Raw genomic sequence first — 51,974 nt, forward strand, 5'->3', positions numbered from 1 at the left:
GTGAAGAGCCTCGCCGGCCAGACGGCCAAGGCGACGGAGGAGATCGCCAGCCAGATCGGCGCCATCCAGCAGACGACTCAGGGCGTGGTGACGGCGATCACCGGCATCGGCGGCACCATCGGCAGCATCAACGACATCACCACCGCCATCGCCGCCGCCATCGAAGAGCAGAGCGCTGCGACCAACGAGATCTCTCGCAACGTCCAGCAGGCCGCGGCCGGGACTCAGGAAGTGACGGGTAGCATCGTTCAGGTGACGCAGGCGGCGGGCGAGGCCGGCAATGCCGCCGGTCAGGTGCTGACCGCCGCCGGCGAATTGTCCCGGCAGGCCGAACTGATGCGCCGGGATGTCGAAACGTTCCTGGGCGACATCAAGGCCGCCTGACCGCCGGCCTCCCAACCACAAAGAAAAAGCCCCGCCGAAGCGGGGCTTTTTTTGTCTGCAACGGACTGCCGAGATGGCGACCCCAGCTGGATTCGAACCAGCGACCTGCCGCTTAGAAGGCGGCTGCTCTATCCAACTGAGCTATGGGGCCTTATCCCGGTTTCCCAGCGGATGCCGGGCGCGACACGGGCCGATACCGGCGGTCGCATAGGCTATCAGAAGCGCGGGCGGTCGGTGCGGAAGTTGTCGGCGTAGTTGCGCGGACGGACGCGGCGAATGGGAGCCTCCTGCACGGTATAGCTCCAGCCCTCGCGCTCCGCGAAGGCGATGGCCTCTTCCTTCGTCTCGAAGGACAGACGCACCTGGTTCAGCGTGTCGCCGGAGCTGGTCCAACCCATCAGCGGTTCCGGACGGCGCGGCGTCTCGATCTCGTAATCCAGCATCCAACGGTGAGTCTTGGCCCGGCCGGATTGCATGGCCGTCTTGCTCGGCTGATAGATCCGGACGTTCATGGCTCGCTCGTCTCCCCAAATGCCTGCCGTTGCGTCCTGGCTCCATGGCTTGGACGCGGATTTGTCCTCTGGCGATGGTCGGGGCGCCCGGATTCGAACCGGGGGCCTCCAGTACCCAAAACTGGCGCGCTGACCAGACTGCGCTACGCCCCGTCGCCGCGTTGTGAGATACACGAACGCCACGCCCACGGCAAGCGGAGGGCGCACCGCTTTCGCGGTCTTTTCCATCCCGCCTGCCCTGCCGGTCGTTCGGTGCGGCATTCGGTCGCTCAACAGCCTGTCGTCAACACTGTTCCGGATCCGTTTCGTTGCCATCACTCACCCCCGCACCGCTCGCCATCCTCCTGTTCCAGCCGGACCTTGCCGACCGGCCGGACCGCCGCTCCGCCATCGACCTCGCCCATGAACTGCTGCGAACGGGGGCTGCGGTGGATGTGGTGGCGCCGATGGGCGGAGGACCGCTGCGCGCCGAACTGGACCCCGCCGTCGGGCAGATCGACCTTGCCAAGCGCCATGCCGCCACATCCCCCCTCGCCCTGGCGCGCATGGTGGCGGAACGGCAGCCGGCGTTGCTGGCGGTTCCGCGGGACGTGGGCTGGGTCGGCCGGCTGGCGCTGTGGCTGGCACGCAGCAAGGCGCCGCTGGTCGTGCTGACGGGCAAGGTGGAGGCCGACCTCGCGGCTATTCGTGCCGCAACGCCTCGATCGGGTTGAGGCGGGCAGCCCGTCGGGCGGGGTACAGGCCGAAGAAGACGCCGACAATGCCGCTGACCACCACCGCCAGAACCACGGAGTCGATCTGGATCAGCGTCGGCCATCCGGCCAGGGTCGCGACTCCCATGGCGGTGCCGATGCCGAGCGCCACGCCGATGGCGGCGCCGATCAGCGACAGGGTGGTCGATTCGATCAGGAACTGCACCAGGATGTCGCGCCGCCGCGCCCCGATGGCGAGGCGCAGCCCGATCTCCCGCGTGCGCTCGGTCACCGACACCAGCATGATGTTCATGATGCCGATGCCGCCGACCAGCAGCGAGACCGCCGCGACTGCGGCCAGCAGGAAGGACAGGGCGCGCGACGAGGCATCGCGGGTCGCCGATACCTCCGACAGGTCGCGCATCCAGAAATCGTCGTCCTGGCCGGCAACCAGCCGGTGGCGCTGGCGCAGCAGATCGCGGATCTGCGCCTGGGCCTCGGCCATGTCGGTGCCATCGCGCATCTTCACCACCATGGTGTGGATGAAGCGCGGGTTGCTTTTCGCCATGCCCGGAATGTTGCGCTTGGCGGTGGACAGCGGCACGAAGATGACGTCGTCCTGATCCTGTCCCTGGGTGTTCTGCCCTTTCTCCGCCAGCACGCCGACGACGGTCAGCGGGGTGGAGAAGACCCGCACCGGCTCGCCGATGGGATCGCCGCCGCCGAACAGGTTGCGCACCACGGTCTGGCCCAGCACCACGACCTTGTTGGCCTGCGCCGCATCCTCGTCCGACAGGCCGCGCCCCATCGCGACACTCCAGTCGCGGGCATCCATGTAGTCGGGCGTGATGCCGAACAGCACGGTGCCCCAATTCTGATTGCCGGCGACGATCTGCAATCCCCAGCGCACCGAGGGCGCCGTCACCACCACGCCGGGGATCTCCGACAGCACCGCCAGTGCATCGTCCTCCGTCAGGGAAGAGGCGGTGCCGGCGCCCAGCTTCACCCCGCCCCGCGCGATGCTGCCCTGCCCCACCATGATCAGGTTGGTCCCCAGGCTGGCGATCTGGCGCAGCACCTGATCGCGCGCACCGGCCCCCACCGCGACCATGGCGATCACGGCGGCCACGCCGATGACGATGCCCAGCATGGTCAGCGCGCTGCGCAGCGGGTTGGCCCGCAGCGAATCGAGGGCGGCGCGCAGGGCGTCCCAGGCGGTCATGCTGCGACCTCCGGCGTCTGGTTCACGTCGTCGATCAGCCGGCCGTCGCGGAAGTGCAGGACACGGCCGGCAAAGCGCGCCACCTCCGGCTCATGCGTCACCAGCACGATTGTGATGCCGCGGCGGTTCAGCCGCTGGAACAGGCCGATGATCTCCAGGCTGGTGGCGCTGTCGAGCGCGCCGGTCGGCTCGTCGGCCAGCAGCAGCAGAGGATCATTGACCAGCGCACGGGCGATGGCGACCCGCTGCTGCTGCCCGCCGGAGAGCTGGCTTGGCCGGTGCCTTGCCCGCTCACGCAGCCCCACCGCGTCGAGTGCGGCGAGTGCCCGCTCGATCCGCTGGGCATGGCCGACGCCGGCATAGACCATCGGCAGCATGACGTTGTCGAGCGCCGTCTGCCGCGGCAGCAGGTTGAAGGATTGGAAGACGAAGCCGATGCTGCGGTTCCGCACCGCCGCCAGCGCGTCGGAGGATAGCCCGGCGCCCTCTTGCCCCGCCACTTCCTGCCCATCCAGCCGGTAAGTGCCTGAGTCCGGGCGGTCCAGGCAGCCCAGCAGGGTCATGAAGGTGGATTTGCCGGACCCGGATGGCCCCATCACCGCAACGAACTCGCCACGCTGGATGACGACGGAGACATCGTCCAGCGCATGGACGATCTGCGGCCCCATGCGGTAATGGCGGGTGAGGCGCTCAACCGTAATCAGAGGCGCGATCAGAGGCGCGACCTGAGGCTCGGCCGGTTCAGAAGCCAAGGCGCGGTCCCCGGCGGGTGTCGCGGTCGGCGGCGAGGATGCCGGTGATGACCTCCTGCCCCGCCCGCAGGTCGCCGGATACCAGCTCGGTGAAGCTGCCGTCGCCGATGCCGAGCCGCACCGGCACACCGACAGGACTGCCATTGCCGGGGCTGGGCACCCAGACGGTGCGCGCGGCCTCGGCTGCCCGGCCGGGATCGACCAGCGACTCGAAGCGGTCACGCTGCGCCGGGTCGAGCAGTCCGGCCATCCGCTCCAGCGTCGCGGTGCGGATGGCGTTGGCCTCCACCCGGCGGCGTTCCGGATCGCCGCCTTCCGCATCGAGTGCTGCGAAGCGCTCGCGGGCCTCGGCGACCAGGGCGGCAATGTCGCGCCGCTTGATCTCGTCCAGCTTCAGTCCGTCCGTCACCCGCTTGGATGCCGCCTCCAGCGCCGCGGCACCGCGCCCGCCATTCAGGCCACCGGTGGTCGGCGCCGGCGCGTCGGCGGACAAGTCGACGCCCGGCGGACGGAAGCGCAGGGCGGCGTTCGGCAGCTTCACCGCCGCCGGCCGCTCGTCCACGGTGATGCGCAGGTTGGCGGTCATGCCGGGCAGCAGCCGCAGCTCCGGATTCTCAACCGTGATGACGACGATGTAGGTGACGACGGTCTGGTCCTCCTTCGGCGCCAGCCGCACCTGCGCCACCCGGCCGGTGAAGCTGTCGCCGGGGAAGGCGTTGACGGTGAAACGCACAGCCATGCCTTCGCGGACCCGGCCGATGTCGGCCTCGTCGATGTTGGCCAGCACCTCCATCTGCCGCAGATCCTGGGCGATGGTGAACAGGGTGGGCGCCGACAGGCTGGCCGCCACCGTCTGGCCGGTGCTGACCGCCCGGTTCACCACCACGCCGTCGATGGGCGAGCGGATGACCGAGCGGTTGAGATCGACACGGACCAGCTGCAAGGACGCCTCGCGCTGCGCCACCTGGGCACGGGCAACCTCCACCTGGGCGGCGGCGACCGCCAGCGAGGCTTCGGCGGATGCCTCTGCCGCCTCCGCCTGCCGCTTCTGCGCGCGGGCGGCGACCAGCTGGGCCTGGGCGCTGTGGGCCGCGGTTTCCGCCTTTTCCAGATCGGCAGCAGCGACCACGCCACGGCCCTGCAGGTCACGCCGCCGCCGCAGGTCGCGCTCCGCATCGCGCTGGGCAAGGTCGGCACGGACGATCTGCGCGTCGGCATTGGCAATGCTGGCGTTGGCATTGGCGAGATCGGCCCGCGCCTTGTCGAGCAGGGCCTGCTGCTGGATCAGCACCGCCTTGGCGGAATCGACATCGGCACCGGCCTGGGCCAGCCGCGCGGCAAGCTGGTCGCCGTTCAGCCGGGCAAGGATCTGCCCGCTGGTGACGCGGCTGTTGAAATCGGCGTAAAGCTCGGCGATCTGGCCGGACAGTTGCGAGCTGACCTCCACCGTCACCAGGGCGCTCATGGTTCCGGTGGCGGTGATGGCGCTGACCAGCGGACCTTGCTCCACCCGTGCCAGACGATAGGACGGACCGGGCTCGGCCCGCGCCAGCACGACATAGGCGGACAGGCCGGCCGCGGCGCTGAGCGCCAGTCCGAGAAAAATAGCCGCCCGCCTGCCTGCTCCCCTGGCCATCCCAGCCCTCCGCGCCGCTCATGCCCGCGCGATCAATCTGGGGGAGTTTACGCGAAAGTCATGGGCGGCGGGCCGTCTTTCAACGTCGGGACTTACGGCTTGGCGATGTCCGGCGAGACCACCCGGTCGCCGGGACGGATGCCGAGCCGCGAGGCCATGCCGCCGTTCAGTTCCAGGATCGCCTTGACCGGGCCGTCGGAATTGACGGAGTCCAGCGATTCCGGCACCGCCCGCTCGTGGATGTTCACGATGCGGCCGTCGGCGGCGATGAACAGCATGTCGAGCGGGATCAGGGTGTTCTTCATCCAGAAGCTGGCCGGCTGAACCCGGTCGTAAACGAACAGCATGCCGGCATCGGCGGCCATCGACTGGCGGAACATCAGCCCCTGCGCCTGCTGGCCGGGCGTCAGCGCCAGTTCGATGTCGAAGCGGAACTTGCCGCCGCCGGCCGTCTCCACGGTCAGCTTGGATTTCTGGAAACTTTCCAGCGCCAGTGCCGGGAAGGCGACCACCAGCAGCAGGAGTGCCGCCACCACACCCCGAAAACTCCGACCGACCATCATGCTTGTCCCCGAAGGCTGACGTGACCCGTGGATGCGGAAGAGGCGCCAGTGAAGCACGGCGCCCCGCCCCAGCCAAATTAAGCCTGTTTAGGACTTCGCCAGACGGTCGAAGGCCTGCAGCTTCGCCAGCAGCGCCGGCATATCCTTAAGCGGGACCATGTTGGGACCGTCGCTGGGAGCGCAGTCGGGGTTCTCATGCGTCTCCATGAAGACGGCGGCGACGCCGACGGCGATGGCGGCGCGGGCCAGGACCGGAACGAACTCCCGCTGGCCGCCCGAGGTGGTGCCCTGCCCGCCCGGCTGCTGGACGGAATGGGTGGCGTCGAACACCACCGGGAAGCCGGTCTCCGCCATGATCGGCAGCGACCGCATGTCCGACACCAGCGTGTTGTAGCCGAAGCTGGCGCCGCGTTCGCACAGCAGCACGCGCTCGTTGCCCGAGGCGACCAGCTTGGCGGCGACATTCTTCATGTCCCACGGCGCCAGGAACTGGCCCTTCTTGACGTTCACCGCGCGGCCGGTTTCGGCGGCGGCGATCAGCAGGTCGGTCTGGCGGCAGAGGAAGGCCGGGATCTGCAGCACGTCCACCGTCTCGGCGACCGGGGCGCACTGGGTGGATTCATGCACGTCGGTGATGACCGGGCAGCCGAACCGCTCGCGGATTTCCGCGAAGATCGGCAGGGCCTTGTCCATGCCCAGGCCGCGCGCGGTGGTGATGGAGGTGCGGTTGGCCTTGTCGAAGCTCGACTTGTAGATCAGCCCCATGCCCAGCGCGCGGGTCATTTCCACCAGCGCGGACGCGGTCTCCATCGCATGGTCGCGGCTTTCCATCTGGCAGGGGCCGGCGATCAGGACGAAGGGACGGTCGTTGGCAATGGTCAGGTCGCCGACCTGAACGGCGCGCGGCGTGGTCATCGGAGTGCTCCAAAACAAATCGAGGCGAGAGGGCGCCGCCCTCCCGCGCTCACCCGACAGGGGTTCGGGCAAGGGTCGGAAGACCCTTGCATCCCACTATTCAGGAAATCGGTCAACGGCGCTGGCGTCAGGCCAGATGCGTCCGGAAGAACTCCACCGTCAGCCGGTTCGCCTCGTCGGCGGCATCGCGGTCGTAATGCTCGCCGCCCGGCCGGGCGAAGGCATGGTCCATGCCCGGATAGACCTTGGCGGTCACCCATTCGTTGTCCTTCACCCCGGCGACCACCGCGTCGCGCTTGTCGGGGCTGGAGAATTTGTCGTTCTCCGCGATGTGCAGAAGCAGCGGCTTGCCGATCTTCCCGGCCTCGCCCAGCAGCCCTTCCAACCCGACGCCGTAATAGCCGACATTGGCGTCGGCGTCCGACCGCGTCGCCATCATGAAGGCCAGCCGGCCGCCCAGGCAGTAGCCGACGCTGCCGGCCTTGCCGGTGCAGCCGTCCTGCCCGCGCACCCAGGCCAGCGCTGCCTTGAGGTCGTCCACCGCCTTGTCCTGATCCATGCCGTTCAGCAGGGCGAAGGCCTGGTTCCATTCCTCTTGCGTCTTGTCGGTCAGCTGCACGCCCGGCTGCTGGCGCCAGAACAGGTCCGGGCACACCGCCAGAAAGCCCTGCGAGGCGTACCAGTCGCACATCTCGCGCATCACCGCGTTGACGCCGAAGATTTCCTGAATGACCACCAATCCGCCGGCCGGAGCCACCGTGGGCTTGGCGACATAAGCGGAAAAGCGGCCGCCATCGGCGGTGTCGATCATCACGTCTGACATAGTGCTCCTGTCCTCCCGTTGGCAAATCCGCCCCTGATATGGAGCGGAGTTGCCCCCGGTCACCCCGCCTTTCGTCAGAAACCGACGCTGACGCCGATGAGGCCGCCGAAATCGCGGCGGTTCTCCTCGCCCAGCCGGGCGTTCAGGCCGAGCGTGCCGGTCACCGACTCCGCCAGCTTGAAGGACGCGCCGGCCGTCAGGTCGACATAGCTGCGGTCCGGCTTCGCCACCGCCACGTCGTAGGCCAGCGTGGAAATGCTGCGGCTTTCCACCGTGATGGAGCGCTGGTCGTCCTTGAACTCCCGATTCAGCGTCACCTTGGCATAGGGCAGGACGCTGCCGAAATCATAGGCCGCCCGGTAGCCGATGCTGCCGACCAGCGAGTTGCGGGTCTGCGAGCGGTAGGTGAAGCCGAACAGGCTGTTGTCCTCGCTGAACCCCTCCACCTCGACATGCTGGTAGCGCAGGCCCAGCACCGGACCGTGCGTCAGCCCGCCGGTCATGAACTCATAGCCGCCCTCGGCGCCGATGGAGGCGTTGATGCCCTCGGTGTTGCCGCTGGTGGAATGGTCGGTGCCGTTGATGCTGACGCCACGGCGCAGATCGTAGTCGGCGAAGCCGATGGAGCCGACGCCGTTCACGAAGGCGCCGCCGATGCGGTAGACGCCATAGCCGCTCAGCACATACTCCCGCTGCTTGTAATCGCCGCCGGTGGAAAAGCTGCCGCGGTAATGCGACGCCGTGCCGGCCACGCCGAGCAGCAGGTTCTCGGTGAAGCGCTTGTCGATGCCGACGCTGACCGACAGCGGCGTGCCGCGCACCTCCGCCTGACCGCCGGCACCAGGGTCGCCGGTGCGGTCGCTGGTCAGCCGGCCGACCCCGCCGCTGATCCAGGCGCCGCTGGTGCCGGGCTTGCGGCTCCACAGGCTGGTCGCCACCTGGGCCAGGATGGTGGAGGTCAGCCGGTCGCGGGTGTGGATCGGCGATTCGGCGAGCTGCGCCACGTTGCCGGGGGCGGTCAGCGCGTTCAGCACGAAGTCCGACACCGCACGATGCCCGGCCGTGGTCGGGTGGACACCGTCGGCGAACAGATAGGTCTGCGCCGCGTTGGGCGCCACCAGCGTCCCGGAGGTGCAGAGCAGCGAACTGCTGGTGGTGCAGGCGGTACCGGTCACATTGGTGAAGCCGAAGGCTGCCGGATCGGCCACCGCCGCCCGCAGCAGGGAATAGGTGTCGATGGGAATGACCGATACGCCGGCATTCGCCAGCCCCAGCGTGACCAGCTGGTTATAGCCGCTGACCAGTTGCGTGATCTGTGCCGCCGCGGCTGAGCCCTGCGCCCGCCCGAGCGGCGTCGATCCGATGTCCGGCACCGTCGGCACCAGAATCGTGCGCGCCCCGGCGGCGCGCAGACGCGCCACCTGCGTCACCAGATCGCCGGCAGCCTGCGTCACCGTCGCCTGTGCGCTGGCGGGGGTGTTGAGCGCCGTGAAGATGTCGTTCGCTCCACCCCAGACGGTGTAGAGCGCATTCGGATCTGCCCGGCCGCCGCTGGAAGCGAGATAACCGGAGATCTGCGTCGCCACGCTGGGGGCGAGCGCGGTAGGACCGGATGCGGGGAAGCCGACCGAGGTATTCACCCGCGCGCCGCCGACCGCATAGTCGGTGCCGCCCCGCGCCGCCGTCGTGGCGGAGGTGCCCAGCGCCCCGGCGATGGTCTCCGCCCACACCGGACCCGGGTTGGTGGTGAACTTGCCGCCGACGGGCAGCAGCGACTGGAACGCGCCGCTGTCGGTCAGGCTGTCGCCGAAGAAGATGGTGGAGGAGTAATCCGCCGCAGTGGCCGGGACCGCGGCAACCGCGGTCAGACAGGTGGCGAGCGCGGCGATCCTGACGCGATTCATGGCCCTTCCCCCGATCAGATTGTTCGATTGTCAGATTTTCAGAGGATCGTCGCACAAGGGTATCGGGCGCGCAAGGTACCTGACGTATGGGGAAGGTTGCCGGCAGCAAAAAGCCCCGCCGGTGAGGGCGGGGCTTCCGTAATCGAGGACGGTCGGTCCGAAAAGGTCAGACCAGCCGGCTCTGATCGATGGCCGCCTTGATGAAGGCGGTGAACAGCGGGTGCGGTTCGAACGGCTTGGACTTCAGTTCCGGGTGGAACTGCACGCCGATGAACCAGGGATGGTCGGGGATCTCGACGATCTCCGGCAGTTCCCCGTCCGGCGACAGGCCGCTGAACCGCATGCCGCAGCGCTCCAGACGCTCCTTGTAGTACACGTTCACCTCATAGCGGTGACGGTGCCGTTCGGAGATGTCGGTGGTGCCGTAGACCTCGGCGACCTTGCTGCCGTCCAGCAGCTTGGCCGGATAGGCGCCCAGACGCATGGTGCCGCCCAGATCGCCGACTTCGGCACGGCGTTCCAGCGTATTGCCGCGCATCCACTCCGTCATCAGGCCGACGACCGGGTTGCCCGGCTTGCCCAGTTCGGTGGAACCGGCATCCTCGATCTTCGCCATGTTGCGGGCGGCTTCGATCACCGCCATCTGCATGCCGAAGCAGATGCCGAAATACGGCACCTTGCGCTCACGCGCAAACTGGGCCGCCCGGATCTTGCCTTCCGTCCCGCGGGAGCCGAAGCCGCCCGGCACCAGGATGCCATGGACGTTTTCCAGCCGCTTCACCGCCGCATCGTCATCCTCGAAGATCTCCGAATCGATCCAGTCGAGGTTGACCTTGACGTTGTTGGCGATGCCGCCATGGGTCAGCGCCTCGGCCAGCGACTTGTAGCTGTCGAGCAGGCTGATGTACTTGCCGACCACCGCGATGGTGACCTCGCCCTGCGGCTTGCGCACCCGATCCATGATGCGGGTCCAGCGCGACAGGTCCGGCTCCTTGTCGGTCGGCAGGCCGAAATAGTTCAGGACCTGGGTGTCGAAGCCTTCCTCGTGGTAGCTGATCGGCACCTGATAGATCGAGTCGACGTCGAGCGCCGCGATCACCCGCTCCGGACGGATGTTGCAGAACAGCGCGATCTTCTTGCGCTCGTTCTCCGGAATCGGACGGTCGGCGCGGCACAGCAGGATGTTGGCCTGGATGCCGACGCTCAGCAGTTCCTTCACCGAATGCTGGGTCGGCTTGGTCTTCAGCTCGCCGGCGGTCGGGATGTAGGGCAGCAGCGTCAGGTGGATGTAGAGCACATTCTCCTGGCCGACCTCGTTGCCGAACTGGCGGATCGCCTCCAGGAAGGGCAGCGACTCGATATCGCCCACCGTGCCGCCGATCTCGATGAGGACGAAGTCCTCGTCGGTGGCGTCGGCGCGGATGAACTCCTTGATCTCGTCGGTGATGTGCGGAATGACCTGGACGGTGCCGCCCAGGTAATCGCCGCGACGCTCCTTCGCGATCACGGTGGAGTAGATGCGGCCGGTGGTGATGTTGTCGCCCTTGCGGGCCGACACGCCGGTGAAGCGCTCGTAATGGCCGAGGTCAAGGTCCGTCTCGGCCCCGTCGTCGGTCACGAAGACCTCGCCGTGCTGATACGGGCTCATCGTGCCGGGATCGACGTTCAGGTACGGGTCCAGCTTGCGAAGCCGCACCTTGTAGCCGCGCGTCTGGAGAAGCGCCCCAAGCGCCGCCGATGCCAGACCTTTGCCCAGCGAAGAAACGACGCCACCGGTGATGAAGATGTAGCGAGTCATGTCCGTCCGAAGAGCTTGAGAGCTGTTCCATGTCCCCCAGAGGGGACGGAGTTTTCATGCCCCCCGATGGGGGCAAATGTTCCAGTCCCCGGAGAGCCGCCGCGGCGTCAGCCGCAATCAGCCCTCAAAAGAAAGAGGCGGCTTCGGGGAGGCCGCCTCGCTGTCCGCTTCGCACCCGTGCGCTGGGAACTGTCCCGTTACTGGGACACCGGCGGCGCGGGTTGGGCCGGAGCGGCCGGGGCCGCCGGAGCCGCCGGGCTCGCCGGAAGCGTGTCGATGATCGACGCCGGGCGCGAATGGCCGCCGGCCAGGATCGCCAGCACGATGCTGGTGGCGAAGAAGCAGCCCGCCAGAATGCCGGTGGTCCGCGTCAGCAGGTTGGCCGTGCCGCGGGTGCTCATCATGCCACCCATCGTGCCGCCGCCGATGCCGAGCCCGCCGCCTTCCGACCGCTGGATCAGGATCACACCGACCAGCCCGACGGCGATCAGCAGGTGAATGACCAGAATCACCGATTCCATGCGATGCTCACCCCACAACCATCCCAAAAATCGAATAGCGCGCCACAGGCCGTCTTAAGGGCCCGTGGCGCGCGCCCATTGTTTGTACCGCGCCATCGCGCGATATGCCAGCGCCAAAATACCCGAGCCTTATCCGTTGGCGGCATGGCTGACACCGATTGCGCGCCATGCCGCAAGGGAAGGCCGGTGTCAGCGGCAGGCGGTGCCGATGGCCCAGAAATCGTCGGCCTTCAGCGACGCGCCGCCGACCAGGGCGCCGTCGACATTCTCCACCGCCATCAGCTCCGCCGCGTTGCCCGGCTTGACCGAGCCGCCATAGAGGATGCGGACCTTGGCGGCCCCGGCGATCTTGCCGTCCAGCTCGGTGCGGATGTGGGCGTGCATCGCCTTCACATCGTCCGGGGTCGCGGTCTTGCCGGTGCCGATGGCCCAGACCGGCTCATAGGCGATGACGGTGTTGTCGGCCGTCGCCCCGGCGGGGATGGAGCCGGCCAGCTGGCCCGACACCACGGCGTTGGCCTGACCGGCATCGCGCTGCGCCTCGGTCTCGCCGACGCAGACGATGGCGACGAGGCCCTCCTTGTGGGCCGCCACCGCCTTGGCGTTCACCACGGCATCGGTCTCGCCATGGTCGGCGCGGCGCTCCGAATGGCCGAGGATGACGAAGCGGCAGCCGGCGTCCTTCAGCATGGTCGGCGCCACGTCGCCGGTGTGGGCGCCGGACGTCTTCGGCGCGCAATCCTGGCCGCCCAGCGCCAGCGGGCTGTCGGCGATCGCCTCGCCCACCGGAAACAGCAGCGGGAATGGCGGGCAGACCAGCATGTCGAAAGCGACCGGCCCGGCGCCCTTCAGCCGACCGGCGAGGTCGGAGGCGAGATCCAGCGCGTCGGCCTTCAACCCGTTCATCTTCCAGTTTCCGGCGATCAGCTTCCGGTTGGCGGTCATGGTCGTTTCCTTCTTGTGTCGGCTTTATATGGGAACTTGTGGAACGTTCTTGGCCTCTCGTGACCAAAGCCCATAGCAAGCCCGCTGCGGAAATTCCACTCACCCGACCGGCACATCGCCCCCCGAAAGCCATAAGAGACATCTTGTAGCAGCCCCCCGGCGGAGGCCGGCCAGCCGCCCTCCGGCGAAGCCGGATCACATCCCTGGCGGAGCCGGACCATACGAAGTGCCATGTTGCGGATGCCCCTTTCCGGAATAGCATCAACTGCAACGCACCAACTCCCCGCGGCGAAGGCCTGACCCCCATGAAGAACTTCTCGGACCTGACGGAAAAGGAACTGCTGGCACTCGCCATCGCGCTGGAGGAGGAGGACAGCCGCATCTACGACGAGTTCGCCCACGGTCTCGCCGACAATTATCCCGACACCGCCAAGCTGTTCCGCGCGATGGCGTCGGAGGAAAGCGGGCACCGCCATCGGCTGCTGGAACTGTTCCAGGCGCGATTCGGCGACCACATCCCGCTGATCCGCCGCCAGGACGTGAAGGGCTTCGTCGAACGCAAGCCGGTCTGGCTGACCCGCCCGCTGGGGGTCGACACCGTGCGGCGGCAGGCCGAATTGATGGAGGCGGAAACCAAGCGCTTCTACACCCGCGCCGCCGAGCGGTCGCGGGACACCGCAATCCGCCAGCTTCTGGGCGACTTGGCGGAAGAGGAGCGGCGGCACGAGGCCAAGGCCGAACGGCTGGAGGCAAAATACGTCTCGCCCCAGGTGCGCGAGCAGGAGCACGAATCGGAACGGCGCCTGTTCCTCCTGCAAATCGTCCAGCCGGGCCTGGCCGGGCTGATGGACGGGTCGGTGTCCACGCTGGCCCCGCTGTTCGCTGCCGCCTTCGCCACCCAAAGCAGCCACGAGACCTTTCTGGTCGGCCTCGCCGCCTCCATCGGCGCCGGCATCTCGATGGGCTTCGCCGAGGCGCTGTCCGACAACGGGTCGCTGACCGGGCGCGGCAGCCCGTGGCTGCGCGGTCTGGTCTGCGGCGCCATGACCACGCTGGGCGGGCTGGGCCACGCCCTGCCCTATCTGATCCCGCATTTCTGGACGGCGACCGCCGTCGCCATCGCCGTGGTGGCGGTGGAACTGGCCGTCATCGCCTGGATCCGCAACCGGTACATGGACACGCCGCTGCTGTCCGCCGCCTTCCAGGTGGTGGTCGGCGGGCTGCTCGTCTTCGGCACCGGCATCCTGATCGGCAGTGCCTGAGCGCGGGAGGAAAAGCCGGTTCCCGGAACGAGCTTGTTCTTGTAACCGGTCGCACGATTGTTTATGTCTGAGTTGCTGTCCTAATTAGAACAAATCGAACCAACCGCGTTGCCATGGCTGACCTTAAAGCGGGCGTTAACCAGCTCTTCCTCCGCGAGGAGGAACTCCGCACCGGGATGGAGCTGCTTTTCTACGCCTACCGCGAATTCACCGCCGAGCCGGACGAAATTCTGGCGGAGATCGGCTTCGGCCGCGCGCATCACCGCGTGATCTACTTCGTCGGCCGGTATCCGAAGATCACGGTGTCGGAGCTGCTGGCGATCCTGAAGATCACCAAGCAGAGCCTGTCGCGCGTGCTGGGCGAACTGGTCCGCCAGGGCTTCATCGACCAGCAGACCGGTGCCCGTGACCGAAGGCAGCGGCTGCTGGAGTTGACGGAAAAGGGTGTGGAGCTGGAGCGCCAGCTGTCCGAGACCCAGCGTCAGCGCATCGCCCGTGCCTATCGCATGGCGGGGGCCGAGGCGGTGGAGGGCTTCCGCAAGGTTATGATGGGCATGCTGGACGAGGAGGACCGGGCGAAATTCGCACCGCCCGTTCCCCCTGCCCGTCTTGCCGTCAAACGCTGATTCGAAAAATGTCGTAGCGGATCAGCCGGCTTTCGATTCGATGGTCTCCACCGGAGCTGCGGTTTGGGCCTCCGTCGGCGCTGCCTCGGTCGGCTTTGCTTCGGTTGCGCCGTCGGCCGGCTTTTCAGCGGTCGTCTTCGCCTCGTTGGGATTGCGGCGGCGGAAGCCGCCCTTGCGGTACACCACGTTTTCAGAAGCGCCGGGTGGGCATTGAACGATGTTCCCGCCCTTCGCCAGGAAGGCACGGGTCATGTCGGCGAGGTCTTGGGAGTCCAGGTCCCGGGGGTCGTTGGACCTGTGGTGGTCGGCCATCGTGATCGCTCCTCGTGTCTCTCGGCCCTCAGCGGAGGGCACATGGAGGTTAACACGGATCAAGGCCAAAACGGCCAAGCGCTTACACGACTGCCCGCCATGCATACCCAAGATATGTTCGGCAGGCACCACTATGTCGATTGCGGGGAGCCGCGTTATAGTCCGGCCATGACCGAAGATCAGCCCCACATCCTGGTCGTCGACGACGACACCCGCCTGCGCGAACTCTTGCGCAAATACCTCGCCGGCAACGGCTTTCTGGTCAGCACCGCCCGCGACGCCGCCGATGCGCGGGCACAGTTGGGCGGGCTGGCCTTCGACCTGCTGGTGCTAGACATCATGATGCCGGGCGAATCGGGGCTGTCGCTGACCGAATCGCTCCGGCGCGAACGGGACCTGCCGATCCTGCTGCTGACCGCGCGGGACGAGCCGGACGACCGCATCGCCGGGCTGGAGGCCGGGGCCGACGACTATCTCGCCAAGCCCTTCAACCCGCGCGAGCTGCTGCTGCGCATCAACTCCATCCTGCGCCGTCAGGCGGCGCGCCCGCCGGAACCGACGGCCCCGCCGGCGGCTCCGGTCCGGCTCGGTCCCCTCACCTACCTGCCCGACCGGGACGAGTTGCGCCAGGGCGACGAGGTGATCCGCCTGACCACGGCGGAGGCCAGCCTGCTGCGCATCCTCGCCACCTCGCCCGGCATCACCTTCACGCGCGACGAGCTGACCGAACGCAGCAAGGTCGCCGGCAACGCCCGCACCGTCGATGTCCAGGTCACACGCCTGCGCCGCAAGATCGAGGCCGACCCGCGCGAGCCGCGCTATCTCCACACCGTCCGCGGCGAGGGGTATGTGCTGAGGCCAGATCCGTGACGGCGGGCGGGCAGGCCGGGGCCGACAATGCGGCGGCCAAGCGGGCGGCGGCCCGCCGGGCCGAACGGCGGCGGCGCACACCGCTGCTGAAGCGGTTCCTGCCGCGCACCCTGTTCGGACGGTCCCTGCTGATCATCGTCACGCCGGTGATCCTGGCCCAGGCGGTGGCGACTTGGATTTTCTACGACCGGCATTGGGATACGGTGACGAACCGGCTGGCCTATGGGGTTGCCGGCGACATCGCCACCGTCATCGCCGTGCTGGAACACGATCCGACACCGGAGGGGCGCGACTGGACGCTGGCCACCGCCGCCCGCACCACCGACCTGATCGTCACCCTGGAGCCTGGCCAGATCCTGCCGGAGCAGCGCCGCCAGCAGAGCGGCCTGCTCGGCGGCCTGCTGGAACGCACGCTGGGCAAGGCGCTGGAGGACCGGGTGGGCCGTCCCTTCACCATCAACACCCGCGTCGCCCATGAATGGTACGAGATCCGGGTGCAGATGGCCGACGGGGTGCTCTCGGTGATGTCGCCGGAGCGCCGGCTGTTCACGCCCACCAGCTACATCTTCATCCTGTGGATGGTCGGGTCGGCCATCGTGCTGTTCGCCGTCGCCATCCTGTTCATGCGCAACCAGATCCGGCCGATCAAGCGGCTGGCGATTGCCGCCGACGCTCTCGGCAAGGGACGCGACGTCTCCAACTTCAAGATGGAGGGGGCGACGGAGGTGCGGCAGGCGGCCTCCGCCTTCCTGCTGATGCGCGAGCGTCTCCAGCGGCAGATCAACCAGCGAACCGAGATGCTGGCCGGCGTCAGCCACGATTTGCGCACGCCGCTGACCCGGATGAAGCTGGCGCTCGACATGATCGAGGATCCCGACCTCGACCCCGAGGTGGAGGAACTGAAGGCCGACGTCGCCGAGATGGAGGAGATGATCGAAGGCTACCTCGCCTTCGCCCGCGGCGAAGGGACCGAGGCGGTGCAGCCGACCGACCTGACCCGCCTGCTGAACGAGGTTGCCGTCGGCGCCCGGCGCGAGGGAACCGAGGTGACGCTGACCGCAGCGGAGGGGCTGTCCCTTCCGCTGCGGCCCAACGCGGTCCGCCGCTGCGTCGCGAATCTTCTGGTCAATGCCGGCCGTCACGCCGGCACAGCCTGGGTCAAGGCGGAGCGGAAGGACGGCGTGATCGAAATCACCGTGGACGACGACGGTCCCGGCATTCCCGCCTATCTGCGCGACGACGTGTTCAAGCCCTTCTTCCGCGTCGACAGCAGCCGGAACCTCGACACCGGCGGCTCCGGCCTGGGGCTGACCATCGCACGCGACGTGGCGCGCAGCCACGGCGGCGACATCACGCTGGACGACAGCCCCTACGGCGGCCTGCGCGCGGTGATCCGGCTGCCGGTCTGATCCGATGAGGCGATGCCATGAAAAAGCCCGCCTTCATTCAGGCGGGCAATTCATGTCATGCAATGACGGCCTCGTCCCCCATCCTCCCTACGAGCAGTAAAGTGCACGCAGGAAAGATGGGAACGGCGGCAATGGACGAGCGCGGGGTTACTGGTTCGCCGCCGCCGCGACGACATTGGCGCCGGCAAGCTCGCCGCCGATGCCGTTGTTCAGCGCCCAGATGGCGGCCTGGGTGCGGTTGGAGGCGTTGATCTTGCGCAGCAGGCTCTTCAGGTGAACCTTCACGGTGGCTTCCGTGATGTTCAGATGGTTGGCAATCATCTTGTTGCTGTCGCCGTTGAGCAGGCAGCGCAGGATCTGCACCTCGCGCTGCGACAGGCCCTTGCGCGACACCGGCATCTCGGTGCCGTTGCCGTTGACGCGGCCGGAGATCAGCAAGGCCGCCAGATGGGTCGGGAACACCTTCTCGCCCATCATCACCAGCTTCAGCGACTGGGCCAGCGCGTCGGACGACAGGTCCTTCATCAGATAGCCATCGGCACCGGCTTCCAGCGCGTTCGCCAGGCGGCGGGTGCACAGGTCGCTGGTCAGGATGACCAGCCGGGTTTCCGGCAGCAGGGCGCGCAGGCGGCGCATGCCGTCGGCTTCCTCGTCGCCGCCATTCTGCAGGTCGAGAAGGACCAGCTGAGGACGAATGCCGTTCTCAACCGAACCCAGCGCCTCCCGCAGGTTTCCCGCCTCGGCGACGATCTGGAAGGGCGAATCGTCGAGCAGGCGCTTCAGCCCCTCGCGAAACAGCTTGTTCGAGTCGATAAGAAAAGCGCGCACTGAGTCCATCGTCCGCTCCCGCAATATTAGTCGATCGTCATGACGTCGTGGCCAGGGTGAAGGCCGTTGTACAGAGGAAGGTCCCGACGCATTGGCGATTCGGCGATTACCCCTCGATAGCTTCGGCAGGCCGTTATTTAGGGGGAGGTTACCCCCGTGTCGTGTCCTACGGTACCACTCTCCGGAGTTAAAAGAAGAACGCATTGGGCATATGCGCAAAGCCTCTCCAAGATTTCCGGATCCAAAGATATCACAGCAGCGAACATTGTTATGCGCAAAGGCATTAACTGTTTTGTTAACCACCACTTATTTGCGTATGAGCGTATCTCCTAAGCAATCAATGCCGCAAAATTCTCACACCGGGTCGCTCCCTTCACTGCCGACGGGATGACGCCAACAGATACCCCGAATGGGACACCCGTACTTTCGATATAGAAGAGGCCGCCGCCATCGTCGTAGCCTTGACCCTGCCCGGCCGCGCATGCGCATTTCCGCCGGCTTCCGCCACCCGGCGGAGAGAGGATGAGGACAGGATGGGCTGGCAGATCATCGCCGCCGCCATGGCGGGCTATCTTGTGCTGCTGGGACGCAGTGCCTGGAAACAGGGCGAATTCATCCAGTACCTGCGCAGCCTCGCCATCGTCGCCACACTGTGCGCCCTGCTCGCCGGCGCCGTCGCCCTGGCGATGCTGCTGGACGGAGCATAGTGTTTGGTTTTCCGTGTGATTCACGCTTCAAGCGATTCCGCTTGAACCGATCACACTGTAGGCGCGCGGCCAGCCCCCTTTCCCACTGCCTACAAACGAAAAGGGCGCCGGCGGTTTCCCGCCGGCGCCCTTCTTCATTGCCCGCAGGCGATCAGCTGAGCGGGATCGCCACGAAGCGCAGGTCGCCCTTGCGGTCGACCAGCAGCAGCACGGACTTCTTGCTCTGCTCCTTGGCCTTCTGGACCTTGGCAGTCACGTCCTCGGGCTTGCGGACCTCTTCCTGGCCGACCTCGATGATGACGTCGCCGGCGCGCAGGCCCTTTTCCGCAGCGGTGGAGTTGCTCGTCACATCGGTGATGACCACGCCCTTCATGTCGGGCTTGATCTCGTACTGCTGGCGCAGTTCCGGGGTGATGGCGGTCAGCTTCATGCCGAGGGATTCGGTCGGCTTCTGGGCCGGGGCCTTGTCCTTCGGCGGCTGCTTCTCGTCCGGACCGGCGGCGAGCAGACCCTGCTCCTCCGCGGCCTCAAGCTCGCCGACCTTGACCTGGACGGTCTGCGCCTTGCCCTTGCGCCACACTTCGACCGGAACGGCCTTGTCGATGGAGGTTTCGGCGACGACGCGCGGCAGGCGGCGCATCTCGTCGATTTCGCGGCCGTCGAACTTGGTCACCACGTCGCCGGCCTGGATACCGCCCTTGGCGGCCGGGCCGTCGGGAGTGACGGAGGCGACCAGCGCGCCCTTGTGGCCGGGCAGGCCCAGGCTTTCGGCGATCTCCGGCGTCACCGCCTGGATGCGCACGCCCAGCCAGCCGCGGCGGGTCTTGCCATAGTCTTTGAGCTGCGCCACCACCTGCTTGGCGAGGTTGGACGGAATGGCGAAGCCGATGCCGACCGACCCGCCCGACGGCGAGAAGATGGCGGTGTTGATGCCGATGACCTCGCCGTTCAGGTTGAACATCGGGCCGCCGGAATTGCCGCGGTTGATCGAGGCGTCTGTCTGGAGGAAATCGTCGTACGGGCCGGCGTCGATGTTGCGCTGGCGCGCCGAGATGATGCCGGCGGTGACCGACCCACCCAGGCCGAACGGGTTGCCGATGGCCAGCACCCAGTCGCCGACGCGCATGGCGTCGCTGTCGCCGAAGGGAACGGCGACCAGCGGATGGCTGGTCTTGATCTTCAGCAGGGCGAGATCGGTCTTGCTGTCCTTGCCGACCAGCTCCGCCTTGATGTTGGTGTCGTCCTGCAGGATGACGGTGATCTCGTCGGCGTCCTGAACGACGTGGTTGTTGGTGACCACATAGCCGTTCTTGGCGTCGATGATGAAGCCGGAACCGAGCGACGTCGCCTTGCGCTGCGGCTGGTCCTGCTGCTGCTGGCGGTCGAAGAAGTCCTTGAAGAAATCCTCGAAGGGCGAGCCCGGCGGGAACTGCGGGATCTCCGGCCGCTGGCCCTGCGGACGCTGCGGCGCGTTCTGGCTGGTGGAGATGTTGACGACCGCCGGCAGCAGCTTTTCCGCCAGATCGGCGAAGCTGCCGGGCGCATTGCGGTTCGGCGTCGCCGCCTGGGCCTGGGCCGGCGCGGCGGCGATGCCGCCCATCACGGCGCCGCCGGCCATGACCGACGTCATGCCCCAGACGATCGCGGCGACAAGCGGCCGGACGCCCGCCTTGCGAGGCCGGGCCTCGGCCACGGCGCCGCGCGTGGCGGGTTCGAAGTTGGGTATGCGAATCAACGTGCTCTCCCTACCAGACGTCCGGCCGATTCCATGGACGGGAGCGGCCGCCCAGTTCTGGGCCATATATGTGTTGGGCCAAGAGTATGGCCGCAAGATGGCGTGCCGGTCCAGTCGGCACCAGTGGAAAACTTAAGGCTGGAGTTTTCTTTTGAACTCTTGCTGCGGACCGTCGATCCATCGGCTCGCCCGGCCCGACAGCACTGCGGCCGGACCGGGGGGAAAACCCCGATCCGGCCGCAAGCCGTTTCGACCCTGACGCGCGGCGTTACTGCGCCGGAGCGGCCGGCGCGGGGGCCGGGGCCGGAGCCGGAGCCGGTGTGGGGGCACCGCCGCCGACCTGCGGGCCGGCACCATTGAAGTAACGGAAGAACTCGCCGGTCGGCGACAGCACCATGGTGGTGTCGTTGCCGTTCAGCGACTTCCGATAGGCCTCAAGCGACCGGTAGAAGCCGTAGAAGGCGGGATCCTGCGAGGTCGCCTCGGCGATCAGCTTCAACGCGCTGTTGTCGCCTTCACCGCGCAGGATCTGCGCGTCGCGCTGGGCCTCGGCGATGATGACCGTGCGTTCGCGTTCGGCGCGCGACTTGATCTGCTGCGACTGCTCCTGGCCCTGGGCGCGGGCCTCGGACGCTTCGCGTTCACGCTCGGAGCGCATCCGGGCGAAGATCGACTGGCTGGTCTCCTCCGGCAGGTCGGCGCGGCGGATGCGGACATCGACGATCTCGATGCCGAAGCGCTTGGCCTCGTCGTTCACCTGCCCCTTGATGTCGGTCATGATGCGGGCACGTTCGTCCGACAGCACGGCCAGCACCGTGACGTTGCCGAGCACGCGGCGCAGGGCCGAGTTGACGATGGAGTTCAGGCGGGTTTCTGCCACCGCCTCGGTCCCGGCGGTCTGGTAGAAGCGCAGCGGGTCGTGGATGCGATAGCGGGCGAAGGCATCGACATCCAGGCGCTTCTGGTCGGCCAGGATGACCTGCTCCACCGGCGGGTCGAGGTCGAGGACGCGGCGGTCGAGCAGCCGGACCTCCTGGATGAAGGGGATCTTCACCTTCAGGCCCGGATCCTGGATCACCCGGCGCGGCTCGCCGAACTGCAGGACGAGAGCCTGCTGGGCCTCGTTGACGGTGAACAGGGCGGACGACGCGACGACGCCGAGGGCGACGATGGCGATACCGGCGATGGCGAGGGTGCGTTTCATGATGCGATCCTCCTCACTGGCCGGACATTGAAGGGTTTTGGGACGGGTTCTGGGGCAGTGCGGACAGCGGCTGCGTCTGCGTACCGGACCGCGCGCCTCCCTGGTTGCCGCCCTGGTTGGACGGAGCTTGGCGCGGCGCCTGCTGCTGCGGAGCCGGCGTGGCGTTCGGGGCCAGCTGGTTCAGCGGCAGATAGGGCACGACGTTCTGCGCCGAACCCTCGACGATGATCTTGTTCCGGCCGCGGAAGATCTCCTCCATGGTCTCCAGGTACATGCGCTTGGACGTGACGTCCTTGCTCAGCGCATAGGCCTCGTAAACCTTGCGGAAGCGGTCGGCGTCGCCCTGTGCCAGGCTGACCACCTGCTCGCGGTAGGCCGAGGCCTCCTGCACCAGCCGCTCCGCCTCGCCGCGGGCGCGCGGGATGATGTCGTTGCGGTAGGCTTCCGCCTCGTTGCGGGCGCGTTCGCGGTCGGCGCGGGCGCGCTGCACGTCGTTGAAGGCGTCGATGACCGGCTGCGGCGGGTCGGCCTTCTGCAGCTGGACCTGGGTGATCTCGATGCCGGCCTGATACTCGTCCAGCATGGTCTGGAGAAGCTGGCGGGTCGAGGTTTCGATCTGCTGGCGGGCCTCGGTCAGGGCCGGCTGCAGGTCGGTACGGCCGATGACCTCGCGCATGGCGCTCTCGGCGGCCTTCTTCACCGTCACTTCCGGCTCGCGGATCTTGAACAGGAAGTTGCCGGCGTCCTTGATGACCCAGAACACCGTGAAGTCGATGTCGACGATGTTCTCGTCGCCGGTCAGCATCAGCGATTCGTCCGGCACGTCGCGGTCGTTGCGGCCGCCGCCGACGGAGGACCGGTAACCGACCTCAATGCGGTTGACGCGCGTCACCTTGGGCAGCAGCACCGTCTCGATCGGCGACGGCAGGCGATAGCGCAGGCCGGGCTGTTCGGTGCGGGTCCACTCGCCGAAGCGCATGACGACGCCCTGCTCGTCCGCCTCGACGCGGTAGATGCCGCTGGCGAGCCAGATCAGGCCGAGCACGCCGGCGACCAGCGCCACGCCGCGGCCGCTGCCGAAGCCGCCGGGCATGGCGCGCCGCAGGCGGTCCTGGCTGCGCCGCAGAAGATCCTCAAGGTCGGGAGGCTGCGGGCCGCCACCGCCGCCGCCATTTCCTCCGCCCTGGGGACGGCCCCACGGGTTGCCCGGGCCATTGTTGCCCGGCGGGGGACCCCAGGGGCCGCCACCTCCGCCCCCACCTTGATTGTTCCACGGCATCCGACTCTGTCCCCCTTCTGCGATTCGTCCCATCATGTGGAAGCGCAATGGCTTAAGCCCCGCGCATCCCTTTACCGATCTCGTCCGTCGGTCCTATAGTCCCCCATACCCTTCGGCAAGGATTCCACCAACGGATATCCGCCAATATCGGGAAGACAGCGGAGTTTTCAACCATGGCGCAGATCAGCGAAGCTCAAGTCATGCAGGCGCTGAAGACCGTCATCGACCCGGACCGGGGCGGCGACATCGTCAGTTTGGGCATGTTGTCGGGCCTCGTGGTGCGCGACGGGCATGTCGCTTTTTCCATCGAAGTCGACCCCAAGCGCGGCGCGCAGGCCGAGCCCCTGCGTCACGCCGCCGAGAAGGCGGTCGATGCCCTGCCCGGCGTCCTGTCGGTCACCGCCGTGCTCACCGCCCACCGCGCGGCACCGCAGGGTGCGGCACAGAGCCACACGCATTCGCATGGTGGGCAGCACGGCCACTCCCATGGTCATTCCCATGGAGGGGCACCGCAGGGAGCGCCGCAGAACGATCCGCAGAAACCGCTGGTCCCCGGCGTGAAGGCCATCGTCGCGGTGGCGTCCGGCAAGGGCGGCGTCGGCAAGTCGACCACCTCGGCCAATCTGGCGCTGGCACTGGCGGCGAACGGGCTGAAGGTCGGCCTGCTCGACGCCGACATCTACGGCCCGTCGATGCCGCGCATGATGGGCATCGCCGGCCGGCCGAACAGCCCGGACGGCAAGCGCCTGGAGCCGATGGAGAATTTCGGCGTCAAGGTGATGTCCATGGGCTTCCTGGTCGCCGAGGACACGCCGATGATCTGGCGCGGACCGATGGTGATGAGCGCGTTGCAGCAGATGCTGCGCGACGTGAACTGGGGCACCCTCGACGTGCTGGTGGTCGACATGCCGCCGGGCACCGGCGACGCCCAGCTGACCATGGCCCAGCAGGTTCCGCTGGCGGGTGCGGTGATCGTCTCCACCCCGCAGGACATAGCATTGCTGGATGCCCGCAAGGGGCTGAACATGTTCCGCCGCGTCGATGTGCCCGTGCTGGGCATCATCGAGAACATGAGCTATTTCTGCTGCCCCAACTGCGGCCACCGCACCGACATCTTCAGCCACGGCGGCGCCCGCAAGGAAGCCGACGATCTGGGCATGGAGTTCCTCGGCGAGATCCCGCTTCACCTGTCGATCCGCGAGACCTCCGACCAGGGCCAGCCCATCGTGGTGTCGCAGCCGGACTCCGAGCATGCCCAGGCCTATCGCCGGATCGCGACGCGCCTGTGGGAGAAGATCGGCGGCGGCGGCACCGGTGGCCGTGCGGCGCCGCGCATCGTCGTGCAGTGACCGGTCAGGGGTGGGAGGTCGCCTCCCACCCCGTCCCGGTCATCCGTAGCGCCGCAGCGCCTCCACCGTCAGCCCCAGGCCGACGGAGCCGAAGATGTTGCCCTCCACCACCCGCGCGCCCGGCGCCTCGGCCAGGATCGCCGCGCGGACCTGGGGCAGCAGGGTGGAGCCGCCGGTCAGGAACACCGCGTCGATGCGGTCGGCGGTCACGCCTGCGTCGGCCAGACAGTCGCGGATGCGCGTGCCGATCCGCGCCGCCAGCGAGCCGGTGGCGCGGTTCAGCGCCTGCCGATCCACCGCCAGGGCAAGCTCCCCATCGCCCCAATCCAGTGCCAGCTGCGTCGCCTCATGGTCGGACAGGGCGATCTTGGTGCGCTCCACCGCCATCGCCAGCGCATGGCCCTGGCGATGTTCGACCACGCCGATCAGGCGCCCGATCTTCTCCGGCTCGGCGGAATCGCGTTGCAGGCGCTCCAACTCGGCCATCGCCTTGGCGGTGTAGAGGAAGTTGATCTTCGACCAGGTGGCCAGATCGAAATAGATGCTCTTCGGCGCCAGCAGCCCGGCACGCTTCATGGCGCTGCCCAGCCCCAGCTCCGGCATGGCGGTGGCGAGGCTGAGGTCGCGGTCGAAATCGGTACCACCGACGCGGATGCCGTCGTTGGCCAGGATGTCGCCGGCCCGGTCGGCCTTGCCGCGCCGCTCCGGCCCGATGCGGACGACCGAGAAGTCGGAGGTGCCGCCGCCGATGTCGGCGATCAGCGCCAGTTCCTCGCCCGCCACCTGCTGCTCGTAATCGAGGGCGGCGGCGATGGGCTCGAACTGGAAGGAGACGTTGCGGAAACCGGCGGCCTGCGCGATCCGGCCCAGCGCCTCTTCCGCCGCGGCATCGCCGGCCGGGTCGCCGTCGACGAAATGGACCGGGCGGCCGACAACGACGTCGCCCAGCTCACCGCCCAGCGCATCCTCCGCCCGCTTCTTCACCAGATCGAGGAAGGTGCCGATCACCGCGCGGAAGCTGATGCGGCCCTTGCGGAGTGCCGTGTCGGCATCGATCAGGTCGGTGCCGAGCATCGACTTGATCGAGCGCATCAGCCGCCCCTCCACCCCCGACACATAGCCGTCGATGGCGGCCTGGCCGATGGTGGTCCGGTCATGTTCGAAGTCGAAGAACACCGCGGTCGGCAGGGTCGTCCGCGTGCCGTCCAGCGCAAGCAGCCGGAAGCCGTCCGCATCCTGTACGCCCAGCGTCGTGTTCGAGGTGCCGAAATCGAGCCCGCACGCCGTCATGTCCCGCCTCCTGCCCGGATGACCGGTGCGGCCAGCCGCCGCACCGGAAAAGGGGCGAGCGTATAACGGCTCCGGACCGCCGGATCAAGCGCCCTGCCAAACCATCGTCACATGTGACGCATCGCCCTGCCCGCCAGAGGACGGCTGGCCAGCACCACCGGCAACAGGAACAGGGTCAGGTTGGTCCAGGAGAAAGCAGGCCCCCGCGCCTCCTCCCTGCCCCGGCCTCCACCTCTGCCGCGCTCCGGCTGCCGTTCCATCCAACCGCCGCTGGCGCCCTGATATTCCGGCATCGCCGCCAGCACCCCGCCCGACGTGTCGGGGGCCGAGCGGTTCTGGAACATGTCGCGCTCGATGGTGTGAGCGAGTGCTCGCTCGGTCATCTGCGGCGCCATGGCATTGCCGACGGCGGCGAGACGCCCCTCGGCGCCGACGAACAGCTCGCGCTGGGGATTGGCCGCCAGCGACAGGATGGCCGCGGCGACCTCCTCCGGCGGGTGGAGCGGGTTCAGAGGCTTGATCGCCCGGCCGGTGTAGTTGGCGGCATGCTGCCACAGCGGGGTGTCGATGGAGGCCGGCATGACCATGCAGACATGGATATCGGGCTCGTCCACCAGCTCCTGCCGCAGGGATTCGGAGAAGCCGCGCACGGCGAATTTCGCCGCGGTGTAGGGGGTGGCATAGCGCTGGCCGATGTTGGACACCATCGACGCGGTGTTGATGACGATGCCTTCCCCGCGGTCGAGGAAATGGGGCAGCACGGCGCGGCAGCCATGGACCATGCCGAAGAAGTCGGTGCGCACCACCTGCTCGAACACCTCGTCGGGGATGTCCTCAAACCGGCCGAAGGCGATGACGCCGGCATTGTTCACCCAGACGTCGATGCCGCCGAAAGCCTGGATGGCACGGTCGGCCAGAGCCTGCATCGCGCGCTGGTCGGTCACGTCGGTCGGCACCACCATGGCGCGGCCGCCGGCTTCGATGCACTCCTCGGCCACCTCGTGCAGGGCCGCCATCCGCCGGGCGGCCAGGATCACCGCGGCCCCCTGGCTGGCGAACTCCAGCGCGGTCGCCCGACCGATGCCGCTGGAGGCGCCCGTGATGACAACCACCTTGTCGCTCATATCGTTGCCCGGCCGCTTCGCCATGACCGCAGTCCTTTCGTCTAAGTTTCTCGGGGCAAATTCCTTGCGATTGCGCCGTACAACAGCGCAGGGGCCGGAAAATTTCGGACGAGGGTCGACCGCGGCGCATGCGGCCTTCCCGCCGCCGGTCTGGAGATGCGGAGACGAACCGGCTACAGTCACATGTCCTCATTAAGGATTTTGTCCTCAACCAGTGTGGAGCGGGCGCGGTGCCGGCGAGAGAGCTTGACGTGAAGGGGCTGCATTGCCCGTTGCCCATCCTGCGCACCCGCGCCCTGCTGAACGGGATGGAGACCGGGGAGGAGCTGGTGGTCTACGCGACCGATCCGGCCTCCGTCATCGACTTCAAGCATTTCTGCAACACGACCGACAACGCGCTGCTGTCGCACGAAACCGAGCCCGACGAAATCCACAAGACGGTCTTCGTCTACCGCATCCGCCGCGGCGGCTGAGGCGTCCATCGCCGCCCGTCCGCCGTCCCGCGAAAGGTCCCTGCCCCGATGCCGCTTCCCCCCGCCATTCTGCCGCCCCTGCGTCCCGGCGCCGTCATCCATGGGCCCGGCTCCCATGGCGTCGACACGCTGCTGGACGGCTTTTCGGCGGAGCTGAAGCGGCGCGGCTTCCGCGTCGGCGGGCTGGTCCAGCGCAACCACGGGCCGGGCGACGACTGCGCCGAGCGGATGGAGCTGGTCGACGTCGCCACCGGCCACGCCTATGACATCACCCAGAGGCTGGGCCGGGAATCGCAGTCCTGCCGCGTCGATCCGACCGGCGTGGCGGAAGCCAGCCAGGCGATCCGCAACGCCGTCGCGTCGGGCGTCGACCTGCTGGTGGTCAACAAGTTCGCCGGGCTGGAATCGCATGGCGACGGCCTGTCGGACGAGATGCTGGCCGCCATCGCCGAGGGCATTCCCGTGCTGACCAGCGTCGGCAGCCGCTATCTCAACGAATGGCAGACCGCGACCGGCGGCTTCTGCGACCTGCTCTCCCCGGTGGCCGACGCGCTGTGGCGCTGGTGGGGGCCGCAGCGGATGTACCAGGATCTGATGCAGGGCGTCGCCGATGCCGACGTCCGCCGCGTCGTCACCGGCGACAAATGGGTGCTGGTGGAAACCGCCGATGGCCTCGGCGTCGCCGCAAGGCAGGCGCCGGCGGCAGAGGGCGCAGCAGTGGGCGCAGCAGAGGACACTGCGCAGCGCTGGACCGGGCGGGGCCTGCGCGATCTTGCCGCCATGGCCGCGCAGTCCTGGGATCCGCTGGAGATCGCCGTCGGCGTCGCCGCCCTGAACGCGCACTACAATCGGCCCGACGTGACCGGCGTCCCCGGCAACGGGCTGGACCTGTTCGCCTCGGTCGAGGGCCGGGTCGTGGTGATCGGCGGCTTCCCGCAGCTTGCCCGCCGCCTGCCCCGCGCCAAGGTGATCGACATGAACCCGCAGGAGGGCGAGTACCCCGAGGCCGCCTGCGACTGGCTGCTGCCGGGCGCCGATGCGGTGGCCATCACGGCGTCGGCCTTCGCCAACCGCACCCTGCCCCGCCTGCTGCGGGTTTCGGCGGGAGCGGAGGTGGCGATGGTCGGCCCTGGAACGCCGCTGACCCCGCGCCTGTTCGATTACGGGATCCAGTCGCTGGCCGGCTTCGTCGCCATCGACCGCGAGGCGGTGGTGCGTACCATCGCCGGCGGCGGCGGTTCGCGCGATTTTCATCCCTATGGCCGGATGGTCACGCTGCACCGGCCACCCCACTCTTAATCGAACAAGAATACCGGAGGAGTTGAGACCCCATGGCCGATCTGGACCACCAGACCCGCATCGAACTGGAAGCCGCAGCGTTCCGCGGTCTGGTCGAACATCTGCGCAAGCGCACCGACGTTCAGAACATCGACCTGATGAACCTCGCCGGCTTCTGCCGCAACTGCCTGTCGAAATGGTACGCGGCGGCCGCCAAGGAACGCGGCGTCCAGCTGTCCGACGAGGATGCCCGCATCGCCGTCTACGGCATGCCCTATTCCGAATGGAAGCAGAAGCACCAGAAGGAAGCCACACCCGAACAGCAGAAGACGTTCGAGGACAGCAAGCCGCTGCACGCCGAGATCAGCGGCCACAAGTGAGTCCGCATGCCCCCTTCCCGCGCCGATGCACGCGGAAGGGGGCAACGCCTCAGGCGGTCACCGAAAAGGGCTGCACCACCGCCTTGAACTCCGCCATCGCCTCGCAGGCGTCGGAATGGGCGGCGAGCGCCGGCCAGCGGGAGCGGTCGAACACGGCCGGGTGGGCTTCGCCGACGAAGCGCAGGGCACAGCCGGCGGCGATGTCGGCATGGCCGATGCGGTCGCCGAACCACCAGGGACCGGCGGCGGCGGCGCGGTCGGCCTCCAGCACGTCGAGGACGGCACCGATCTGGCCGGTGCAGCGCTCGATCCACAGATCGGACCGCTCCTTGTGCAGGACGCGTTCGTAGACAAGACTTACCGCCTTGTCGGCCAAACCCGTCGCCAGCGCTGAGAGCTTCAGCGACCGTCGGCGCTCCGGCCCCTGGCGGGCGATCAGCGCGCGGTCAGGTCCGGCGACCTCGTCCAGATGATCGAGGATGGCGCCGCTTTCGATCAGCACCTCGCCATCCGCCAGCACCAGCGTCGGCACCCGCCTCAACGGGTTGAAACGTGCGACCTCCGCCGCGTCGGAAAAGACCGACCAGGGCCGATGCTCGTACGCCATGCCGTAGAGGCGCAGCGCGATGGCGACGCGGCGCACGAAGGGCGAATCATACTGTCCGATCAGAATCATCGACATGCTCCCCACTGATGGCTGGCCCCGCTGACGGATGGACCCCTCCACCCATCCTAGACCGGATTTATCCCGCCGCCGCATTCGTGCAACGCGGCTCAGTCCCGCGCCACGATTGGGGTCAGCTTATAGCGGGCGGCGATGCTCTCCAGCCGTCCATCCGCCTTGATCGCGGCAACGAAGGCGTTGACCCGGTCCAGCCAGGCGGTATCGCCCGGCGCCACCGCATAGGCGTAAGGGGTCGGCTGCACCGGCACGTCCGGCACGATCAGCCGTGCCCAGGGGTGGAAGGCCAGCATGCGCTGTCCATAGGGATAATCGGTCAGGAAGGCATCGGCACGGCCGGACTGCACCTCCTCCTCCCGTTCCTGCGGACGGGTCACGGCGACGATTCGCGCCGCCTTCATGGCGGAGCGGGCGTAACCGTCCATGTAGGTGTCCTTCTGCACCACCACGACATTGCCGGTGCGGTCGAGATCCTCCCACCTCTGGATGCCGCCGTTGGTCTGGGTGGTCACCGCATAGATGCCGCTGCGCAGATAGGGCTGGCTGAAGGTGACATGCTGCGCCCGCGCCGGGGTGGCGCCAATGGCGAACATGCCGATGTCGCAGCGTTCGGCCAACAAATCCTCGATGAAGCGGGGAAAGCTGCTTTCCACCACCGTCAGGCGAACGCCCAGATCCTTGGCGAATTCCTGCGCCAGCTCCGCATCCAGTCCCTCCAGCGCGCCGGTGCGTGGATTTCGGAACGAGATCGCATAGTAATCGGGCCACAAGCAGACACGAAGTTGCTTTTGTTCTGCAATTTTATGAAGTCTCCCGTCCGCCGCCATGGTTGGCGTCACGATTCCGACCGACAGAACCGACAGAATTGAGAAGCTGACTGCCCAAAGGCCGCGCGTCGCCATGTCACACCTTTCGTTAACCAACCATCGCTGTTCTTTGCGACCTGGAAGCAAGACCGCAAAACCGCAGCGGTATCTTAGCATCGACCGGTTCGCAACGGCAGCGGATGCTTGGCGTCGGGTGTGTGTAGCTGCTATTGTCCCAGGCGCAAACTTCGACCAAGAGATTGGGCCCAGCGCATTGATCCGACTGCGATCCGACCGCGGACCGCAGATGACGGACGGCTTCGGACCCATGCAACCTGCGGCTTGGTCGCTCCACCACATCTGACCGTCCGGAACGAACGCCCTGTCCCCGTCCCCAGTCAAAGCGGATCTGAAGGGTCTCTTCGAAAAGCGGGGCGGAATCATCGCCTTCGCCCTTCTTGCGGTTTTCGCCCTGCTGATCAACCAGGGCCAGCAGCTGATCACCGCGCGCCAGGCGGCCCTCGACTCGGCGGAGGCCAGCCTCGCCAGCCTCGCAGCGGCGCTGGAGGTCTCGACCACCCGCACGGTGCAATCGGTCGACGTGACCCTGTCCTCCATCGTCGATGCGCTGTCGGACGCCAACTGGACGGGGGAGGACGGCGCACCCGGTCCCGACGTGACGGCCATGCTGACGGACCGGCTGCGCCGGTCGCCCCACCTGCGCGGGCTGACCCTGCTCGACCGCACCGGCCGGATCGTCGCCACCACCGAAGGTGCTTACCCCGCCGCCACCTACCTGACGGAACTGGACGTGTTCCGCCTGCAGGCGGCTGCCCAAGGCAACGGGCTGGTGATCGGCGATCCGCGCCCGGGACGCAGCCTGATCGACCGCACCCCGGGAGGCGAACGCTCGGGCCGCTGGCTGCTGCCGATGAGCCGTGCCCTGCGCGAGGCCGACGGCACGCTGCAGGCGGTCGTCGTCGCCACCGTCAATCCGGATTACTTCCAGGGCCTGTACCGGGCGGTGCAGGGTGGCACCGGCTCGGGAATGGGCGACCGGATCGCGCTGTACCGCTATGACGGCACGCTGCTGACCGTCCAGCCGCAGACCGGAAACGAGATCGCCAAATCCTTCGCCGCCACCCCGCTGTTCCGCCATTATCTGCCGCAGGCGGAATATGGCGTGTTCCGCCACTCCGGGACGGATGTCGGCGCCGGCCCGGGAACGCGAATCGTCGCCTACCGGACGACCCCGGTCTGGCCGCTGATCCTGACGGTCAGCGTGCGCACGGACACGGTCCTGGCCCCCTGGCGCGACAATCTGCGGATGGCGTCGCTGCTGTCCGGCGGCATGATCCTGCTGCTCAGCCTGTTCGGGCTGCTGTTGGCCCGCTCCCTTGCGGCACAGCGCGAACAGGGCAAGGAGCTGGAAGAGACCAATGCCCGCCTGTCCGCCATCGTCGATACCGCGGCGGAGGGCATCGTCACCGCGCGGCCGGACGGCGTGATCGAAGCGGCCAACCCGGCCGCCCATGCCATCTTCCGCTGCGCACCGGGTGAGCTTGTCGGCCGGCCGGTGGTGGATCTCCTGCCGACCGACAGACGGGCCGACGTCTCCCACACGCTGGAGGAAATCGCCCGCGGCCGCCGCGCCATGGACCTCGCCACCCGCGGCGAGACCATGGCGCTGCGCGTGGCGGCCGGCGACGCCGGGGAGCGGACGGAAAGCTTCCCGCTGGCCTACTCCATGGCCTTGGTCAAGACCGCCGCCGGTCCGCTTTATGCCGCCATCCTGCGCGACCTGACCGAGGAGAAGCGGCTGGAGCATACGCTGCGCGACGCCAAGGAGCGGGCGGAGGACGGCCAGCGCATCAAGATGGAATTCCTCGCGACGATGAGTCACGAGATCCGCACCCCGATGAACGGGGTGATCGGCATGGCCGGGCTGCTGCTCGACACGCCGATGGAAGCCGAGCAGCGCACCTATGCCGAGACGATCCGCGATTCCGCCGAATCGCTGCTGGTCATCATCAACGACATCCTCGACTTCTCGAAGATCGACGCCGGCCGGCTGGATTTGGAGGTTGGAGAGTTCGAACTGGTGCCGATGGTCGAGAGCGTCGCGGAGATTCTGGCGCCGCGCGCCGCAGCCAAGGGACTGGACCTTGCCAGCTTCGTGCCGCCGGGGCTGCGCGGCCCCCTGCTGGGCGATGCCGGCCGGCTGCGGCAGATCCTGTTGAACCTTGCCGGCAACGCCGTGAAATTCACCGATTCCGGCAGCGTCACCATCCTGTTGAGCGAGGAGCCCGACGAGCGGCAGGAAGCGGACGGTCCCGATGCCCGCAAGGCGGAAGACGGCGTCCGCGTCCGGTTCGAGGTGCGCGACACCGGCATCGGCATCCCGGAGGAGGAGCGGCCGCGCCTGTTCGCCATGTTCACCCAGGTCGATTCGTCCCCCGCCCGGCGCCATGGCGGCACCGGTCTGGGGCTGGCGATCTGCAAGCGGCTGGCCGAGCTGATGGGCGGCCGGATCGGCGTGGACAGCGAACCGGGGACTGGAAGCGTCTTCTGGGTGTCCGTCCCGCTGAAACGCGGTGTCGGCAGCGCCCATCCGCCGACCCCCATCGGCAACTGGGCGGGGCGCCGCCTTCTGCTGGTCGATGACATCGCCGTCAACCGCGATCTGCTGACCCGGCAGATCGACGGCTTCGGCATCGTCGTCGAGACGGCGGAGACCGGAGAGCAGGCGCTCGACCGGCTGGTCGCCGCCGCCCGTCTCGGCACGCCCTTCGATGCCGCGATCCTCGATCACCGCATGCCCGGCCTGACCGGGCCGGAGGTGGCACGGCGTATCCGCGCCATCCCGGAACTGGCCGGCATCCGGCTGGCCCTCGCCTCCTCGCAAAGGCTGGAGGGGCAGGAGCAGGAACGCGCGCCGGTGGACACCCACCTGCCCAAGCCGATCCGCTTCAGCACCCTGTGCCAATGCCTCGCCCGTCTGCTGGAACGGCCTGCGCTGTCGCTGGCCGAGCTGCCGGCTGCGTCCTGGCCCGATGCGGCGCCGGGGAACCGTCCGGCTGCCGGAAACGTCATTCCGCGTCCGATCGACAGCCCGGCAGCGCTGTCGCCGAACGCCCCCAAGAAAGCGGATCCGGCCCCCAACGGCCAGCCGACGCCGCGCGTCCGCGTTCTGGTGGCGGAAGACAATCCGGTCAACCAGCAGCTGACGCTGGCCCTGCTGCGCCGGGCCGGCGTCAGCGCGGAAGCGGTGTCCAACGGCGAGGAGGCGGTGGAGGCGGTGACCGCCCGGCCCTACGACCTCGTCCTGATGGACGTCCAGATGCCGGTGATGGACGGGCTGGCGGCAACGCGGCGGATCCGCCGGCTGTCCGGGCCGATGGCCCGGATTCCCGTCGTGGCGCTGACCGCCAATGCCATGCAGGGCGATGCTGCCATCTGTCTGGAGGCCGGCATGGACGACTATCTGTCCAAGCCGATCAACGCCCGCAAACTGCTGGACACCATCGCCCGCTTCATCCCTCCGGCGGCGGACGGCAAGAGCGACGACACCGGCCAACCCGCATCGCCGCCGAAGGCGGACTCCGGCCCCGCCACCGTCAACACCGAGAAGATCGAGGAACTGCGCGATGCGCTGGGCAAGGACGGCTTCGCCCTGCTTCTCGAAACCTTCTTCGGCGACAGCCCGCGGCATCTCGACCTGCTGCGCGCAGCCATTGCACGCGGCGACCGCACCGGGATCGAGCGGGAAGCCCACATCCTGAAGGGCTCGGCCGCGAATGTCGGCTTCGACCGGATGGCGGAGACCGCTCATCTTCTGGTCGACGCTGCCCGCCGTGGCGACCTCGACGCCCTGACAGCCACGGCCGGCGAACGCGTCGCCGACGAACTGTCGGCGGCACGGAAAGCAGCCGTGGCGCTTGTGGCGACTGCCGATTGATGTCTACAACTGGCAATGCTGCGACGCAGTGCCGCCGGTGATTGTGCGATTGCGGCGGTTTCGGTAAAATGCCATGGAATTTCCACAATCGCACCCCGAACCGCTGGAGTACACGCCGACCATGGCCGATGCCGTCACCGCTCTGGTCGTCGATGACGAGGAAATGACCCGCGCCATCGTCGCCGGCTATCTCTCCCGCATCGGCTATCGAACGCTGGAGGCGGAGACGAAGGCGCAGGCCTGGGAGATCCTGTCGGCCAGCGGATCGACGATCCATGTCGTGCTGCTCGACCGCCGGCTGTCCGACGGCGACGGGCTGGAACTGTACGAGCGGATGAAGCGCGAGCCGCATCTGGCCGACATCCCCGTCATCGTCCAGACCATCTCCGACAGCAGCTCCGAAATCGCCGCGGCGATCCGTGCCGGCGTCTTTTATTACCTGATCAAGCCCTATGACGGCGCCCTGCTGCGCTCCGTCGTCCGTGCGGCGGAGGAGACGACCGGAAGGCTTAAGAGCCTGCAAGGCGACCTGCGGTCACGCTCCGACGCCATCGGCCTGCTGCGCGACGGGCGCTTCCGCTTCCGCACCCCGCAGGAGGCGCAGAATCTTGCCATCACCCTGTCGTCGGTCGCCGCCACCGCTCACAGCCTGACCTTCGGCCTGTCGGAGATATTGGTGAACGCGGTGGAACACGGCAACCTCGGCATCGGCTTCGAGGCGAAGGGGCGGCTGAAGGCCAGCGGCATGCTGGGGCGCGAGATCGAGGCGCGGCTGGCCTCGGCGGAACATCGCGAAAAATACGCCACTTTGCATGTCGAGCGCACCGACAACCGGGTCATCTTCACCGTCACCGACATGGGGGCGGGCTTCGATTTCAACCGTTACCTGTCGGTCGATGCCTCGCAGTCGGATGCCACCCACGGCCGCGGCATCGCGCTGGCCCGCATGGTCGGTTTCGACCAGCTCACCTTTGTCGGCAACGGCAACCGCGTGGTCGGCATCGTCAATCTGGACCGGAGCGGGGACGGACGCTCCGGCTGATCCACAGCACCGTCAGATCGTCGGCCAGCAGCCGGGGCACGGTCGCGAAATAGCGGTCGAGCATACAGCCCAGCGGACGCTCCAATTCATCGTCGCCGAGTCCTTGCACCAGGTCGGTCACGCCGCCATAGCCGAACATTCCGCCGTCCCAGCCACGCGCCTCGTACAGCGCGTCGCTGAACAGCAGCAGGGTCGAGCCGGGCGGGAAATCCAGGCAGTGGTTGCGGTATCGCGCCTCGCCCGCCAGGCCCAAGGGCAAGCCGCAACTCGGCCCCACCTCCAGCCTGCCGTCCCTGTGGCGGACCAGCGGCTTCGGCGCGCCGGCGGTGGCGTAGACCAGCCGGTCGGCGCTGACATCGACCACGGCATAGATCATCGCCGCGAACTGCGCCTCCGGCAAAAGCCCGACCAGCAGACCGTTCAGCGTGCGCAGCGTCTCGGCCGGATCGTCGGCCGGCAAGCCGGTGCGGGCCAGCAGCGCGTGCAGCCGGAAGGTGTTCAGCGCGGCCGCCACCCCGTGGCCGGTGAAATCGCACAGGAACAGGGCAAAGCGCCGGTCATCGAGCGGACGCGCGCCCCACAGATCGCCGCCCAACTCCGAACTCGATTCGAAGTGGCTGTCCATCGCGATGCCATAACGCCCCTCCAACGACCGGCAGGCTGCGGCATCCGGCAGCAGCCCCAACTGCATCTGCCGCGCCAGCGCCATTCGCTGCATGGCGCCGTGATGGTAGCTGTGCAGGCTGCGGATAACCTCCTGAAGGGAGCGGTCGAGGCGGCGCCTCTCCAGATACACCGACAGGCGGGCGGACAGTTCCGCCAGAGTCAGCGGACGCGCCAGTAGGTCGGTTGCCCCTGCCCGCATCAGCTCCGCCCGGTGGAAGCCGCTGGCAAAGCGGCCGAGGACGAGGATGGGCACGTCGCGCAGTTGCGCCATCTCCCGCAATCCCGCCAGAAGATCCGGGCCGAAGCCGGGCAGACCGGCATGCAGAAGGAGAAGCTGCGGGGACCCGGCCGTGGCATCGGCAACGGCCTGCGCCAGACCGTCGCCATCCACCACCGTAAGCCGCCGAACCCCCAGCCGGCCCAGGACATCGCGCAGGGGCCCGGTGGCGGATGGGCGAGGATGGCCGATGACGACCGGCGGACCGCCGCTCACCGCTCAGAACTCGCAGGGAATGATGGTGTGGAACTCGGAAATCTCGATCAGGTCGCGGACCTGACCGCGCGGATGCTTCAGGCGGAAGACGATGCCGGCCTGCTTGGCGGCGTTGTTCGCCATCACCAGAAGCCCCAGCCCCGCGGAATCCATGTAATCGACGGCGGACAGGTTGAGAACGCAATCCGCGATGCCTGCCTTCTCCCATCCCGCGAGGATCGTCCGGAAATCGGTGTCGGCTTCGAAGGTGATCTGTCCGCGCATTTCCAGTTCGCGCAGGGTGCCGCTGTCATGCACCGTGTAGTCCATCGCCCCGTCCCACATTGCCAGCCGCCAACCCGACGGCCCGGCCACCGAGACGTCTCCACGATCAAGGATAGCATAGCGCAGAACAGAGACCAGCCAGAAGGCTACATTCCAGTCTCGAACACCGCCACAAGGTTGCGGCCGAGATGCTTGGCGCGATAAAGCGCGAGGTCGGCACGATGGATTGCCCGCTCCAGCGTGTCGGTCGCACCCTCCAGCCCGGCGATGCCGATGCTGACCGTCAGACGGAAGGTGCCGTCCGGCGCCTCAATGGGCATGCGGGCCAGATGGCGGCGCACCCGTTCGGCCACCACGCGGCTTTCATCGGCGGTCGCACCGGGCAGGACCACCACGAACTCCTCCCCGCCCAGCCGGCCGAGGATGTCGTATTCCCGCAGGATGGCCTGGCAGCCGGCCGCCACCATGCGGAGCGCATCGTCGCCGGTGGCATGGCCGAAGCTGTCGTTGATGCGCTTGAAATGGTCGACGTCGAGGACGAAGACCGACAGCGGCTCGTGGAAGCGATGGGCGCGGGCCAACTGGGCGCGGGCCATGTCCATGAAGGAACGCCGGTTGAAAATGCCGGTCAGGGGATCGCGCGACGCCATGTCGCGCAGCGCCTCTTCCATGCTGCGGCGTTCGGTGTAGTCGTAGATCCAGGCCAGATTGACCGCCGTGCCCTGGATCACCGCCTGATTCACCGTGAACAGGGTCCAGAAGGGCGACCCGTCGGCCCGCCTGAACTGAACCTCCATGTTGGTGACACCACCGCCACCGCGCAGCCGCTCCAGCACGCGCAGGCGCTGGTGGCTGTCGAGGTAGTAATCACGGGCGCGGCTGCCGATCAGCTTCTCGCGCGGCAGGCCGATCAGCTCGGCGAAGCGGGTGTTGACGAAAATGATGCAGCCGTCGTCGCGGCGGGACACCGAAACGCCGATAGGGCTCTGTTCAAGGATGGCTTCAAGCCGCTCCTCGTTCGGATGCAGCGCATCCAATTCCCGGCTGACACCGGCAATGCCCGACTCGTCACGGAAGGTACCCTTGGCCGGGAAGCGGGTCGCACCCTCCGCCACAAGGACCGGCGCCTCGTACCGGACATTGCCGCCATAGTCCAGCAGCGTGCCGGCAGCCGGCCCCGCGGCCTGCGATGCAGCCTCGTCCGCAAGCATGGCCTGCCGATACACCGCATCGACGTCCGTCACCGTCACCAGCCGCAGGCTTTCCGCCCCTCCTTCGGCCTTCGCGCCGGACGGAAGCGAGGTCCAGGGCGCCTCCGCCACCGTCACCCGGCGGACGGTGCCGTCGTTCCGCAGCGCCCGGTGCGCCCGTGCCGGATCGGCGGCCAGACCGCCGCCATCGCAGGTGTCCAGCCCGAACTCGCACAGGCTGCGTCCCGGCAAACCACCCGGTTCGCAGGCCAGCAGCGTATGGAGCGCCGGATTCGCATGATGGATGATCCCCGAAGCCGCAACGACGCAAACCCCGACCGGAAGGCGGTCGAGGATCGATAACGCGGCATCGCGTCCGTCATGCGCGTCACGGCCGGAGATCATTGCCATGCAACCCGGAACCGGCATGGCCGAGAGTGTCTCATTGACTTTTGATTCCTCGCAGCGCCGGTGGTTTCCGACAAGGTCGAACTGGAAGGGCCGGACTTCTAAGAACGGTTGAGTGTATAAAATTTTCGGCGATTGTTCAAGATGCGGACATTTTACAAGGTTGCATCGCCCAAACCTGTCTCCGGACAAGCGCGTCATCGAGGCGACGCCATGCCGCATCGTCTCCCGGCAGTCCGAATCGCAGCCAATCCGGCCGGTGCTCGAACCGGCGCGCCAGGATCCCGGACTCGCCCAAGGCGCGATAGAGCGCCGGTGCCCGATCGTCCTCGACAAGACGGAACAGGTCCGTCCCGCCAACCACCCGCAATCCGGCCCCCGCCAGCAGCCTGTCCAACTCCGCCGCAGCATCGGCCAGACGGTTGCGCGTGGCAGCGATCCAGCCGCGGTCGCCGAGGGCCGCCGTGGCGATGCTCAGTCCCGGGCCGGACACCGCCCAGGGGCCGATGGCCTCGCGCAATGCCGCCGCCAGATCGGCCGGGGCGAGCGCTATGCCCAGGCGCAGTCCTGCCAGCCCGAAGAATTTGCCGAAGGAGCGCAGGATGACCAGCCCCGGCCGGCCGGCCTGCGCGGCGGCGCTGTCGTCAGGCCGCATATCGGCAAAGGCCTCGTCCACCACCAGCCAGCCGCCGCGTGCGGCCTGTGCCGCGGCGAGCTCCAGCAGCCGGGCGACAGGCCAGCGCCGGCCGTCGGGGTTGTTGGGGTTGACGACGACCAGCACGTCGGCCTCCGCCACGTCCGCCGCCATCCGCACGTCGTGGCCGGCCAGCGCCCAGCAGCGGGCATGCTCGGCATAGGTCGGCCCCAGCACGGCCACGCTGCCCGGCGCACGCAGCCGCGGCAACAGCTGGATCAGCGCTTGCGAACCGGAGGCCGCGGCAACCAGCTCCGCCGAGGGCACGCCATAGCAATCGGCCGCCGCCGCGCGCAGCGCCGCCTCCTCGCCCCGGCCGGGCAGCCGGGTCCAGGCATCCTGCGGCACCGGCGGCAGCGGATAGGGCCAGGGGTTGATGCCGGTGGACAGATCGACCCAGGGCAGCGGCGCACCGGGAAAGGCGGCACGGGCACCGTCCAGGTCGCCGCCGTGCAGAAGAACGCCACCGGTCGCGGCCCCCTGCCCCCGCGAATCCGCAATCTGCGGGTCCACCATGTGCGGCTTGGTCGCCGGGCTGTCTTCGGCCATGATCGCGCTCCTCATTTCCCCGCCGCGCGGCCAGCAGGCCGCCCCAATCCTGGAACGTCCCTGCCGTGCCGCTGCATCCCTTCCTGCTCGCCACCGCGCTGATCTTCGAGGCGGCGGTCGGCTATCCCGATCCACTCTACGCCCGCATCCGTCACCCGGTCGTATGGATCGGAGCGCTTATCGCCCAGTTGGACGGCGCACTCAACCGTAAGACCGACGGCTTCGACCGCCGCAAGGCGTTCGGCGTCCTGGCCGTGCTGGTGCTTCTGCTGACGGTCGGCGGAGTCGCTGTGGCGGTGGCCTGGGCCTGCCGGCTCCTGCCCTTCGGCTGGCTGGTCGAGGCGGCGCTGGCGTCCACCCTGCTGGCCCAGCGCAGCCTGCACGACCATGTGGCGGCGGTCGCCAAGGGCTTTCGCACCGCCGGGCTGGAGGGCGCGCGCAAGGCGGTATCGATGATCGTCGGCCGCAACCCGGCCACACTGGACGAACCCGCCGTCGCCCGTGCCGCCATCGAGAGCCTCGCCGAGAATTTTTCCGACGGGGTGGTGGCGCCGGCCTTCTGGCTGCTGGTGGGCGGATTGCCGGGTCTGGCGCTCTACAAGGCGGTCAATACAGCGGACAGCATGATCGGCCACCGCACCCCGCGGCACGAAGCCTTCGGCTGGGCCGCGGCACGGCTGGACGATCTGGTCAACCTGCCGGGATCGCGCCTGACCGCTTTTCTGCTGGTGGGGGCCGCCTGGATGACGGGAGGGGCGGACGCGCGGCAGGCCTGGGCGTCGGTCAGGCAGGACGCCCACCGCCACCGCTCCCCCAACGCCGGCTGGCCGGAGGCGGCGATGGCCGGTGCGCTCGACCTGCGGCTGGGCGGGCCGCGGGTCTATGGCGACACCCGAATCGAGGATGTCTGGCTCGGCGCGGGACGCACCGCCGCCACGCCGGACGACATCGGCCGGGCGCTGGCGCTCTATCGTCGCGCCTGCGCTCTGCTGGTCGCCGGGGCGCTGGTGCTGGCCGTGCTGGGGTGACCGCTCACCCCCGCCCCGCCCGCCGTACCATCGAGGACAGGCGCCGGCCGACCCGGCGCGCGAACTGACGGACCGCGATCAGCAGCCGGCGCGCGGCGCGGACGGGAGCGGTTTCCTTCAGCCAGGCGAGCCAGGCCGTCACCCGCACATACCCCCAGGCGAACCAGCCGATGGTCAGCAGCTTCGGCTTGGCGATGTGGAACAGCCGCTCCACCAGGGTGATCTTGACCAGTTCCGCCCCGATGATAACGGCGGCGCCCGCCATGGGGCGGCCTGTCGCGAACAGCCAAGCGCCGACCGGCTTCGCCGGCTCCAGCAGGGCCAAAGGCACCAGCACGAGGACCAGCGACGGATAAGGTCCGAGCCCCGCCACCAATTGCCCGAATCGCGCGAACAGCGGCAGCCGCGCGATCCGGCGGGCGACCGGCCGCACCACCCAATAGGCCAGCGCGTCCAGCAGGAAATACGCGACCGCGAACAGTGTCGCGACCGGGCGCAGCAGGCGGGACAGCAGCCGGCGCGGTGGCGACGACGGCGACGACGGCGACGTTTCGGGCGAGGCGGGACGGTTACGCGCCCCGGGAAGGGGAGTGCTGTTCATTGGAAATATTCCGCCGGAGGTCCTAGGTCCCTGTCTACCACGAAGGCGAGCCTTTCGTTCGTGGGAAGGGGCTGGCACCTTCACCCAAATTGTTTCCGTAAACGCACAATCGAGTCCGCTCCCCCCCGAACGATCCCACACAACAGCCAAAGCGACCGTGCCCGGCCATTACGATCCCCTCCTCGTCGCATTATCCTATGTGATCGCCGTGTTCGGCGGTTATGTGGCGCTGGATCTCGCCCATCACTCCCGCGACAGCACGGCAGGCCAATCCCTCGCATCGGACCTGCGGAAAGCGACCGGAAGCGAACCGGGCGACAAACGGCGATTGGCCGGTGCGGCGCTGGCGCTCGGTGCCGGAATCTGGTCGATGCATTTCATCGGCATGCTCGCCTACCGCAGCGACATGCCAATCGGCTATGACGCCGGGCTGACCGCGTTGTCCTTCGTGCTGGCCGTCGGCGTTTCGGGAGCCGGCCTGTTTGCGGTAGCGCGCAACCGCGACAACAACTATTTTAAATTGCCGATTGCAGGCACCCTGACCGGGCTTGGCATCGTCAGCATGCATTATGTGGGAATGGCGGGAATGCGCATGGACATGGACCTGTCCTATGACGTGGTTCTGGTCGCTGTTTCGGTGATCGTCGCCATCGCCGCCTCGACCGCAGCCTTGTGGCTGGCCTTCCGGACCAGCCGCCCGCTGCAACGCGCCGCCAGCGCCGTGCTGCTGGGGCTGGGGGTGGTGACGATGCACTACACCGGCATGGCCGCCGCCGGGATGGAGCCGATAACGGAACTGAGCGCCGCCGCCATCGGAAGCGCGGACGCCAGCCGCAGCGCCCTTCCCCATGCGGCGTCCCACTCCGGCCAGGGCATCGCACTGTCCTCGTCCCTGCTGGCGATCATGACCGGGATGGGGACGCTGCTTCTGCTGTCGCTGGCGATGCTGTCGTCGCTGCTCGACCGCCGGCAGCAGGCGGAGCGGTCGGCGGAGCAGGAAGCGCGCTACCGTGCCATCGTCGACACCGCGGTGGACCCCATCGTCCTGATCGACGACCAGGGCATCGTGGAGTCCTTCAACCACGCGGCGGAGAAGACCTTCGGCTACCGGGCCGACGAAGTCATCGGGCGCAACATCCGCATGCTGATGCCGGAACCCTACCGCAGCGCCCATGACGGGTATCTCGACCGCTACCGCCGTACGGGCGAGCGGCGGATCGTCGGGATCGGCCGCGAGGTGGACGGTCTGCGCAAGGACGGTTCCACCTTCCCGCTCGACCTGTCGGTGGGCGAATGGCATGTCGGCAAGCGCCGCATGTACACCGGCATCATGCGCGACATCACCGCCCGCAGGGCGTCGGAGGAAGCGATCCTGCGCGCCCGCGACGAGGCGGAGGCAGCGAGGGTCGAGGCCTTGCAGGCCCGCGACGATGCCCAGCGTGCCGACCGCGCCAAGACCAAGTTCCTGGCCGCCGCCAGCCACGACCTGCGCCAGCCGCTGCAATCGCTGTTCTTCTTCGCCCACGCCCTGTCGGACAAGCTGGAGGATCATCCGGCCGCTCCCCTGCTGGCCAGCATGACCGATTCGCTGAACGGGCTGCGGGTGATGCTGGACAGCCTGCTGGATGTCTCCCGCCTGGATGCCGGGGTGGTGAAGCCCAGCGTCACCGACTTCGCGCTCGGCCCCCTGCTGGAGCGGCTGGCGGAGGAATACCGCATCCGCGCCGCCGAGTCGGGCCTGACGCTGCGCCATGTCCCGACATCCGCCTGGACCCGCAGCGATCCCACCCTGTTGGAACGCATCCTGCGCAACCTGATCGAGAACGCCATCCGCTACACCGAACGCGGTGACATCCTGCTCGGCTGCCGACACCATGGCGGCGCGTTGCGGCTGGCGGTGCTGGACCAGGGCATCGGCATCCCCGCCGACAAGACCCAGGACATCTTCCAGGAGTTCACCCAGCTCGCCAATCCGGAGCGCGACCGCCGCAAGGGACTTGGGCTGGGGCTCGCCATCGTGCGGCGGCTGGCCGGGCTGCTGGAGCATGGCGTAACGGTGCAATCCGCACCGGGACGCGGCAGCGGCTTCTTCCTCGATGTGCCGGCAGCGGTTCCGCGCCCGATCCCCAAGCCGGTACGCGTCCCCGCCGAACTGCCGGACGCCAAGGGGCTGATCGTGGTCGTCGACGACGACACCATCATCCTGCTGAGCATGCGGGCGATGCTGGAAGAATGGGGATACGAGGTGGTCGCCGCGGTCTCCGCCGACGAGGCCATCGCCTCGCTGCTGAATCTCGGCCGGCAGCCGGCGATGATCGTCGCCGACTATCGCCTGCGCGAAGGACGGACGGGGGTGGAGGCGATCCGCGACATCTACGGCGTCTGCGGCGTGCGCGTTCCCGCCGTGGTGCTGACCGGCGACACCGACCCTGCCCGCATCGCCGAGGTCCAGCGCAGCGGCCACCGGCTGATCCACAAGCCCGTCTCCGCCCCGATGCTGCGCGAGATCCTCAACACCGCTGCATAAGGCGGCAGATCTTCCACCCGAACCGGCGGCAGGGGCGCGAAAAAGCGCCCGACTCCACCGAAGCAACCCTGGACGGGCCGGCGGCCGGAAGACTAGCATCCGCCGCCCGACCGAGCCTCCCGGCGGCCCCCGCCCGTCGCCGCCCCCTTCTCTTCCACGGACCGTGATGCTGCGCCGTTCCCTGATCCGCGCCGGCGAGACCTGCGCTTTCCAACTCCGCGCCGCCCTGGCGCGTGCGCTGTCCCGCCCGGCCCCGCCCGTTGCTCCCCCTGCCGATCCGCCCTACGACGGCTATCCGCCGCCGCCCTACCAGACGCAGCAGCAGCCCCAGTATCCGGGCGCCCCTTATCCGCAAGCGCCGCAACAGCCGGTCTATCCGCCCAACGCTTACCCACCGAACGCTTATCCGCCGGGTGCCTATCCCCCCGCGGTCCATCCCATGGGTGCTCCGCCGCCCGGCCAGCCCTATCCCCAGCAGCAGCCGGCGCCGCCCTATGGCGCGCAGCCGATGCCGCCCCCTCGCAACTCCCGGCGCCCACGCCTGCGCCTGCGCCTGCCGCGGGGACGCTGGGGCAAGGTCGCGGCCGTCGTCGGCGTGCTTGTGCTGCTGCCGCCGGCCGGTCTGCTCGGCACCTATATGTGGATGCGGGCTCAACAGCCGCAGACCAGCGGCACGGTCGCCATTCCCGGCAACGGCGCGCCGGCCGAGGTCGTGCGGGACAAGCAGGGCGTGGTCCATATCTTCGCCGCGACCGAGCGCGACGCCTACCGGGCGCTGGGCTATGCCCACGCCCAGGACCGCCTGTGGCAGATGGAGACGATGCGCCGGGCCGGGGCCGGCCGGCTGGCCGAACTGATCGGCACCAAATACGGCGACTTCGCACTCCGCACCGACCGGCTCATGCGCACGCTGGGCGTCCGCCGCGCGGCGGAGGCGATGGCCGCCACCCTGTCGCCCGACGCCCGCACCGCCTTCGAAGCCTATGCCGAGGGTGTGAACGCCTATCTCGCCACCCGGTCGGAGGGGTTGCCGGTCGAATTCCAGCTCCTGCGCCACACGCCGGAGCCCTGGACCGTCGCCGACAGCCTGGTCTGGGCCAAGCTGATGGCGCTGCAACTGTCGGCCAACTACCGCGACGAGCTGTTCCGCTCCCGCATTCTGGAACGGCTGTCGCCGCAACAGGTCGACGATCTGTTCCCGTCGGACGTTCCCGGGTCTCCCACCACGCTGGCGAGCGACCTGCGCGGCATGGATTTGCGGGAAACGGTGCGCCGCACCCTGGCGGCCCTGCCGCAGATGGGCTTCGACACCGCGTCGAACGAATGGGTCCTGACCGGCGCCCGCACCACGACCGGCAAGCCGATTCTCGCCAACGATCCGCATCTGGGGCTGGAAGCGCCGATCCTCTGGTATCTCGCCCGCATCGTCACGCCGGACTTCACCGTCACTGGCGCCACCGTGCCGGGCGTGCCGCTGACCATCCTGGGCCACAACGGTAAGGTCGCCTGGGGCTTCACCACCACCCACAGCGACACCCAGGACCTGTTCGTCGAGAAACCCGACCCGCAGGATCCCGCACGCTACCTGACGCCGGACGGCAGCCAGCCCTTCGAGACGCGTGCCGAAACCATCGGCATCGCCGGCGAGGCGTCGCAGACGCTGACCGTCCGAACCACGCGGCATGGTCCCGTCATCTCCGATCTGGACGCCCCGTCCATCGACGGCAAGGCGCCCGGTCCGGTGCTGGCGCTGTCCTTCCCCGGCCTTGCCGACGACGATTCCAGCGCGGAGGCTCTCTACCGCCTGAACCATGCCGGATCGGCGGAGGGCGCGCGCGACGCGCTGCGCCTGCATGTCGCCCCGCAGCAGAATGTCGTCTATGCCGATGTGAGCGGAGAGGTCGGCTTCATCACCCCCGGCCGGGTGCCGATCCGCCGCAAGGGCGACGGCCGCGTGCCGGTTCCCGGCTGGACCGGCGAATATGACTGGACCGGCTTCCTGCCTTATTACGCCCTGCCGCAGGCGGTGAATCCGCCGACTGGGCAGTTCGTCAACGCCAACAATGCCGTGGTCGGGCGCGACTATCCCTATCGCCTCGCCACCGAATGGCCGGATCCCTCGCGCGCCAAGCGCATCGTCGAGATGCTGGGCAACGGGCGCCATTCGGTCGAGGATGTGGCGCGCCAGCAGATGGACATCGTCTCCCTGCCCGCCCGCGACTTCCTGCCGGACCTGCTGAAATACCCAACGCCGCCCGGCCTCGCCAGCGACGCGGCGGCCCTGCTGCGCGGCTGGGACGGTCGGGTCGACCGCAACCGGCCGGAACCGCTGATCTTCGACATGTGGCTGCGGGAGTTGGTGCGCGCGGTCTTCGCCGACGAGTTGGGCGCCGACTTCGCCTCCTATTGGGATTTGCGGCCGGAGGCATTGCGCAATGTCCTGAACAACCGGCCGGAGTGGTGCGACGACGTCACCACGCCGCAGAAGGAAAGCTGCGCCGACATCATCGGCCGCTCGCTGGAAACGGCGGTCAAGGCGCTGGCCGAGCGTCACGGTTCCAGCATGAAGAGCTGGCGCTGGGGCGACGACCACACCGTCGCGCTGGTCCACCGCATGCTGAGCCGCGTGCCGCTGATCGGCGGCAAGGCCGACCTGTCGGTGGAGACCGACGGCGATTTCTTCACCGTCAACCGCGGATCGACCACCATCCGCGACCCCGGCAATCCGTTCCGCCATGTCCAGGGCGCCGGGTTCCGCGCGGTCTACGATCTGGCCGACCTCGACAATTCCCGGTTCGTGATCGCCACCGGCCAGTCCGGCAACATCTGGTCCCGTCACTGGGGCGATCTCGTCACCCTGTGGCGCGATGGCGGTTCGTTGCGTATGGCCGGCGACCGTGGCACGCTGGTCTCGGCAGGGGCGGAGGTGCTGACTCTCACACCACGCAACACCGGGACAAACACGAAATGACCATAACGCTGGAGGACGTGCGCGCCGCGGCGGCGCGCATCGCGGGACACCTGCCCCGAACGCCCACGGTTCCGGCTCCCCGCCTGGGGGACATGGCGGATTGCCGGATGCACGTGAAGCTGGAAAACCAGCACGCCACCAGCTCCTTCAAGGAGCGCGGCGCGCTGAACAAGCTGCTGTCGCTGGGCGAGGCGGAGCGCCGCGCCGGTGTCATCGCCATGTCCGCCGGCAACCACGCCCAGGCGGTGGCCTGCCATGCCACGCGGCTGGGCATCCGCTCGACCATCGTCATGCCGGCCTTCACCCCCTTCACCAAGGTGGAGCGGACCGAGAATCTGGGCGCCACCGTCGAACTGCATGGCGAAACGCTGAGCGAGGCCGCTGCCTTCGCCCATGACCTGGCGGCGCGCGACGGTCTGACCTTCGTCCATCCCTACGACGACCCGCTGGTCGCCGCCGGCCAGGGTACGGCAGCGCTGGAACTGCTGGAGGATGTGCCGGACCTCGACGTGCTGGTGGTCCCCATCGGCGGCGGCGGGCTGATCTCCGGGATGGCGACGGCCGCCAAGGCGCTGCGGCCGGATCTGGAGATCGTCGGGGTGCAGTGCAGCCTCTATCCAGCGGTGCGTCAGGCACTGGCCGGCCAGCCAATCACCTGTGGCGGTGCCACGGTGGCGGAAGGCATCGCGGTGAAGGCGCCCGGCGCCCTGACCCTGCCGATCATCCGCGCCCTGGTCGACGACGTGGTGGAGGTGGGAGAGGCCCGGCTGGAGGAAGCGGTCTACCGCCTCGCCACCGTGCAGAAGCTGGTCGCCGAGGGCGCCGGGGCGGCGGCGCTGGCCGCGGTTCTGGAGGACCCGCAGCGCTACCGCGGCCGCAAGGTCGGGATCGTGCTGTCGGGCGGCAACATCGACTCCCGCATCATGGCGCAGGTGCTGATGCGCGGGCTGGTCTATGAGGGTCGCATCGTCCGCCTGCGCATCGGCATCACCGATGCGCCCGGCGCGCTCGCCCGCGTGACCCGCCTGCTGGGCGAGGCCGGCGCCAACATCGTTGAAGTCCACCACCAGCGCCTGTTCCACAACGTGCCGGTCAAGATGGCGGAAGTGGATGTGGTGCTGGAAACCCGCAACCAGACCCATGTCGATGCGCTGATCGCCAGGATGAAGGATGCCGGCTACCCGACCAGCCTGATGATGGAGGTGGGGTAAGCCCCCACCCCGTCAGATGCTGTAATTGTCCGCGATCTCGGAGCGCAGCTGTTCCACCTGATCGCGGAACACCGCTCCGTCCCGGCCGGCACTGTTGCGCACGTCGCGCACCACGCGGGCCGGGGTGCCGCCCAGCACGATGATGCGGTCGGCCAGATGCACCGCTTCTTCCAGATCGTGGGTGACGAACAGAACCGTCTTGCCGGTTTCCTGGTGGATACGGCGAAGCTCGTCCTGCAAATTGTGACGGGTGATGGCGTCGAGCGCGCCGAAGGGCTCATCCATCAAGAGGATGTCCGGGTCGACCGCCATGGCGCGGGCGATGCCGATGCGCTGGCGCTGGCCGCCCGACAGCTCGTAAGGCCAGCGGCGGGCATAGCCGTCGAGCCGCACGAGCTTCAGCGCGGCTTCCGCCCGCTGGCGCCGCTCGTCGCGGCTGACCGGCAGGCCCTCTAGCCCGAACTCGACATTGCGGATCACCCGGCGCCACGGCAGCAGGCGGGAGTCTTGGAACACCAGCCCGACCGGGCGATGGCCGGGACGCTGATCCTGATGGATGGTGACGCCGCCGCTGCGCGCAGTGTGCAGCCCGGCGACGACGCGCAGCAGGGTCGACTTGCCGACGCCGGACGGGCCGACGATGGCGACGAAGCTGCCGCGCTCGACCGACAGGTTGACGTCGACCAGCACCGGCGGCGCGTCCTTGCCATAGCCGATGGACACGTCCACAAGGTCGATGACCGATGAGGCGGCGGTCTTGGAGAGGGTCACCGCTGCCATGAGAGCACCCGCGACTGGACTTGCATGAACAGGAAATCCGACACGCCGTAAAGCAGCGCGATGGTGACCATGTAGAGCACGACGATGTGGGTCGCCAGCAGGCCCGACGCCTCCATCATCCGCATGCCGAGGCCGGAGATGCCGAACAGCTCGGCCGCGACCACAGTCATCCAACCCTGTCCCAGCCCGGCGCGCAGGCCCGACAGGATGCCCGGCAGGGCGCCCGGCAGGATGATCTTGAACAGGCGCGGGATCAGCCCGCCCTGGCCGAAGGCATAGCCAAGCTCGATCAGGTCCTTGTCCACCCCGCGCACCGCGGCGTAGCTGGCATAGTAGTTGATCCAGAACACCGTCAGCGCGATCAGGAAGGACGCCGCCCCCTCGCTGACGCCGAACCAGATGATGGCGAAGGGGATCCAGGCGATGGCCGGGATCGGGCGCAGCATGCGCACGACCCAGGCCTGGAAGGCGTCCCACTTGCCCCAAAGCGCGGCGGCCGTGCCGAACGACACGCCGAGGAAGGTGCCCAGCGACAACCCGACCAGATAGTGCGACAGGCTGGCCAGCACCATCGCCTGCCAGGTGCCGCTCTTGAACTCGGACAGGAAGGCGGCGGGCACCGCGCTCGGCGACGGCAGCAGCCGGGCCGGCACGACCCCGCTGCGCGCCACCGCTTCCCACGCCAGCAGGAAGACGATGACGCCCAGCGCCGACAGGGCGATCTTGTTATAGGTCTTCATCGGCTTGTCGATTTCCCTCGCACGGCCGCCTTACTTGACCGCGGCGTCGTAGAAGCTGAAGTCGAAGGCCTCGGCCACCGGAACCGTCTCGGATGCCGAGCCGATTTCCTTGGTATAGGCCATCATCTGCTCGACCGCCGGGACGACCTTGTGCGGATCGGCGACGAACTTCGACCCCGGCCCCTTGAAGGCGGCTTCCAGAGTCGCCGGCTCCATCAGGCCCTTGCCGAGATAGTTGTTCACGATCTTGGCGGAACCGGCCGGGTCCTTGGCGATCAGGTCGACCGCACGGATGTGGGCCTTGACCAGCGCCTTGATGGCATCGGGGTTCTTCTTCAGCACCTCGGCACGCGCGGAAACCACGGTGCCGGGCTGGTCCGGGAACATCTGGGCGCCGGTGGCGAGCAGCACGACGTTCGGGTCCATCTGCTGGGTGACGGTCACCGTCGGCTCGCGGATGGTGGCGGCGTCGAGCGCGCCGGCCAGCAGGGCCTGCTGCGTCTTCTCGATGCCCATCGGCACCAGCTCGACATCGGCCGGATCGACCTTCACCACCTTGAACAGCCAGTGCTTCAGCACGGTGTCGGGGACGGAGCCCGGCGGCTGGGTGCCGATCTTCGGCTTGCGGCCGGTGTCGGCGGCGAATTTCTTGAAGGCTTCCGCGGTCGGCGTGGTGCCCACCGCCTTGGCGAAGGGACCGCGGGCCGCGACCACCATCTCCTCCACCGCCGAATTGGCAATGACCGAGATGTCGGCACCCTTGGTGCGGGCGACCAGAACGGGGGCGACACCGGCATAGAGCAGGTCGATCTGGCCGGCGGCCATCGCCTGGATGGCGTGCGGGCCAGATTCGAAACGGGTCAGCTTCAGCGCGATCCCGGCATCCTTGGCCCAGCCCTGCCCATCGACGATGAACAGCGGCGATGCCGCCAGAATGGGAATGTAGCCGATTTCCAGCTTCACCGGGTCGGCGGCATGGGCGGTGCCCGGCATGACGGCAGCGGTCGACGCGGCAGCCGACGCGAGGGCGACCAGGGCGGCAAGGGTGGAGCGACGGGTCAAGCGGAGCATCGGATCGTCCTCGGCTAAGGTTCCGACGCTATTTAGCACGGTTGCCCGAATGGGGAAGAGAGATTTTCACATAACAGGAAAAGGGAATTGGTAATTTAACATGAAAAAATAGTGTTATCCTTAGGCCGAAACCGCCTGGAACCGCGGAAAATGTGGGTTCGGCGCGGCGCTGGCGGTTCGGCTTCAGGTCTCGGTCAGCAGGTAGAGCGAGACGCCGCAGAGCGAGACTCCCACCATCAGGATCGCCATGGCGATGCGCGTCCAGAACGTGATGTGCGAATCGAGCGGGTCGCAGAGGTCGTCGTCATCCATGGTCGGGTTTCCGTCACTGTGGGGAAGCCGGCGGAAAGCAGGCCGCCGGCTTTCGGTGACGGTAAGCGTTAGCGGTGCCGTGTTGCGGCGATGTGTCCCGCGGACGGTCCTGTGTAACGCTTGGTAACGGCTTCCCTTGATGGTTACAGCCGGGACGTCAGAGGCCCTCCACCACGATCATCTTGAAATCGGCGGCATCGCGCCGGGCTTCGCGGGCCTTGCGGTATTCCGGGCTGTCGTAAAAGGCCTTGGCGGTCGCCACGTCCGGGAATTCGAGGATGACGATGCGGTTGGGCTGCCATTCGCCTTCCAGCACCGCCGTCTCGCCGCCACGGCTGAGGAAGCGCCCGCCATTCCTGGCAATCGCGTCGGGGGTCAGCGACTTGTAGACCTCATAGGCAACCGGATCGGTCACGCGCACGTCGGCGATGATGTAGGCGGTCATCGGTTCCACATCCTCATTTATGGTCTTTGAGCCCAAAAGAAACGGGCGCGGGAAGCCTCGCCTCCCGCGCCCGTTTCGGTCAACCGCTTGATGTGCCGGTCAGGCTTCCATCGCCTTGACGACCTCTTCGGTGACCTTCTTGGCGTCGCCGAACAGCATCATGGTGTTGGGGCGGAAGAACAGCTCGTTCTCGACGCCGGCATAGCCGGCGGCCATGCCGCGCTTGATGAAGAAAACCGTCTTGGCCTTCTCCACATCCAGGATCGGCATGCCGTAGATGGGCGAGGTCGGATCGGTCTTGGCCGCCGGGTTGGTCACGTCGTTGGCGCCGATGACGAAGGCGACATCCGCCGTGCCGAAGTCACGGTTGATGTCCTCCAGCTCGAACACCTCGTCGTACGGCACGTTGGCCTCGGCCAGCAGCACGTTCATGTGACCGGGCATGCGGCCCGCCACCGGGTGGATGGCGTACTTCACGTCCACGCCTTCATGCTTCAGCACATCGGCCATCTCACGCAGCGCATGCTGGGCCTGGGCCACCGCCATGCCGTAGCCGGGGACGATGATGACCGACTGGGCGTTCTTCATGATGTAGGCGGCATCCTCGGCCGAGCCGGCCTTGACCGAACCCTGCGGACCCTTGGCGGGACCGCCGGCAGCGGCACTCTCGCCGCCGAAGCCGCCGAGGATGACGTTGAAGATCGAGCGGTTCATGCCCTTGCACATGATGTAGGACAGGATCG

The 51,974-nt window shown here is 68.0% G+C and carries 47 protein-coding genes, 2 tRNA genes and 1 pseudogene; 17 read left to right on the forward strand and 33 right to left on the reverse strand.

The genetic code is table 11. The features are described from left to right. A pseudogene (locus CRT60_RS27615) lies at window positions 1-384 on the forward strand (methyl-accepting chemotaxis protein); the annotation flags it as partial. Window positions 385-458: 74 nt separating this feature from the next. Here the strand turns inward: CRT60_RS27615 and CRT60_RS27620 are convergent. The 3 genes from CRT60_RS27620 to CRT60_RS27630 form a co-directional block, all read right to left on the reverse strand. Continuing rightward, window positions 459-535: transfer RNA gene (locus CRT60_RS27620), tRNA-Arg, on the reverse strand. Between the two features lie 64 nt (window positions 536-599). Next, window positions 600-896 carry an ETC complex I subunit gene (locus tag CRT60_RS27625; RefSeq protein WP_098739688.1) on the reverse strand — a complete coding sequence of 99 codons (297 nt, stop codon included), beginning with the start codon at window positions 894-896 and terminating at the stop codon, window positions 600-602. A 75-nt stretch (window positions 897-971) separates the two neighbouring features. Continuing rightward, window positions 972-1,049 (reverse strand) — tRNA-Pro (locus CRT60_RS27630). A gap of 155 nt (window positions 1,050-1,204) precedes the next feature. Here CRT60_RS27630 and CRT60_RS27635 point away from each other — a divergent pair. After that, window positions 1,205-1,609 (forward strand): hypothetical protein, encoded by a 405-nt coding sequence (locus CRT60_RS27635; RefSeq protein WP_098739689.1) that lies wholly within the window; start codon window positions 1,205-1,207, stop codon window positions 1,607-1,609. Here CRT60_RS27635 and CRT60_RS27640 read toward each other — a convergent pair. The 10 genes from CRT60_RS27640 to tpiA all read right to left on the reverse strand — a co-directional run bounded on the left by CRT60_RS27640 (window position 1,578) and on the right by tpiA (window position 12,667). Further along, complete coding sequence (locus CRT60_RS27640; RefSeq protein ID WP_098739690.1) at window positions 1,578-2,810, reverse strand: ABC transporter permease; 1,233 nt, start codon at window positions 2,808-2,810, stop codon at window positions 1,578-1,580. The two genes, CRT60_RS27635 and CRT60_RS27640, sit on opposite strands and share 32 nt — an antisense overlap. Beyond that, the gene (locus CRT60_RS27645) at window positions 2,807-3,562 is read right to left on the reverse strand and encodes an ABC transporter ATP-binding protein (RefSeq protein ID WP_280177250.1); all 756 of its coding nucleotides are present in this window, start codon (window positions 3,560-3,562) and stop codon (window positions 2,807-2,809) included. The genes CRT60_RS27640 and CRT60_RS27645 overlap by 4 nt, the downstream gene beginning before the upstream one ends. Continuing rightward, a complete protein-coding gene (locus tag CRT60_RS27650; RefSeq protein WP_098739692.1) occupies window positions 3,552-5,198 on the reverse strand; it encodes an efflux RND transporter periplasmic adaptor subunit in 1,647 nt (548 codons plus the stop codon). Before CRT60_RS27650 ends, CRT60_RS27645 begins: the two co-directional genes overlap by 11 nt. Before the next feature lie 92 nt (window positions 5,199-5,290). Next, entirely contained in the window at window positions 5,291-5,734 is a 444-nt protein-coding gene (locus tag CRT60_RS27655) for a DUF192 domain-containing protein (protein WP_342210684.1), read from the reverse strand. 114 nt (window positions 5,735-5,848) lie between these two features. Further along, on the reverse strand, window positions 5,849-6,676 hold the full coding sequence (gene kdsA, locus CRT60_RS27660; protein ID WP_098739693.1) for a 3-deoxy-8-phosphooctulonate synthase: 828 nt from the start codon (window positions 6,674-6,676) through the stop codon (window positions 5,849-5,851). Window positions 6,677-6,803: 127 nt separating this feature from the next. Then, window positions 6,804-7,499, reverse strand: a complete 696-nt coding sequence (locus tag CRT60_RS27665) for a dienelactone hydrolase family protein (RefSeq protein WP_098739694.1) — start codon at window positions 7,497-7,499, stop codon at window positions 6,804-6,806. A gap of 74 nt (window positions 7,500-7,573) precedes the next feature. Continuing rightward, a complete protein-coding gene (locus CRT60_RS27670; RefSeq protein WP_098739695.1) occupies window positions 7,574-9,403 on the reverse strand; it encodes an autotransporter domain-containing protein in 1,830 nt (609 codons plus the stop codon). Between the two features lie 166 nt (window positions 9,404-9,569). Further along, window positions 9,570-11,201 carry a CTP synthase gene (locus CRT60_RS27675; RefSeq protein WP_098739696.1) on the reverse strand — a complete coding sequence of 544 codons (1,632 nt, stop codon included), beginning with the start codon at window positions 11,199-11,201 and terminating at the stop codon, window positions 9,570-9,572. A 197-nt stretch (window positions 11,202-11,398) separates the two neighbouring features. Beyond that, complete coding sequence (gene secG / locus CRT60_RS27680) at window positions 11,399-11,722, reverse strand: preprotein translocase subunit SecG (RefSeq protein ID WP_098739697.1); 324 nt, start codon at window positions 11,720-11,722, stop codon at window positions 11,399-11,401. A 189-nt stretch (window positions 11,723-11,911) separates the two neighbouring features. Beyond that, window positions 11,912-12,667 (reverse strand): triose-phosphate isomerase, encoded by a 756-nt coding sequence (tpiA, locus tag CRT60_RS27685; protein WP_098739698.1) that lies wholly within the window; start codon window positions 12,665-12,667, stop codon window positions 11,912-11,914. A gap of 305 nt (window positions 12,668-12,972) precedes the next feature. On the opposite strand from tpiA, the gene mbfA reads away from it, so the two are divergent. Beyond that, a complete protein-coding gene (gene mbfA / locus CRT60_RS27690) occupies window positions 12,973-13,929 on the forward strand; it encodes an iron exporter MbfA (RefSeq protein WP_098739699.1) in 957 nt (318 codons plus the stop codon). A gap of 113 nt (window positions 13,930-14,042) precedes the next feature. Further along, window positions 14,043-14,555: a MarR family winged helix-turn-helix transcriptional regulator gene (locus tag CRT60_RS27695; RefSeq protein ID WP_098739700.1), complete on the forward strand. Its 513-nt coding sequence runs from the start codon at window positions 14,043-14,045 to the stop codon at window positions 14,553-14,555. Between the two features lie 21 nt (window positions 14,556-14,576). Here the strand turns inward: CRT60_RS27695 and CRT60_RS27700 are convergent, their stop codons facing one another. Then, window positions 14,577-14,867 carry a hypothetical protein gene (locus CRT60_RS27700; RefSeq protein ID WP_244592795.1) on the reverse strand — a complete coding sequence of 97 codons (291 nt, stop codon included), beginning with the start codon at window positions 14,865-14,867 and terminating at the stop codon, window positions 14,577-14,579. A 168-nt stretch (window positions 14,868-15,035) separates the two neighbouring features. Here CRT60_RS27700 and CRT60_RS27705 point away from each other — a divergent pair, with 168 nt between their 5' ends. Continuing rightward, window positions 15,036-15,737: a response regulator gene (locus tag CRT60_RS27705; protein ID WP_098739701.1), complete on the forward strand. Its 702-nt coding sequence runs from the start codon at window positions 15,036-15,038 to the stop codon at window positions 15,735-15,737. Continuing rightward, entirely contained in the window at window positions 15,734-17,146 is a 1,413-nt protein-coding gene (locus CRT60_RS27710) for an ATP-binding protein (protein WP_098739702.1), read from the forward strand. The genes CRT60_RS27705 and CRT60_RS27710 overlap by 4 nt, the downstream gene beginning before the upstream one ends. Before the next feature lie 147 nt (window positions 17,147-17,293). Here the strand turns inward: CRT60_RS27710 and CRT60_RS27715 are convergent, their stop codons facing one another. Then, window positions 17,294-17,983, reverse strand: coding sequence for a LuxR C-terminal-related transcriptional regulator (locus CRT60_RS27715; protein WP_098739703.1), 690 nt, complete (start codon window positions 17,981-17,983; stop codon window positions 17,294-17,296). A gap of 524 nt (window positions 17,984-18,507) precedes the next feature. On the opposite strand from CRT60_RS27715, the gene CRT60_RS36535 reads away from it, so the two are divergent. Continuing rightward, on the forward strand, window positions 18,508-18,681 hold the full coding sequence (locus tag CRT60_RS36535) for a hypothetical protein (protein ID WP_167421823.1): 174 nt from the start codon (window positions 18,508-18,510) through the stop codon (window positions 18,679-18,681). A gap of 151 nt (window positions 18,682-18,832) precedes the next feature. Here the strand turns inward: CRT60_RS36535 and CRT60_RS27720 are convergent, their stop codons facing one another. From CRT60_RS27720 to hflK, 3 genes are all read right to left on the reverse strand, one after another. Further along, window positions 18,833-20,482: a DegQ family serine endoprotease gene (locus CRT60_RS27720; RefSeq protein ID WP_244592796.1), complete on the reverse strand. Its 1,650-nt coding sequence runs from the start codon at window positions 20,480-20,482 to the stop codon at window positions 18,833-18,835. 202 nt (window positions 20,483-20,684) lie between these two features. Next, entirely contained in the window at window positions 20,685-21,620 is a 936-nt protein-coding gene (hflC, locus tag CRT60_RS27725; RefSeq protein WP_098739704.1) for a protease modulator HflC, read from the reverse strand. A gap of 13 nt (window positions 21,621-21,633) precedes the next feature. Next, window positions 21,634-22,899: an FtsH protease activity modulator HflK gene (hflK, locus tag CRT60_RS27730; protein WP_098739705.1), complete on the reverse strand. Its 1,266-nt coding sequence runs from the start codon at window positions 22,897-22,899 to the stop codon at window positions 21,634-21,636. Between the two features lie 173 nt (window positions 22,900-23,072). Between hflK and apbC the strand changes: the two genes are divergently transcribed. Then, a complete protein-coding gene (gene apbC / locus CRT60_RS27735; RefSeq protein WP_098739706.1) occupies window positions 23,073-24,248 on the forward strand; it encodes an iron-sulfur cluster carrier protein ApbC in 1,176 nt (391 codons plus the stop codon). A gap of 39 nt (window positions 24,249-24,287) precedes the next feature. Here apbC and CRT60_RS27740 read toward each other — a convergent pair whose 3' ends face one another. Next, a complete protein-coding gene (locus tag CRT60_RS27740) occupies window positions 24,288-25,538 on the reverse strand; it encodes an Hsp70 family protein (protein ID WP_098739707.1) in 1,251 nt (416 codons plus the stop codon). A gap of 107 nt (window positions 25,539-25,645) precedes the next feature. Beyond that, on the reverse strand, window positions 25,646-26,686 hold the full coding sequence (locus tag CRT60_RS27745) for an SDR family oxidoreductase (RefSeq protein ID WP_098739708.1): 1,041 nt from the start codon (window positions 26,684-26,686) through the stop codon (window positions 25,646-25,648). Window positions 26,687-26,913: 227 nt separating this feature from the next. Here CRT60_RS27745 and CRT60_RS27750 point away from each other — a divergent pair, with 227 nt between their 5' ends. The 3 genes from CRT60_RS27750 to CRT60_RS27760 are packed head-to-tail and all read left to right on the forward strand — an operon-like array spanning window position 26,914 to window position 28,793. Beyond that, on the forward strand, window positions 26,914-27,135 hold the full coding sequence (locus CRT60_RS27750; protein WP_244592797.1) for a sulfurtransferase TusA family protein: 222 nt from the start codon (window positions 26,914-26,916) through the stop codon (window positions 27,133-27,135). 48 nt (window positions 27,136-27,183) lie between these two features. Next, on the forward strand, window positions 27,184-28,434 hold the full coding sequence (locus CRT60_RS27755) for a DUF2478 domain-containing protein (protein ID WP_098739710.1): 1,251 nt from the start codon (window positions 27,184-27,186) through the stop codon (window positions 28,432-28,434). A gap of 32 nt (window positions 28,435-28,466) precedes the next feature. Continuing rightward, entirely contained in the window at window positions 28,467-28,793 is a 327-nt protein-coding gene (locus CRT60_RS27760) for a DUF1244 domain-containing protein (RefSeq protein ID WP_098739711.1), read from the forward strand. 49 nt (window positions 28,794-28,842) lie between these two features. Here CRT60_RS27760 and CRT60_RS27765 read toward each other — a convergent pair whose 3' ends face one another. Both CRT60_RS27765 and CRT60_RS27770 read right to left on the reverse strand, forming a co-directional pair. Continuing rightward, on the reverse strand, window positions 28,843-29,469 hold the full coding sequence (locus CRT60_RS27765; RefSeq protein WP_098739712.1) for a glutathione S-transferase family protein: 627 nt from the start codon (window positions 29,467-29,469) through the stop codon (window positions 28,843-28,845). 98 nt (window positions 29,470-29,567) lie between these two features. Continuing rightward, complete coding sequence (locus CRT60_RS27770) at window positions 29,568-30,245, reverse strand: substrate-binding periplasmic protein (protein ID WP_244592798.1); 678 nt, start codon at window positions 30,243-30,245, stop codon at window positions 29,568-29,570. A gap of 637 nt (window positions 30,246-30,882) precedes the next feature. Here CRT60_RS27770 and CRT60_RS27775 point away from each other — a divergent pair. After that, window positions 30,883-34,239, forward strand: a complete 3,357-nt coding sequence (locus CRT60_RS27775; RefSeq protein ID WP_244592799.1) for a response regulator — start codon at window positions 30,883-30,885, stop codon at window positions 34,237-34,239. A 73-nt stretch (window positions 34,240-34,312) separates the two neighbouring features. Beyond that, entirely contained in the window at window positions 34,313-35,281 is a 969-nt protein-coding gene (locus CRT60_RS27780; RefSeq protein WP_244592800.1) for a response regulator, read from the forward strand. Here the strand turns inward: CRT60_RS27780 and CRT60_RS27785 are convergent. The 4 genes from CRT60_RS27785 to cobD form a co-directional block, all read right to left on the reverse strand. Then, on the reverse strand, window positions 35,244-36,440 hold the full coding sequence (locus CRT60_RS27785; RefSeq protein WP_098739716.1) for a PP2C family protein-serine/threonine phosphatase: 1,197 nt from the start codon (window positions 36,438-36,440) through the stop codon (window positions 35,244-35,246). The two genes, CRT60_RS27780 and CRT60_RS27785, sit on opposite strands and share 38 nt — an antisense overlap. A 3-nt stretch (window positions 36,441-36,443) precedes the next feature. Further along, complete coding sequence (locus tag CRT60_RS27790) at window positions 36,444-36,794, reverse strand: STAS domain-containing protein (RefSeq protein ID WP_098739717.1); 351 nt, start codon at window positions 36,792-36,794, stop codon at window positions 36,444-36,446. Window positions 36,795-36,850: 56 nt separating this feature from the next. Then, entirely contained in the window at window positions 36,851-38,305 is a 1,455-nt protein-coding gene (locus CRT60_RS27795) for a sensor domain-containing diguanylate cyclase (protein ID WP_244592801.1), read from the reverse strand. A gap of 136 nt (window positions 38,306-38,441) precedes the next feature. After that, window positions 38,442-39,545 carry a threonine-phosphate decarboxylase CobD gene (cobD, locus tag CRT60_RS27800; protein ID WP_098739719.1) on the reverse strand — a complete coding sequence of 368 codons (1,104 nt, stop codon included), beginning with the start codon at window positions 39,543-39,545 and terminating at the stop codon, window positions 38,442-38,444. 65 nt (window positions 39,546-39,610) lie between these two features. Between cobD and cbiB the strand changes: the two genes are divergently transcribed. Beyond that, window positions 39,611-40,573 (forward strand): adenosylcobinamide-phosphate synthase CbiB, encoded by a 963-nt coding sequence (gene cbiB / locus CRT60_RS27805; RefSeq protein ID WP_098739720.1) that lies wholly within the window; start codon window positions 39,611-39,613, stop codon window positions 40,571-40,573. 4 nt (window positions 40,574-40,577) lie between these two features. On the opposite strand, the gene CRT60_RS27810 is transcribed toward cbiB, so the two are convergent. Beyond that, on the reverse strand, window positions 40,578-41,174 hold the full coding sequence (locus CRT60_RS27810) for a hypothetical protein (RefSeq protein ID WP_098739721.1): 597 nt from the start codon (window positions 41,172-41,174) through the stop codon (window positions 40,578-40,580). A gap of 199 nt (window positions 41,175-41,373) precedes the next feature. Here CRT60_RS27810 and CRT60_RS27815 point away from each other — a divergent pair, with 199 nt between their 5' ends. The 3 genes from CRT60_RS27815 (at window position 41,374) to CRT60_RS27825 (ending at window position 47,883) form a co-directional block, all read left to right on the forward strand. Then, window positions 41,374-43,701, forward strand: coding sequence for a hybrid sensor histidine kinase/response regulator (locus tag CRT60_RS27815; protein WP_244592802.1), 2,328 nt, complete (start codon window positions 41,374-41,376; stop codon window positions 43,699-43,701). A gap of 166 nt (window positions 43,702-43,867) precedes the next feature. Further along, the gene (locus CRT60_RS27820; RefSeq protein WP_098739723.1) at window positions 43,868-46,672 is read left to right on the forward strand and encodes a penicillin acylase family protein; all 2,805 of its coding nucleotides are present in this window, start codon (window positions 43,868-43,870) and stop codon (window positions 46,670-46,672) included. Further along, complete coding sequence (locus CRT60_RS27825) at window positions 46,669-47,883, forward strand: threonine ammonia-lyase (protein ID WP_098739724.1); 1,215 nt, start codon at window positions 46,669-46,671, stop codon at window positions 47,881-47,883. The genes CRT60_RS27820 and CRT60_RS27825 overlap by 4 nt, the downstream gene beginning before the upstream one ends. A 12-nt stretch (window positions 47,884-47,895) precedes the next feature. Here CRT60_RS27825 and CRT60_RS27830 read toward each other — a convergent pair whose 3' ends face one another. From CRT60_RS27830 to CRT60_RS27850, 6 genes are all read right to left on the reverse strand, one after another. Continuing rightward, window positions 47,896-48,663, reverse strand: coding sequence for an ABC transporter ATP-binding protein (locus tag CRT60_RS27830; protein WP_098739725.1), 768 nt, complete (start codon window positions 48,661-48,663; stop codon window positions 47,896-47,898). Next, complete coding sequence (locus CRT60_RS27835) at window positions 48,651-49,403, reverse strand: ABC transporter permease (RefSeq protein WP_098739726.1); 753 nt, start codon at window positions 49,401-49,403, stop codon at window positions 48,651-48,653. The genes CRT60_RS27830 and CRT60_RS27835 overlap by 13 nt, the downstream gene beginning before the upstream one ends. 30 nt (window positions 49,404-49,433) lie before the next feature. Next, window positions 49,434-50,474 carry an ABC transporter substrate-binding protein gene (locus CRT60_RS27840; protein WP_098739727.1) on the reverse strand — a complete coding sequence of 347 codons (1,041 nt, stop codon included), beginning with the start codon at window positions 50,472-50,474 and terminating at the stop codon, window positions 49,434-49,436. A gap of 183 nt (window positions 50,475-50,657) precedes the next feature. Continuing rightward, window positions 50,658-50,786, reverse strand: coding sequence for a hypothetical protein (locus tag CRT60_RS37605; protein ID WP_280177251.1), 129 nt, complete (start codon window positions 50,784-50,786; stop codon window positions 50,658-50,660). Window positions 50,787-50,943: 157 nt separating this feature from the next. Next, window positions 50,944-51,231 (reverse strand): DUF1330 domain-containing protein, encoded by a 288-nt coding sequence (locus CRT60_RS27845; RefSeq protein WP_098739728.1) that lies wholly within the window; start codon window positions 51,229-51,231, stop codon window positions 50,944-50,946. Between the two features lie 99 nt (window positions 51,232-51,330). Continuing rightward, window positions 51,331-51,974, reverse strand: a 644-nt coding sequence (locus tag CRT60_RS27850; protein ID WP_143273442.1) for an NAD(P)(+) transhydrogenase (Re/Si-specific) subunit beta, incomplete at its 5' end; no start/stop codon positions are given.

It is taken from the genome of Azospirillum palustre, from assembly GCF_002573965.1.
GTDB classification, from domain to species: domain Bacteria; phylum Pseudomonadota; class Alphaproteobacteria; order Azospirillales; family Azospirillaceae; genus Azospirillum; species Azospirillum palustre.

Excerpts from the sequence above, each read along its gene's own strand:
- cobD (WP_098739719.1), bottom strand. The coding sequence starts at position 39,545 with ATGGCCGAAGACAGCCCGGCGACCAAGCCGCACATGGTGGACCCGCAG.
- hflK (WP_098739705.1), bottom strand. The coding sequence starts at position 22,899 with ATGCCGTGGAACAATCAAGGTGGGGGCGGAGGTGGCGGCCCCTGGGGT.
- CRT60_RS27640 (WP_098739690.1), bottom strand. The coding sequence starts at position 2,810 with ATGACCGCCTGGGACGCCCTGCGCGCCGCCCTCGATTCGCTGCGGGCC.
- CRT60_RS27835 (WP_098739726.1), bottom strand. The coding sequence starts at position 49,403 with ATGAAGACCTATAACAAGATCGCCCTGTCGGCGCTGGGCGTCATCGTC.
- CRT60_RS27740 (WP_098739707.1), bottom strand. The coding sequence starts at position 25,538 with ATGACGGCGTGCGGGCTCGATTTCGGCACCTCGAACACGACGCTGGGC.
- CRT60_RS27715 (WP_098739703.1), bottom strand. The coding sequence starts at position 17,983 with ATGGACTCAGTGCGCGCTTTTCTTATCGACTCGAACAAGCTGTTTCGC.
- CRT60_RS27650 (WP_098739692.1), bottom strand. The coding sequence starts at position 5,198 with ATGGCCAGGGGAGCAGGCAGGCGGGCGGCTATTTTTCTCGGACTGGCG.
- CRT60_RS27695 (WP_098739700.1), top strand. The coding sequence starts at position 14,043 with ATGGCTGACCTTAAAGCGGGCGTTAACCAGCTCTTCCTCCGCGAGGAG.
- mbfA (WP_098739699.1), top strand. The coding sequence starts at position 12,973 with ATGAAGAACTTCTCGGACCTGACGGAAAAGGAACTGCTGGCACTCGCC.
- CRT60_RS27795 (WP_244592801.1), bottom strand. The coding sequence starts at position 38,305 with ATGGCAATGATCTCCGGCCGTGACGCGCATGACGGACGCGATGCCGCG.
- CRT60_RS27820 (WP_098739723.1), top strand. The coding sequence starts at position 43,868 with ATGCTGCGCCGTTCCCTGATCCGCGCCGGCGAGACCTGCGCTTTCCAA.
- CRT60_RS27720 (WP_244592796.1), bottom strand. The coding sequence starts at position 20,482 with ATGGCCCAGAACTGGGCGGCCGCTCCCGTCCATGGAATCGGCCGGACG.
- CRT60_RS27675 (WP_098739696.1), bottom strand. The coding sequence starts at position 11,201 with ATGACTCGCTACATCTTCATCACCGGTGGCGTCGTTTCTTCGCTGGGC.
- CRT60_RS27745 (WP_098739708.1), bottom strand. The coding sequence starts at position 26,686 with ATGGCGAAGCGGCCGGGCAACGATATGAGCGACAAGGTGGTTGTCATC.
- CRT60_RS27760 (WP_098739711.1), top strand. The coding sequence starts at position 28,467 with ATGGCCGATCTGGACCACCAGACCCGCATCGAACTGGAAGCCGCAGCG.
- secG (WP_098739697.1), bottom strand. The coding sequence starts at position 11,722 with ATGGAATCGGTGATTCTGGTCATTCACCTGCTGATCGCCGTCGGGCTG.
- kdsA (WP_098739693.1), bottom strand. The coding sequence starts at position 6,676 with ATGACCACGCCGCGCGCCGTTCAGGTCGGCGACCTGACCATTGCCAAC.
- CRT60_RS27625 (WP_098739688.1), bottom strand. The coding sequence starts at position 896 with ATGAACGTCCGGATCTATCAGCCGAGCAAGACGGCCATGCAATCCGGC.
- CRT60_RS27830 (WP_098739725.1), bottom strand. The coding sequence starts at position 48,663 with ATGGCAGCGGTGACCCTCTCCAAGACCGCCGCCTCATCGGTCATCGAC.
- CRT60_RS37605 (WP_280177251.1), bottom strand. The coding sequence starts at position 50,786 with ATGGATGACGACGACCTCTGCGACCCGCTCGATTCGCACATCACGTTC.
- CRT60_RS27700 (WP_244592795.1), bottom strand. The coding sequence starts at position 14,867 with ATGGCCGACCACCACAGGTCCAACGACCCCCGGGACCTGGACTCCCAA.
- tpiA (WP_098739698.1), bottom strand. The coding sequence starts at position 12,667 with ATGACCGCCAACCGGAAGCTGATCGCCGGAAACTGGAAGATGAACGGG.
- CRT60_RS27780 (WP_244592800.1), top strand. The coding sequence starts at position 34,313 with ATGGAATTTCCACAATCGCACCCCGAACCGCTGGAGTACACGCCGACC.
- CRT60_RS27670 (WP_098739695.1), bottom strand. The coding sequence starts at position 9,403 with ATGAATCGCGTCAGGATCGCCGCGCTCGCCACCTGTCTGACCGCGGTT.
- apbC (WP_098739706.1), top strand. The coding sequence starts at position 23,073 with ATGGCGCAGATCAGCGAAGCTCAAGTCATGCAGGCGCTGAAGACCGTC.
- CRT60_RS27665 (WP_098739694.1), bottom strand. The coding sequence starts at position 7,499 with ATGTCAGACGTGATGATCGACACCGCCGATGGCGGCCGCTTTTCCGCT.
- CRT60_RS27840 (WP_098739727.1), bottom strand. The coding sequence starts at position 50,474 with ATGCTCCGCTTGACCCGTCGCTCCACCCTTGCCGCCCTGGTCGCCCTC.
- CRT60_RS27755 (WP_098739710.1), top strand. The coding sequence starts at position 27,184 with ATGCCGCTTCCCCCCGCCATTCTGCCGCCCCTGCGTCCCGGCGCCGTC.
- CRT60_RS27845 (WP_098739728.1), bottom strand. The coding sequence starts at position 51,231 with ATGACCGCCTACATCATCGCCGACGTGCGCGTGACCGATCCGGTTGCC.
- CRT60_RS36535 (WP_167421823.1), top strand. The coding sequence starts at position 18,508 with ATGGGCTGGCAGATCATCGCCGCCGCCATGGCGGGCTATCTTGTGCTG.
- hflC (WP_098739704.1), bottom strand. The coding sequence starts at position 21,620 with ATGAAACGCACCCTCGCCATCGCCGGTATCGCCATCGTCGCCCTCGGC.
- CRT60_RS27825 (WP_098739724.1), top strand. The coding sequence starts at position 46,669 with ATGACCATAACGCTGGAGGACGTGCGCGCCGCGGCGGCGCGCATCGCG.
- CRT60_RS27705 (WP_098739701.1), top strand. The coding sequence starts at position 15,036 with ATGACCGAAGATCAGCCCCACATCCTGGTCGTCGACGACGACACCCGC.
- CRT60_RS27765 (WP_098739712.1), bottom strand. The coding sequence starts at position 29,469 with ATGATTCTGATCGGACAGTATGATTCGCCCTTCGTGCGCCGCGTCGCC.
- CRT60_RS27810 (WP_098739721.1), bottom strand. The coding sequence starts at position 41,174 with ATGAACAGCACTCCCCTTCCCGGGGCGCGTAACCGTCCCGCCTCGCCC.